The sequence below is a fragment of the Streptomyces sp. NPDC048275 genome (genome assembly GCF_040652275.1).
Classification (GTDB): domain Bacteria; phylum Actinomycetota; class Actinomycetes; order Streptomycetales; family Streptomycetaceae; genus Streptomyces.
Window position 1 is genome coordinate 1 of sequence record NZ_JBEZLR010000068.1, and the last position, 54726, is coordinate 54726.

At 68.6% G+C, this 54726-nt stretch carries 56 protein-coding genes and 7 pseudogenes; 25 read left to right on the forward strand and 38 right to left on the reverse strand.

Annotation, left to right across the window (positions count from 1 at the left end; genetic code table 11):
* Positions 1-632: pseudogene (locus AB0D57_RS31790) on the reverse strand (hypothetical protein); the annotation flags it as partial.
* On the opposite strand from AB0D57_RS31790, the gene AB0D57_RS31795 reads away from it, so the two are divergent.
* Entirely contained in the window at positions 573-1157 is a 585-nt protein-coding gene (locus AB0D57_RS31795; protein ID WP_362080798.1) for a GNAT family protein, read from the forward strand. The pseudogene AB0D57_RS31790 and the gene AB0D57_RS31795 overlap by 60 nt on opposite strands.
* A gap of 14 nt (positions 1158-1171) precedes the next feature.
* On the opposite strand, the gene AB0D57_RS31800 is transcribed toward AB0D57_RS31795, so the two are convergent.
* Both AB0D57_RS31800 and AB0D57_RS31805 read right to left on the reverse strand, forming a co-directional pair.
* Positions 1172-2788, reverse strand: a complete 1617-nt coding sequence (locus AB0D57_RS31800; RefSeq protein ID WP_362080940.1) for an ISL3 family transposase — start codon at positions 2786-2788, stop codon at positions 1172-1174.
* Positions 2789-2967: 179 nt separating this feature from the next.
* Positions 2968-4062, reverse strand: a complete 1095-nt coding sequence (locus AB0D57_RS31805; protein ID WP_362080801.1) for a Gfo/Idh/MocA family oxidoreductase — start codon at positions 4060-4062, stop codon at positions 2968-2970.
* Between the two features lie 377 nt (positions 4063-4439).
* Between AB0D57_RS31805 and AB0D57_RS31810 the strand changes: the two genes are divergently transcribed.
* On the forward strand, positions 4440-4832 hold the full coding sequence (locus AB0D57_RS31810) for a MerR family transcriptional regulator (protein ID WP_362080804.1): 393 nt from the start codon (positions 4440-4442) through the stop codon (positions 4830-4832).
* 57 nt (positions 4833-4889) lie between these two features.
* Here AB0D57_RS31810 and AB0D57_RS31815 read toward each other — a convergent pair whose 3' ends face one another.
* The 5 genes from AB0D57_RS31815 to AB0D57_RS31835 form a co-directional block, all read right to left on the reverse strand.
* The gene (locus tag AB0D57_RS31815) at positions 4890-5717 is read right to left on the reverse strand and encodes an enoyl-CoA hydratase/isomerase family protein (protein WP_362080807.1); all 828 of its coding nucleotides are present in this window, start codon (positions 5715-5717) and stop codon (positions 4890-4892) included.
* A 469-nt stretch (positions 5718-6186) separates the two neighbouring features.
* Complete coding sequence (locus tag AB0D57_RS31820) at positions 6187-6669, reverse strand: RidA family protein (protein ID WP_362080810.1); 483 nt, start codon at positions 6667-6669, stop codon at positions 6187-6189.
* Positions 6670-6753: 84 nt separating this feature from the next.
* Positions 6754-7734 (reverse strand): NADPH:quinone reductase, encoded by a 981-nt coding sequence (locus AB0D57_RS31825; protein WP_362080813.1) that lies wholly within the window; start codon positions 7732-7734, stop codon positions 6754-6756.
* A 162-nt stretch (positions 7735-7896) separates the two neighbouring features.
* Positions 7897-8226: an AzlD domain-containing protein gene (locus AB0D57_RS31830; RefSeq protein WP_362080816.1), complete on the reverse strand. Its 330-nt coding sequence runs from the start codon at positions 8224-8226 to the stop codon at positions 7897-7899.
* Positions 8219-8968 (reverse strand): AzlC family ABC transporter permease, encoded by a 750-nt coding sequence (locus AB0D57_RS31835; protein WP_362080820.1) that lies wholly within the window; start codon positions 8966-8968, stop codon positions 8219-8221. Before AB0D57_RS31835 ends, AB0D57_RS31830 begins: the two co-directional genes overlap by 8 nt.
* A 62-nt stretch (positions 8969-9030) precedes the next feature.
* On the opposite strand from AB0D57_RS31835, the gene AB0D57_RS31840 reads away from it, so the two are divergent.
* From AB0D57_RS31840 to AB0D57_RS31850, 3 genes are all read left to right on the forward strand, one after another.
* Positions 9031-9489, forward strand: a complete 459-nt coding sequence (locus AB0D57_RS31840) for an Lrp/AsnC family transcriptional regulator (protein WP_362080823.1) — start codon at positions 9031-9033, stop codon at positions 9487-9489.
* A gap of 123 nt (positions 9490-9612) precedes the next feature.
* Positions 9613-9756 carry an ATP-dependent DNA ligase gene (locus tag AB0D57_RS31845; RefSeq protein ID WP_362080826.1) on the forward strand — a complete coding sequence of 48 codons (144 nt, stop codon included), beginning with the start codon at positions 9613-9615 and terminating at the stop codon, positions 9754-9756.
* Positions 9757-10084: 328 nt separating this feature from the next.
* Complete coding sequence (locus AB0D57_RS31850; RefSeq protein ID WP_362080829.1) at positions 10085-10384, forward strand: DUF6207 family protein; 300 nt, start codon at positions 10085-10087, stop codon at positions 10382-10384.
* A gap of 192 nt (positions 10385-10576) precedes the next feature.
* Here the strand turns inward: AB0D57_RS31850 and AB0D57_RS31855 are convergent, their stop codons facing one another.
* From AB0D57_RS31855 to AB0D57_RS31880, 6 genes are all read right to left on the reverse strand, one after another.
* Entirely contained in the window at positions 10577-11311 is a 735-nt protein-coding gene (locus AB0D57_RS31855; RefSeq protein WP_362080832.1) for a dienelactone hydrolase family protein, read from the reverse strand.
* Between the two features lie 448 nt (positions 11312-11759).
* Positions 11760-12101, reverse strand: coding sequence for an STAS domain-containing protein (locus AB0D57_RS31860; protein WP_362080835.1), 342 nt, complete (start codon positions 12099-12101; stop codon positions 11760-11762).
* A gap of 348 nt (positions 12102-12449) precedes the next feature.
* Positions 12450-13283, reverse strand: coding sequence for a hypothetical protein (locus AB0D57_RS31865; protein WP_362080838.1), 834 nt, complete (start codon positions 13281-13283; stop codon positions 12450-12452).
* A complete protein-coding gene (locus tag AB0D57_RS31870; RefSeq protein ID WP_362080841.1) occupies positions 13264-14172 on the reverse strand; it encodes an aldo/keto reductase in 909 nt (302 codons plus the stop codon). Before AB0D57_RS31870 ends, AB0D57_RS31865 begins: the two co-directional genes overlap by 20 nt.
* Positions 14169-15341: a cupin domain-containing protein gene (locus AB0D57_RS31875; RefSeq protein WP_362080844.1), complete on the reverse strand. Its 1173-nt coding sequence runs from the start codon at positions 15339-15341 to the stop codon at positions 14169-14171. Before AB0D57_RS31875 ends, AB0D57_RS31870 begins: the two co-directional genes overlap by 4 nt.
* Positions 15342-15362: 21 nt before the next feature.
* Positions 15363-15512 (reverse strand): hypothetical protein, encoded by a 150-nt coding sequence (locus AB0D57_RS31880; protein WP_167459357.1) that lies wholly within the window; start codon positions 15510-15512, stop codon positions 15363-15365.
* A gap of 194 nt (positions 15513-15706) precedes the next feature.
* Here AB0D57_RS31880 and AB0D57_RS31885 point away from each other — a divergent pair, with 194 nt between their 5' ends.
* Positions 15707-17008 carry a hypothetical protein gene (locus AB0D57_RS31885; RefSeq protein ID WP_362080848.1) on the forward strand — a complete coding sequence of 434 codons (1302 nt, stop codon included), beginning with the start codon at positions 15707-15709 and terminating at the stop codon, positions 17006-17008.
* Positions 17009-17627: 619 nt separating this feature from the next.
* Here AB0D57_RS31885 and AB0D57_RS31890 read toward each other — a convergent pair.
* The 8 genes and pseudogenes from AB0D57_RS31890 to AB0D57_RS31925 form a co-directional block, all read right to left on the reverse strand.
* Entirely contained in the window at positions 17628-18701 is a 1074-nt protein-coding gene (locus AB0D57_RS31890; protein WP_362080851.1) for a replication-relaxation family protein, read from the reverse strand.
* A 361-nt stretch (positions 18702-19062) separates the two neighbouring features.
* A complete protein-coding gene (locus tag AB0D57_RS31895; protein ID WP_362080854.1) occupies positions 19063-19437 on the reverse strand; it encodes an STAS domain-containing protein in 375 nt (124 codons plus the stop codon).
* 201 nt (positions 19438-19638) lie between these two features.
* Complete coding sequence (locus tag AB0D57_RS31900; RefSeq protein ID WP_362080857.1) at positions 19639-19956, reverse strand: hypothetical protein; 318 nt, start codon at positions 19954-19956, stop codon at positions 19639-19641.
* 79 nt (positions 19957-20035) lie between these two features.
* Positions 20036-20302: a DUF4235 domain-containing protein gene (locus tag AB0D57_RS31905; RefSeq protein WP_362080860.1), complete on the reverse strand. Its 267-nt coding sequence runs from the start codon at positions 20300-20302 to the stop codon at positions 20036-20038.
* The gene (locus AB0D57_RS31910; protein WP_362080863.1) at positions 20299-20769 is read right to left on the reverse strand and encodes a DUF3618 domain-containing protein; all 471 of its coding nucleotides are present in this window, start codon (positions 20767-20769) and stop codon (positions 20299-20301) included. Before AB0D57_RS31910 ends, AB0D57_RS31905 begins: the two co-directional genes overlap by 4 nt.
* Entirely contained in the window at positions 20766-21185 is a 420-nt protein-coding gene (locus AB0D57_RS31915; RefSeq protein WP_362080866.1) for a phage holin family protein, read from the reverse strand. The genes AB0D57_RS31910 and AB0D57_RS31915 overlap by 4 nt, the downstream gene beginning before the upstream one ends.
* Before the next feature lie 320 nt (positions 21186-21505).
* A pseudogene (locus AB0D57_RS31920) lies at positions 21506-21904 on the reverse strand (phosphatase PAP2 family protein); the annotation flags it as partial.
* Between the two features lie 107 nt (positions 21905-22011).
* Positions 22012-23073, reverse strand: a complete 1062-nt coding sequence (locus tag AB0D57_RS31925; protein WP_362080869.1) for a YihY/virulence factor BrkB family protein — start codon at positions 23071-23073, stop codon at positions 22012-22014.
* 123 nt (positions 23074-23196) lie between these two features.
* Between AB0D57_RS31925 and AB0D57_RS31930 the strand changes: the two are divergent.
* From AB0D57_RS31930 to AB0D57_RS31940, 3 pseudogenes are all read left to right on the forward strand, one after another.
* Positions 23197-23846, forward strand: a pseudogene (locus AB0D57_RS31930) (PRC and DUF2382 domain-containing protein); the annotation flags it as partial.
* Between the two features lies 1 nt (position 23847).
* Positions 23848-24081: pseudogene (locus AB0D57_RS31935) on the forward strand (integrase core domain-containing protein); the annotation flags it as partial.
* Between the two features lie 23 nt (positions 24082-24104).
* A pseudogene (locus AB0D57_RS31940) lies at positions 24105-24221 on the forward strand (transposase); the annotation flags it as partial.
* A gap of 325 nt (positions 24222-24546) precedes the next feature.
* Here AB0D57_RS31940 and AB0D57_RS31945 read toward each other — a convergent pair.
* Positions 24547-25023: a hypothetical protein gene (locus AB0D57_RS31945; protein ID WP_362080872.1), complete on the reverse strand. Its 477-nt coding sequence runs from the start codon at positions 25021-25023 to the stop codon at positions 24547-24549.
* A gap of 356 nt (positions 25024-25379) precedes the next feature.
* On the opposite strand from AB0D57_RS31945, the gene AB0D57_RS31950 reads away from it, so the two are divergent.
* The gene (locus AB0D57_RS31950) at positions 25380-26183 is read left to right on the forward strand and encodes a winged helix-turn-helix domain-containing protein (protein WP_362080875.1); all 804 of its coding nucleotides are present in this window, start codon (positions 25380-25382) and stop codon (positions 26181-26183) included.
* Positions 26184-26258: 75 nt separating this feature from the next.
* On the opposite strand, the gene AB0D57_RS31955 is transcribed toward AB0D57_RS31950, so the two are convergent.
* Both AB0D57_RS31955 and AB0D57_RS31960 read right to left on the reverse strand, forming a co-directional pair.
* On the reverse strand, positions 26259-26507 hold the full coding sequence (locus AB0D57_RS31955) for an integrase core domain-containing protein (protein WP_362080878.1): 249 nt from the start codon (positions 26505-26507) through the stop codon (positions 26259-26261).
* Between the two features lie 76 nt (positions 26508-26583).
* The gene (locus AB0D57_RS31960) at positions 26584-26832 is read right to left on the reverse strand and encodes a hypothetical protein (protein ID WP_362080958.1); all 249 of its coding nucleotides are present in this window, start codon (positions 26830-26832) and stop codon (positions 26584-26586) included.
* Between the two features lie 42 nt (positions 26833-26874).
* Here AB0D57_RS31960 and AB0D57_RS31965 point away from each other — a divergent pair, with 42 nt between their 5' ends.
* The 3 genes from AB0D57_RS31965 to AB0D57_RS31975 are packed head-to-tail and all read left to right on the forward strand — an operon-like array spanning position 26875 to position 29008.
* Complete coding sequence (locus AB0D57_RS31965) at positions 26875-27042, forward strand: hypothetical protein (RefSeq protein ID WP_362080880.1); 168 nt, start codon at positions 26875-26877, stop codon at positions 27040-27042.
* 50 nt (positions 27043-27092) lie between these two features.
* Positions 27093-28079, forward strand: coding sequence for a TniB family NTP-binding protein (locus AB0D57_RS31970; protein WP_362080943.1), 987 nt, complete (start codon positions 27093-27095; stop codon positions 28077-28079).
* A gap of 59 nt (positions 28080-28138) precedes the next feature.
* A complete protein-coding gene (locus AB0D57_RS31975; RefSeq protein WP_362080883.1) occupies positions 28139-29008 on the forward strand; it encodes a TniQ family protein in 870 nt (289 codons plus the stop codon).
* A 285-nt stretch (positions 29009-29293) separates the two neighbouring features.
* On the opposite strand, the gene AB0D57_RS31980 is transcribed toward AB0D57_RS31975, so the two are convergent.
* A complete protein-coding gene (locus tag AB0D57_RS31980) occupies positions 29294-30190 on the reverse strand; it encodes an RNA polymerase sigma-70 factor (protein ID WP_362080886.1) in 897 nt (298 codons plus the stop codon).
* 293 nt (positions 30191-30483) lie between these two features.
* Here AB0D57_RS31980 and AB0D57_RS31985 point away from each other — a divergent pair, with 293 nt between their 5' ends.
* Positions 30484-32970, forward strand: coding sequence for a SpoIIE family protein phosphatase (locus AB0D57_RS31985; protein ID WP_362080889.1), 2487 nt, complete (start codon positions 30484-30486; stop codon positions 32968-32970).
* 252 nt (positions 32971-33222) lie between these two features.
* Here AB0D57_RS31985 and AB0D57_RS31990 read toward each other — a convergent pair.
* Together AB0D57_RS31990 and AB0D57_RS31995 are read right to left on the reverse strand one after the other, a co-directional pair.
* Positions 33223-33390: pseudogene (locus AB0D57_RS31990) on the reverse strand (lamin tail domain-containing protein); the annotation flags it as partial.
* Between the two features lie 452 nt (positions 33391-33842).
* Positions 33843-34844, reverse strand: a complete 1002-nt coding sequence (locus AB0D57_RS31995; RefSeq protein WP_362080892.1) for a hypothetical protein — start codon at positions 34842-34844, stop codon at positions 33843-33845.
* Positions 34845-34934: 90 nt separating this feature from the next.
* Here AB0D57_RS31995 and AB0D57_RS32000 point away from each other — a divergent pair, with 90 nt between their 5' ends.
* Complete coding sequence (locus AB0D57_RS32000) at positions 34935-35273, forward strand: DUF6233 domain-containing protein (RefSeq protein WP_362080895.1); 339 nt, start codon at positions 34935-34937, stop codon at positions 35271-35273.
* Positions 35274-35449: 176 nt separating this feature from the next.
* On the forward strand, positions 35450-37087 hold the full coding sequence (locus tag AB0D57_RS32005) for an ISAzo13 family transposase (RefSeq protein WP_362080946.1): 1638 nt from the start codon (positions 35450-35452) through the stop codon (positions 37085-37087).
* 7 nt (positions 37088-37094) lie between these two features.
* Here AB0D57_RS32005 and AB0D57_RS32010 read toward each other — a convergent pair whose 3' ends face one another.
* Entirely contained in the window at positions 37095-37295 is a 201-nt protein-coding gene (locus AB0D57_RS32010; protein WP_362080898.1) for a cold-shock protein, read from the reverse strand.
* Between the two features lie 80 nt (positions 37296-37375).
* Complete coding sequence (locus AB0D57_RS32015; protein WP_362080901.1) at positions 37376-38317, reverse strand: Ku protein; 942 nt, start codon at positions 38315-38317, stop codon at positions 37376-37378.
* A 111-nt stretch (positions 38318-38428) separates the two neighbouring features.
* On the opposite strand from AB0D57_RS32015, the gene AB0D57_RS32020 reads away from it, so the two are divergent.
* A complete protein-coding gene (locus AB0D57_RS32020) occupies positions 38429-39301 on the forward strand; it encodes an ATP-dependent DNA ligase (protein ID WP_362080904.1) in 873 nt (290 codons plus the stop codon).
* Positions 39302-39557: 256 nt separating this feature from the next.
* On the opposite strand, the gene AB0D57_RS32025 is transcribed toward AB0D57_RS32020, so the two are convergent.
* Together AB0D57_RS32025 and AB0D57_RS32030 are read right to left on the reverse strand one after the other, a co-directional pair.
* Positions 39558-40532 (reverse strand): DMT family transporter, encoded by a 975-nt coding sequence (locus AB0D57_RS32025; RefSeq protein ID WP_362080907.1) that lies wholly within the window; start codon positions 40530-40532, stop codon positions 39558-39560.
* Positions 40533-40750: 218 nt separating this feature from the next.
* A complete protein-coding gene (locus tag AB0D57_RS32030) occupies positions 40751-41485 on the reverse strand; it encodes a class I SAM-dependent methyltransferase (protein ID WP_362080910.1) in 735 nt (244 codons plus the stop codon).
* Positions 41486-41644: 159 nt separating this feature from the next.
* Here AB0D57_RS32030 and AB0D57_RS32035 point away from each other — a divergent pair, with 159 nt between their 5' ends.
* Together AB0D57_RS32035 and AB0D57_RS32040 are read left to right on the forward strand one after the other, a co-directional pair.
* The gene (locus AB0D57_RS32035; protein WP_362080913.1) at positions 41645-42325 is read left to right on the forward strand and encodes a hypothetical protein; all 681 of its coding nucleotides are present in this window, start codon (positions 41645-41647) and stop codon (positions 42323-42325) included.
* A 407-nt stretch (positions 42326-42732) separates the two neighbouring features.
* On the forward strand, positions 42733-43650 hold the full coding sequence (locus AB0D57_RS32040; RefSeq protein WP_362080949.1) for an endo-beta-N-acetylglucosaminidase H: 918 nt from the start codon (positions 42733-42735) through the stop codon (positions 43648-43650).
* Positions 43651-44121: 471 nt separating this feature from the next.
* Here the strand turns inward: AB0D57_RS32040 and AB0D57_RS32045 are convergent, their stop codons facing one another.
* Together AB0D57_RS32045 and AB0D57_RS32050 are read right to left on the reverse strand one after the other, a co-directional pair.
* Positions 44122-44418 (reverse strand): hypothetical protein, encoded by a 297-nt coding sequence (locus tag AB0D57_RS32045; protein ID WP_362080916.1) that lies wholly within the window; start codon positions 44416-44418, stop codon positions 44122-44124.
* 77 nt (positions 44419-44495) lie between these two features.
* Complete coding sequence (locus AB0D57_RS32050) at positions 44496-45386, reverse strand: replication-relaxation family protein (protein ID WP_362080919.1); 891 nt, start codon at positions 45384-45386, stop codon at positions 44496-44498.
* Positions 45387-46131: 745 nt separating this feature from the next.
* Between AB0D57_RS32050 and AB0D57_RS32055 the strand changes: the two are divergent.
* A pseudogene (locus tag AB0D57_RS32055) lies at positions 46132-47363 on the forward strand (IS110 family transposase).
* A gap of 43 nt (positions 47364-47406) precedes the next feature.
* On the opposite strand, the gene AB0D57_RS32060 reads toward AB0D57_RS32055, so the two are convergent.
* A complete protein-coding gene (locus tag AB0D57_RS32060) occupies positions 47407-47997 on the reverse strand; it encodes a DUF6461 domain-containing protein (RefSeq protein ID WP_362080922.1) in 591 nt (196 codons plus the stop codon).
* Between the two features lie 204 nt (positions 47998-48201).
* The gene (locus AB0D57_RS32065; RefSeq protein ID WP_069757814.1) at positions 48202-48417 is read right to left on the reverse strand and encodes a hypothetical protein; all 216 of its coding nucleotides are present in this window, start codon (positions 48415-48417) and stop codon (positions 48202-48204) included.
* 470 nt (positions 48418-48887) lie between these two features.
* On the opposite strand from AB0D57_RS32065, the gene AB0D57_RS32070 reads away from it, so the two are divergent.
* The 3 genes from AB0D57_RS32070 (at position 48888) to AB0D57_RS32080 (ending at position 51117) form a co-directional block, all read left to right on the forward strand.
* The gene (locus AB0D57_RS32070; RefSeq protein WP_362080925.1) at positions 48888-49667 is read left to right on the forward strand and encodes a hypothetical protein; all 780 of its coding nucleotides are present in this window, start codon (positions 48888-48890) and stop codon (positions 49665-49667) included.
* 89 nt (positions 49668-49756) lie between these two features.
* Positions 49757-50212: a hypothetical protein gene (locus tag AB0D57_RS32075; protein ID WP_362080928.1), complete on the forward strand. Its 456-nt coding sequence runs from the start codon at positions 49757-49759 to the stop codon at positions 50210-50212.
* Between the two features lie 203 nt (positions 50213-50415).
* Positions 50416-51117: a transposase family protein gene (locus tag AB0D57_RS32080; RefSeq protein ID WP_362080931.1), complete on the forward strand. Its 702-nt coding sequence runs from the start codon at positions 50416-50418 to the stop codon at positions 51115-51117.
* 661 nt (positions 51118-51778) lie between these two features.
* On the opposite strand, the gene AB0D57_RS32085 is transcribed toward AB0D57_RS32080, so the two are convergent.
* The gene (locus tag AB0D57_RS32085) at positions 51779-51988 is read right to left on the reverse strand and encodes a hypothetical protein (RefSeq protein WP_362080952.1); all 210 of its coding nucleotides are present in this window, start codon (positions 51986-51988) and stop codon (positions 51779-51781) included.
* A 459-nt stretch (positions 51989-52447) separates the two neighbouring features.
* Between AB0D57_RS32085 and AB0D57_RS32090 the strand changes: the two genes are divergently transcribed.
* Complete coding sequence (locus tag AB0D57_RS32090; RefSeq protein ID WP_362080934.1) at positions 52448-52774, forward strand: hypothetical protein; 327 nt, start codon at positions 52448-52450, stop codon at positions 52772-52774.
* Positions 52775-52869: 95 nt separating this feature from the next.
* Here the strand turns inward: AB0D57_RS32090 and AB0D57_RS32095 are convergent, their stop codons facing one another.
* Complete coding sequence (locus tag AB0D57_RS32095) at positions 52870-53850, reverse strand: helix-turn-helix transcriptional regulator (RefSeq protein WP_362080955.1); 981 nt, start codon at positions 53848-53850, stop codon at positions 52870-52872.
* Between the two features lie 601 nt (positions 53851-54451).
* Between AB0D57_RS32095 and AB0D57_RS32100 the strand changes: the two genes are divergently transcribed.
* Positions 54452-54631, forward strand: coding sequence for a hypothetical protein (locus tag AB0D57_RS32100; RefSeq protein WP_362080937.1), 180 nt, complete (start codon positions 54452-54454; stop codon positions 54629-54631).
* Positions 54632-54726: the final 95 nt, after the last annotated feature.

Genomic DNA, 54726 nt, shown 5'->3' on the forward strand with positions numbered 1-54726 from the left:
AGCAGGACGCGCGGCTCATGCCGCCCAACACTGTCCTCGGTCGTGAGGCCCACGCTACGCAGGGGCGCGGGCATGGCCACAGTGGCGTCCGCCGGGGCGGTGGTGCCTACCGGGGCCAGGTAGATACGGGTGATCGACGGAATGACGATCTCGTTGTTGTTGGCGCTGCCTGCGATGACGGGGTTCTCCAAGGTGTCCGGTGCTAGGGCGCGGACACCTTGCGGATGCAGGGTCACTGAGAGGTTCATCAGCCATCGGGGTTGGCCGTCGACGAGCGGCGACCAGACCAGGAGACCGGACGGCTTCACGCCGTTGATGACGGGTCGGCCGGGCGTGTGCGGCGCCTCGACGATGCCCTGGGCGATCTGGGCGCAGCGCACGAGGATGCGCCGCAGTTCGGCCTTGCCGGGCCAGCCGCCCGGGTCCCATGCACCTGGAGCGTCATCTCCGGTGGCTAGGGCGTCTTCTTTTGGGGTCTGGCACAAGTTCCGTGACGCGGTTGCTGTGCGTGACGGAGGCAACGTGATCTCCATGTCGCTGTGGCGCAGTGATTCCGAAGCTACGGTGCAGTGATGAGCAACGACTCTCTCCTCGGCCGCGCTGTCCGTCTCATCCCGCTGTCTGTCGATCATGCAGAAGCATTGTTCCCCTCCGCGTCGGATCCCGAGGTCTGGCGGTGGATGCCTCGGCCTTGCCCCGACTCCCCGTTAGAGATGCGGGCGATGATCGGTCAGATGCTGGCGGATCGAGCCCGGCGGTGCTTCGCGGTCCAGCGCCTGACGGACGACGCCGTGATCGGTTCGACCAGTCTGTATGAGCTTGATCTCGCTGAGAGTCGGGCTGAGGTCGGTGCGACCTGGTTCGATCGTTCTTGTTGGGGTGGTCCCTACAATGCCGAGTCCAAGCTTCTGCTGTTCGGACGCGCCTTCGACGGTCTGGGCCTTGCCCGGATCGCCTTGCGGACCGACAACCTCAACGTGCGGTCCCAGCAAGCCCTGACACGGCTGGGACTGGTCTACGAGGGGACGCTGCGCAGTCACATGGTGCGTCAGGACGGCACGCGCCGTGATTCGCTGTATTACAGCGTGCTCGCGGACGAGTGGCCGTCCGTGCGCGACGAGCTGCTCGCCCGCGTCGCGGCCAAAGCTGCTGCCTGATCTGCAGTTTCCCGTCACGGGGCGAGGAGGACTCGCTTCCGCAGGAGAGCGAAGTCGGCGCGGCCAAACATCTGCCGTTTGAGCATCTTGATCCGGTTGACTGCACCTTCGACCGGCCCAGAGTTCCAGTCGGTGGTCAGTCCGGCGGTCACCGCGTCGAAATCGCTGTTCAGGCCGGTGGCAAAGCTGCTGATGCCTGGCAGGTTGGCGTCGGTGGCCTGGGTGATCCACTCGGGCAGGCGGTCGCCACCGAGGGTGGTGAGCATCTCCGCGAACGAGTTGGTCAGCTCTGCGGTGGAGGCCAGTTCCGGGCAGCGGTCGAGCACGGCCTTACGGCGCACCTTCTCTTCCTCGGTCAGGGTGGCGGGGTGCCGGGTGAGCCAGCCGGTCGCCTGCCGTATCGATGGCGGTGGTGGAGCGGGTGTGCAGCCTTCTCGCCGGGGCAGCTCGCGCCGGATCCAGTCGCGGACGAGGGAGTAGTGGCCGCGGAAACCGCGGGCGGTGATCTCCCGGTGGAGAGCGAGGATGCTCACGTTCCCGTCGGTCGCGGCCCAGCGGCCGGCCAGATAGGGCTTGAACGGGTCGAGTTTGCTGGGGAGTTGGCGTTTGCGGCCCTTCACCATGTCCTGCCAGCGGGCGGCGCGGGCGTACCGCTGGACGGTGTGCCGGCCCCAGCCCAGGTGGCGGGCGATGTGGCGCAGGCCCATGCCCTGGGCGAGGAGGTCGTGGACGAGGGCGTGGTGGGCGCGAGCTCGTTCGGCGAACCTGCCGGTCGGATCGTCCGGTTCGGTGTCTTCGCCGGATGCCGCCGCTATGGGCGTCTCCCACGCGGGCTCGAGTTCCGGGGCGGGCGGCGGCAGGTCGCGCAGGCACGAGCGGTGGGCGGCGACGGTCTTCTCGACCGCAGAGGCAAGGTTCTGCCAGAGGTGAAACCGGTCGGCGACCTGGAGGGCCTGGGGCGCGGCGGTGTCGGCCGCCTCGGCGTAGGCGCCGGCGCGGTCGCGGCAGACGACCTCGATTCCCGGGTGGGCCGCGAGCCACGGGGCGAGGGTGGCGGCATCGCGTTCGGGCAGCAGGTCGAGAACCTGGTGGGTCTCGGCGTCGATCACGACCGTTCCGTAGACATGTCCGCGCCGCAGCGCGAAGTCGTCCACGCCGACGGCCCGGGGCTGCGTCGCGGCCGGGTCGGGCAGGTCCATCACCCGGCGGAGCAGCGTTGTGCGGCTGGTAGTGATACCCATGACCTGGGCGAGGCGTGCACCGGCCCGGCCCGCCAGGGCCAGCCCGATCGCGCTCATCGCCTGCCGCAGCCGCTCGGTGACCCGGCCGTGGCGGCGGGTCAGCCCCGGCACCTGCTCCACGAACGTCCGCCGACCGCATGCGGTGGCTGAGCAGAAGAACCGCCGGACCCGCAAGGCGAGTTGCGCTTTCCGACCGGCTGCGGGCAGATCAGCCGGAAACCGCAGGTAAGAGCTGTGGACCCGTACTGTCCACTGGGCGCAGTCAGGGCAGGCGGCTCCAACCTGCGTGCATCGAGCTTCGACCCGTAGCACCTCGCCGTCTGTGCCCACGGCCACGACCGCGATGCCGGGGACCGACGGGAACAGCAGCTCGCACAGTTTGGACAACATCTCGTTCACGGCTACCGAATGTCAGCCGCTCCACCCGCACGAGGAGCGATTTCGAGGCGAGTTCCGAACCCTCCGCAGGGAGATCAACAACTACATGGAGTGACCGGCTCACGGAACTTGTGCCAGACCCCATGCCTGAGCGACAGCGGTCGGATTCTGCGGAGAGTCGCAGGGTCCGGTTACGCAGAACGCCTCTCGGATGACTCCTGGATGCGGTCGATCAGGTGGTGCTGGTTGACGGCGTCGGCGAAGGTGGTCGCCTCAGTGGTGCCGTTGGCCTTGTCCCTGGCGAACGCGGCGTACAGGTGGGCCAGGTCCTGCACGCTCTCGTCGAGGGAGGCGTCCGGGAGGGACCGGTACTCCTCGGGGACGGGCAGTACCGCGAGGGCGGAGCCGGGGCTGCTGTCTCCGTTGACGCCGTGGAGGGTGTTGTCCTCGGTGTTCTCGAACGCGCGGTCGTTGGTGAGGCGTAGAACGCCCTCGGTGCCGGTGATGTCGATCTGCAGTCCCGTCGGGAACTTCTGGCCGCCCTCCAGCTGGACGGAGAACAGGCCGCCGTTCTCCAGGGTGCCGATGGCCATGACCGCGTCGGGCTTGGCTGAGGTGACGGTCTTGCCGGTCTCCTCGACGGTGAGCTCGGAGAACTGGGTCTCGATGACCGAGGTGAGGTCCTTGGGGGGCCCGACGATCTGGAACAGCACGTCGAGGAAGTGACCGCCGTAGATGGAGAGGACGTGGGTGAAGGCGTCCACGTCGAAGGTCCAGGCGACCTTCTCCGGCATGACGGGCCCGAACGCGTCCACGCCGACCGAGATGCGGGCGGCCCGTACGTCCCCCACGTAGCCGCGGGCCACCAGGTCCCGTGCGTAGCGGGCGGCGGGCCCCTGGCGGCGCTGGAGGCCGACGGCGTGACGTACGCCCTTCGCTTCGGCCAGCGCCAACAGCTCCTCCGAGTCCGCGGTGCGGGTGGTGAGCGGCCACTCGCTGTAGACGTCCTTGCCGGCCTCGATGGCAGCCTTCACCAGTGGCACGCGCTGCGAGGTAGGTGTCAGCACCGCCACGAGGTCGACGTCCGGGTCCTTGATCAGCTCATGAGTGTCAGCGTAGACACGCGGAATGCCGAACTTCTCGGCCGCCTTCTCCGCCGACTCCTTGCGGCGCGCGGAGACGGCGACCACGTCGAACTCCGGGAGCGTCCGCAACGCCGGGAGGTGCCCGTAGGTGGCCCATCCACCGGCCCCGATAACCCCGACCCGGATGGTCTGCTCACTCATGTACTGCTCCTTCAGGTGTGGGTGGATGCCGAAGCCGATCGTGCCGGGCTCCTGGAGCTCGGCGACGAGCCGGCGGCGGAAGTCGGCGGACTGCGCGGAGTCGTGGTCGGGGGCGGCGGACCACTCGGGGTAGCACCTGGTGGGCGGGGAAGGCGTGGCGCCGCCCGGAGAGGATCACGAGGAGGGGGCGGAATTTCCAGGTCAGGCGGCTCTCCAGGTCGCCGGGGAGTAGCCAGCCGGAAGGAGAACGATCCCGGCCGTATCGCGCAGCCGGCCCGGTCCCCTGTAGTGCGCGGTCCACTCCCCCAGGGTCTATGGTTGACATTGGTGTCAAGGTTAAACGGGTGAGTGTCCCGCTGGGAGAAGAAGGGGTTCGCATGCGCATCGGCGAGCTGGAGAAGCTCACGAACACCCCGGCGCGGTCGCTGCGCTACTACGAGCAGCAGGGACTGATCACTCCCCAGCGCCTGGACAACGGCTACCGGGAGTACGACGACTACCTGGTGGACCGCGTGCTTCAGATCCGGGGCCTGATCGACAGCGGCATCCCTACGCGGATCATCAAGCAGATGCTGCCGTGTCTCGGCAAGCCCCGCGCCATCGTCGTCGAGGACGCCGACCCTGAACTGCTGGCCGTCCTCGCGCGCGAGCGCGACCAGATGAACCGGCGTATCGACTGTCTCATCCGCAACCGGGACGCCATCGACGGCTACATGCAGGCCGTCGCCCAGGCATCTCCGGCCGAGGCCGGGGCCCCCGCCCGGCATTGACGTCAACATCGGCGCTTCAGGGCTGCCGCACACTCCGCCCGGTCGTCCAGGTACCGGTCATTCGGGGGGATTGCCGAGACGCTCGGCCATGTTCAGCTCGAAGTCCTTGTCCTTGCCGAAGCCGGCGGCGTTCAGTTTCGGCATCATCGCTTGCGCTTCGGGCCAGGTGTCCACCCCGGCGAGCACATGGTTGGAGACCCAGAGATCTCCTTCGGAGGGGACGCCTGCGCGTGCGTTGACCAGCTTCTTGCCGACCTCCAGCGCGCGCTTCTCGAAACGGCTCACGCGCTGGGCGAAGGCGTCGACGAACGCGTCGAGTTCACTGTCGGGAACGGCTCGGTTGACCCAGCCGTAGCGTTCGCCGGTGTCCGCGTCGAAGTCGTCCGCGCTGAGGACGACCTCGAGGGTTCGCGAGCGCCCGATCAGGGCGGCGAGCCATTCGACGCCGCCGCCGCCCGGAATGGAGGAGCCGGCGACCTCTATCAACGAGAACACCGCGCGCTCCTTCGACGCGAAGATGATGTCGCAGGCAAGGGCGAATTCGAACCCTTGCGCCCGGGCGCGGCCGCGCACCTTTGCCACGCTGAGCACTGACGACTGTGCGAGCCGGGTCACGAAGCTCGGCCAGTGGTCGAACGATGCGCCACCCGGCTGGTCCGCCGCCCCGTGGCCGCGCGCGAGATCGTGGTGGTTGACGAAGAAGTCCTCGTCCCCGCTCTCGAAAACGACGATCTTGAGATCGGTGTCGTTCTCGATCTCGTCCATCAGGACGTTCAGTTCCGCGAACGTCTCCGGGTCGAAGAGGTTGAACGGCGGATTGTTGAAGACGACCCGCCAGTAGGAAGGCGATTGGCGGATGACACTGAGGCGATTGGCAGCGGTCATGGTGTGTGCTCCGTTCAGAGAGCCATTGCGGGCGGACGCCCAATACAGTCACTGACTGTCACGCTCAAAGGTGTCACCAGGAATAGCGACCAGCGACGCGACGCGGACTGGTTCGCGCGTCATGACCCCCATGGTTGAACATTGACACTGATGTCAATGTCAAATGGGTGGTCGTGCAGCACCGTGGCCCACCGTCCCGGCCTCCTTGCCGACCAGGCCCCTGGCCGCCAAGAGAATGGTCGTCGATGTGCGCGATGCCCGGCTGACGGCGATTCACCCCGGGGCCGCTGCCCCCGCCTGACAGTTCACCCGGCTCTCCAAATCTCGGCACCTGCATCGGATTCATATCAGCCCGAATCCGCAGGACCCGTACAGGATGCCGGTATCGGCCCTGGTCCACGGCCGTGTCGGCCCGGAACTCGGCGACGATGTCGGGCCGCACCGATCGAGCAGGATGGATAGGTGCCGGCTAAGCGGCCGCGATGGTGAGCAGGAGCTGAATCTCGACCGGGGCGTTGAGGGGAAGGCTGGGGACGCCGACCGCAGTCCGGGGAATCGCCTCGTCGGGTCCGAACGCGGCCGTCAGGACGTCGCTGGCCCCGTTCGCGACGATGTGGTGCTCCGCGAAGGAGGGGGCGCATGCGACGAAGACGTTGAGGTTCGCGACGGACGCGCCTTCCAGTGTTCCCAGTACCTGCCGTGCGGCGCCGAGGGCGTTGAGCGCGGCGAGAGCGGCCAGTTTCTGGCCCTCCTGCACCGTCACGTCTTCACCGAGCTTGCCGGTCGCCGCCAGGACCTCGTCGACGAAGGGGATCTGGCCGGAGAGGTACAGCGTGTCGCCGATCGCTTTGCCGGGCGTGTAGTTGGCTCGGGGCGCCGGCGGGACCGGGATGGTGTGACCCAGGGCGTTGAGTCGCGACTCGACGGTGGCGGCGTTGAAGGGGTCCTTCATGGGACTCACCTTTCGGTAGATGCATGAGCTGACCTGTGCTGGTTGGTCAGCTGGACGTGCGGCGCGGGCCGGGCGAGGCCGGCGTCATTCGGGGATCAGTACGAGCTTTCCTCGGGCCCCCTGCTCCAGGACGCGGCGGTGCGCGGCGGCGGCCTCGCACAGCGCCAGCGTGTCGCCGACGACCGGGACCAGGGCGCCTTCGCGCAGGCGTGCCGCCACCCCGGTGAGGGCGTCGGTCGTTTCCGACGGGGTGGCGTTCCACAGCGCGAGGCCGAGGATCGTGGCCTCCTTCACCATGGCGAGTCTGGGAGTGAAAGCCAGGCTGCCGCGGCTGCCGACGATCACCACGCGGCCTGCGGTGGCCAGGACGGTCAGGTCCTTTTCCAGGTTCAGGTGCGCTGCCATTTCAATGATCACCGAGGGGCCCCGGCCGTCGGTGATCCGCGTGAGCTCATCCAGGTATCCGGCCGATCCGTGGTCGAGGACGTGCGCGGCCCCCGCGGCGCGGACCAGGTCGGCTCCTGCCGGGGTGCTCGCGCTGCCGATGACGACGGCTCCGGCGGCGTGGGCGAGCTGGGTGGCGTGAAGGCCGACGCCGCCGCTCGCGCCGTGGATGAAGACGGTTTCGCCCGGCTGCAGCCGGGCTCGCTGGAACAGTGCACGCCAGGCCGTCACGCAAGGGACGCCGACCGCCGCTCCTTGGGCGAAGGACAGGCTGGACGGCAGGGGGTGCACCGCGGTGGCGTCGGCGACGGCCAGTTCGGCATAGGTGCCGGTGCACCCGGGCGTGCCCAGAGCTGCCACGAACACCCGGTCGCCGGGCTTGACCGTGTCCACACCGGCGCCGACCTGGTCAACGACGCCCGCACCGTCGAATCCCGGCGTGTAGGGCAGATCCGGCCTGAAGAACTCGTACGTCCCGGACCGGATGTAGGTGTCGGCAGGGTTGACGCCGGCGGCGTGCATCCGCACCCGGACCTGGCCCGCCTGCGGCTGTGGTGCAGCCAGTTCCGTGTAGGCGAGGACGTCCTCCGAGCCGAACTCGGACGCTTGGATTCCGTACATGAACAAGCTCTTCCTGTAGTCATGGACGCAGTAGGGGGCACCAGCCGTGCTGGATCGCCAGGAGGCGTCCCGCAGGTGCATGGTCACCTTCAGGGGCCGGACCCGTTGTCCGCGACACGGAAGGCGGCGTCCCCAGGGCTTGGCCTCCGCGTCGGGCGGGCCTCAGTGGGCGAAGACGGTGCTGGTCAGGATCACGTGGACGGCTGTGCCGCCGAGGATGCTCAGCAGGGCGTTGCGGCGCCACAGGTGCAGGCCGACGGTGGCGGTCAGGGCGGTCAGGGGAGCGAGGGCGCTGGCGTGGGTGAGGGGGAGGTCGCGGAGGCAGTAGGCCAGGAGGATCAGCATGACGCCGGCGGGCATGCGGGTGCTGAGGTATTGGACGATCGCGCTGTTGCGCAGCGGGGTGAGCGCGGCGAAGGGGAGGGCACGCAGGGCCCAGGTGACGGCGGCGGAGACGAGGACGGCGGCGACGGCGTAGGGAGCGTCAGGCATGGCTCGGCTTCCTGCTGGTCATGCGATGGCGGGCCAGAAGGGCGGCGGTGAACAGGGCGAAAGCGGCCAGGAGCATCTCGCCCGGGAAAAGGAGTCTCGCGGCCAGGGCGCTGAGCACTGCCAGCACCGGAGCGGGCAGGTCGCGGCGCAGGTCCCGGACGGCGTCCAGAGCGAGGACGGCGAACAGGGCAGTGAGGGCGAAGTCCAAGCCGGTGACATTCTCAGGGATGAGGGAGCCGAGCAGGGCCCCGATGGTCGCGTTTCCCGCCCAGTACAGGTGCAGGAAGAGCTGCAGCCACAGGATGCGCCGACCGGGCCAGGAGCTGGCCTGCTCGGTGGTGCTCAGCGCGTACGCCTCGTCGGTCATGGCGAAGGTGCCGTACGTCTTGCCCAGACGGCCGTTCACTCGGTCCAGGGGGAAGGACAGCGCGTAGAAGACATGCCGGACGTTGACCATGAACGCGGACAGGGCGACGGACGCCAGTGGAGTGGCGGCGGTGACCAGGCCGATGAGCACGAACTCAAAAGATCCGCCGTAGATGAGCGCCGCCGACAGACCCGCCCACCACCAGTCCAGGCCCGCCTGTGACGCGAGCGCCCCCAGGGCGAGTCCGAGCGGGACGAAGGCCAGGCCCACACCGAGGGAGTCCTTGAACGCCGCCCGTGCCTCACAGGCCGGCCCGGGGGGCGATTCGGGCGCGGGCTGAGGTCCGCCAGCGACAACGGCAGGGCTTATGTGCATGGGGCAATGATATTTGGAATCACGCCTCACATGGTTACCGATTCACGCTCTATGATCACTGTGTGAGCACTGAAGTACGCCTCGATGGGCTTGATCGAGAAATTTTGTTTCACTTGAGTCGGGACGGGCGGCTGACCAACGTCGAGCTGGCCAAGCGGGTCGGCCTGACCCCACCGCCGTGCCTGCGCCGGGTCAAGCGACTGGAAGAGGCGGGCGTGATCACCGGGTACCGGGCCGTCGTCGATCCCCAGGCGCTGGGCCGAGGGCTGGAAGTCCTCATCGACGTGGAGCTCAACGCCCAGGACCGCCAGACCGTCGAGCAGTTCGAAGACACGGTGGCCTCCTATGAGGAGGTTGTCGAGTTCCGCCGCATGTACGGCCGCCCCGACTACTTCATCCGCGTCGCCGTCGCCGACCATGCCGCCTACGAAGCCTTCCTCATGGACAAACTCAAGGGCCTGCCCGTCGGGCTCCGCCTCGAATCCCGCCTGACCATGAAGGAGATCAAGCCCCGCCCGTGAGCGCACCCCCGACAGCTGTCACCCAGTCGCTCACCCGGATGCTCAGCCTTGTCAGTTCAACACGCTGAACTTGACAGAGAATCCGCCGGGTGGGGCAGCCAGGAAAAGCTGAACGTCACGCTGGTGGAACCCGAGCTGGTGGTGGAAGTCGGCGTCGACGTCGCCCGCGACGCCTCCGGCCGGTGGCGGCATCCCGCACGCTGGCACCGTGCCCGCCCCGACCTCTCCCCCGCCGACGTCCCTCGCCTGACGTCACCGCCGCACTGACGGCGACCGGGCGCGGAGGCCCCGCCGACGCGCAACACGAAGAGCGCGCCCCGATCCCCGGCTGCGTCCGCGCCGCCCATCCCGCCCTCCCTCATCCTCAACTCTAGCCAGGGCATGATCGAAGGGGGTCGCAACGGGGATGTCAGCGGCCCGACCACGCCGTACGCCTGTGGTGACCTGGGCGGACTTCGGGGCGCTGCGGAGGCCGGCGCAACACCTTGGCGCAACCTTTAGCGCAACAGATGCCGCAACCCCTGGGGCCCTCCTCGGTCGGGTGAAGCCTGCCGCATCGCAGAACTTTCGGGCTTGTTGACGCGTAGTGCCAGACATGAGGCAGATCAATGACGCGCATGTGGCACGGCCGGGTCTGGCCGTGGTGGAGGTCGCGGCCGCCGATGACGAGACCGCGTTCGCGGTCCAGGAGTTGCTCGCCGCCCGCTGGGGAATCGCGCCGGCGGACCGTACAACCCGCGAGCCCGGTGAACCAGGCGTACGGCTGCGCTGCTTCCTGGACCTGCGCCAGGAACCCGACACAGAGCACCAGGCGGAGGACGAGCCCGACCCTGTGACCAGCGTTCGAACGCCGGTCCACCCCGGCCACCCAAGTGGCCCCGCGCAACGGGACTGATCGCCTTGGCGTTGGCGGTCACCACCGTCACTGGGAGACCCCGAATGCGCGGAGCGGTACCGACCCTCCCACTGCCGTCAAGCAATGGCTCCCCAATTGGTGGAGGCGGGCTGCGCCCGCCCCCACCCGTCTTTGAAACATCGCTAGGACTGGGGAGCCACGTGCTTCAGGTTAGTTTTCCGGGCCGGAACCTCAGAAGTTGGCCAGGGTGCGGTCGAGGAGGGGCAGCAGGCGGTCCCAATGGCGCTGCAGCGCGGCGGCGTTGAAAGCGTCGGTGTCGGACATGGTGAAGCCATGGATGGTGCCGGGGTAGATCTCGGAGGTGTAGCCGACCCCCGCGGCGTCCAGGGCCTGGTTGAGCTCGCCCAGGGCCTCGGGCGTCAGGTCGCCTTCGGCGTGGCCGAGGTGGACCTGGGCGGTGAGCTTGGCGAGGCTGTCGGGCCCGTCCGCGCCCACGGGGCCGTGGAATGCGGCGACGGCGGCCACCTGGTCGGGATGGGCCACGGCGGTGCGCACCGCCGAAAGGCCGCCTATGCAGTAGCCGGTCACCGCGACCGGTCCGGCGCCGACCTCGGGCTGGGTGGTGAGGAACCTGAGGTAGGCGTCGGCGTCGCGCAGGACACGTTCGGCGGTGTGCGCCTCGATCAAGGGCATCAACTGGGCGAAGACCGCAGGCCGGACCTCTTCTCCGATGTGCTCGGGAAGTTCGATCACCGGTGCCGGGCCGTGCCGGTAGAAGAGGTTGGGGACGAGGACGTAGTACCCGTGCGCGGCCAGTTCGCGGGCCATCTCCCGCAGCACGGGCCGGATGCCGAAGCCGTCCGGGTACATCAGGACGCCTGGGTGCCGCTCGCCGTTGTCGGGGAAGGCGGCGAAAGCGTCGGCCTGGCCGTCCGCGGTGGGGATGTGCAGCATCTTGGTGGGCATGAGATCTCCTGTCGGGGTTGACGTGTCGAGCTGTGATCAACACGACAGGAGGCGGAGCCCGCGCAGCAGCGCCGGATCCTCGATCCAACAGCGGGCCGGCTCCGGCCCGTACGGCGCTCAGAGGAGCGCCGGGTCACCAATCCGTGTGTGGCGCAATGCCGTCCCGGTAGTCATCGCCCACAACGTAGCCCACCGGACAGGATCGATGCCAGCCCTCCCCAGCCACAGCACTGTTCATGAAAATGATCTTGGTTAGCATCTCTGATCCTGAACCCGGTCGACGCGCTGCCCATGACAGCCACACCGATCTTGTGTCTGCTCGGCCCTCACCACACATCGAAGGCCCTGTTCGAATTCCGAGCTGGGCAAACGGGATCGAAAACAGCTACTGAACGCGAAGGCATCGTGCGTGACAGGCTGCCGAAGCCGATGCTGACCGTTGCCCCTCTCAGTCATCGAGCAGGGTGCCCGGGAGTGTGTCGGGGAGCAGGTGGGCGAGTTCGAGGGCGGGGATCGTTTCGGTGGCGAGAACCAGCAGCCGCAGTGGCTGGGGCGCGAGGTTGGTCACTGTCGTTTTGCGGGGCGGGCCCTCTGGTGATGGCTGTTCGAAGAGCAGGTGGAGGCCGGCGATGTCTATGAAGCGGGCGTCATGCAGGTCCCAGACCAGCTCGGTCACATTCGGTGGCAGCCCGGCAGCGGCAGCGCGGAGCGTGGGCAGGGTGGTGTAGTCGATCTCTCCGTGCACGGTGATGTGAGCGGCGGTGCCGTCGATCCGCAGGGTGAAGTGCATGGTGGGCGAGCCCCCTTCTAGGGGGTGAGGAGCCCATAGGCGAAGCGCCCCTTGAGAGGGGCGGGCCGACGATGGCAGGAGCTGGATGCCCTGGAAGGGGGCGATGCCCAGAACCCAAAGAGCGGCACCCGCGGTGCCGGTCGGTCTCGTGTCCGAACATCGTCGCATAGCTGGACCCGTGTGGCCCCGCCCGTGATCGGCAGGTAAGCCGACCTGAAGGCGCTGTTCGAGGCTGTTCAGGCCGCAGCCCTGGCCGCCGTGCGGGCGGTCCGCCATCGGTCGGGGTCCGTGGTCGCCCCGACCATGACGGCCCAGCCGGTGTTCCTCAGCGGCAACCGGGCGGCTCTTTCAGCGGCGGCGCAGTTCCTCTGCCCAGGTACGGAGCTGGTCTTCGAGGGTGAGGTTGTCGCCGCGGGCCACTGTCTGGAGCAGCTGGGCGCACACGGTCGCTTCGGCGGCGAGGCCGGCCGGGCTGCCCAGGACGGGGAAAGCATCGCGGACGCGGGCGGCGACGTTCTCCTGGAGCAGCGAGTAGGCGTAGAGCGTGGCGGCGTCGAACCCCTGCGGAGCTCGCCCCCACCCCTCCCAGTCGAGAAGCCTCAGCGGCGTGGTGACGTTAGCCCAGTGCAGATCGGAGTGGGCGGCGCTCCAGCAGGTCACGGCCGGGGACGGGATGCCCACGAATTCGGGGATCGCCCGGTCCATGTACTGCTGACGTACGGCGACGCGGTCGGTGTCGACGGCCGCCACCTTCGCCAGCGTCCCGGCGAGGTCCTCCCACCAGGAGTCCGAAAGCTGGAGGTCGCGCTGGAGGACCGGGTCGTCGGACAGGACAGGCTGGTCCACGCGGGCCGACAGCTCCGCCCGGTAGGCGGTGCCGTCGTCGACGGCGTCGTGGACAGCCAGGAGGGCGGGCCGGCGCCCGTCAAGGTCCCCGAAGACGTGCTGGGCATCGAGGGCGCCTTCCCACAGCTTCCCCGACGCCTTGTCCTGCGGACAGGACACCAGCCGCAGCCACACTCGTTGCCCGGTGGCGGTGCGGGCCGGGACACCCAGGGTGCGCCCGGCCCACCCCCAGAACTCCCCGCCCGACTCGACTCGTACGTCCAAGGCCTTCGCGGCGCGGACGTGATGGGCGCGCATGCGCTGTTCGGTGTCCGGGTCAAGGGGAGGCGAGTACACCAGTGATCTCCCGCAACTTGGCGGCGGTCAGCAAGGGTTGGGCGACGGCGTCGGCCGCCTGACTCCAGTGTGGCGCACTGGAAGCGGCGATGAGGACGTCCGTCACTCCTGGGCATGACGCGACCGCCAGGACGCACGCCTGTGCGGGGGTCAGGGCCGGCCGGATGAGGTCGGCGAGCTCCTGGTCGACGATGCCGGGGAGCTCACCGCCGTGGAGCGGAGCAGAGGCCATCACCCGCAGCCCCGCCCCGGCTGCGGCCGGGAGCGGCCCCCGGCCGTCCAGGGCCTGCGCGATCGGCGTCATCATCACCAGACTGACCGGCATCTGGACCGCGACCAGGTGGTGACGGCCGCCCGCGGCTTCGGCGGCCAGGGCGAGCAGCTCCCCCACCGTGAACGCCTCCTCTTCCAGACCCGCCCACGTGGCGATGCCGTACCCGGCCACGTGCCCGGCTGCCACGGCTTCCTCGAGGACGACGAACGCCTCCCGCATCGCGCGGTGCAGGGCCAGGCGGTCGCCGGGGTGGGCGCGCTCCGGGTTGTGCAGCAGGACCAGGTCCAGCCGCTCGCGCCCGAGCTGCTCGCGGTTGCGGCCGGTCTGCCAGCGCACATATGGCGGGGCGAGGCTGTGCCCGACCACGGCCTGGTCCTCGGTGAGGACACCAGCGCTCACGGCATCGGCACCGGTGGCCGCGGTGAAGTAGCCGGCCTTCGTCGCGATCCGCAGGGACGGGTGGGCGGCCAGGGCAGGGGCCAGCAGGCTCTGTGCCTGGCCGGTGGCGTAGTTGGGGGCGGTGTCGATCCACTGCGCGCCGGAGGCGGCCGCACGGGCAGCCGCCTCCGGGATCGCCTGGCACCGGTAGGTGCCCAGAGCGAGCTCCGCTGTCACAGCAGGCTCCCCACCGTCGCGGCCTGCCCGGCTACGAGCTCTTGGACCAGCCCGGCGATGTCCTCCAGGGCGAGGCCGGCCGTGTCGGCGAGCGTGGCCAGGTCCACGGTGCGTCCGTCGACCAGCGGGCGCAGCACCGCCTCCGCTGCCGGGGCGAACTCGAACGTGCTCCCGGCGGCGGACAGCGTCACCACGTCCTCGCCGACCTCCAGCACGGCGCGGGCGGTCGTCAGCCGCACCCGCAGGCCGGGGTCGGCCGGGGTGCCGTCGATGTACGGCAGGCTCGGCACCATCCGGCCGACGGCCTGCCCGTCCATCGCGGCCCGGTAGCGGGCGAGCAGCGTCGGGTCGTCCAGCAGTTCGGCGAGCCGCTTGCGCATCTGGTCCACGGCGTAGGCCTGGACGTCCGGCGCGGCGAGCAGCGGCAGGTCGCGCCGCCAGTCCTCGTGCGTGAGCAGCTGCTCGGACACCCACGCCATCAGGTCCGTCGCGGTATAGGTCTGCAGGCCGCAGGTGACGTGCAGGGAGCGCACGCCCTGGTCGGCGGAGACCGCGTGCCACACGCCGCGCGGCACGTACAGAACATCGCCGGGGTGCAGGACCAGGTCGGCGATCGGCTCGGTGGGTGCCTCGCCGGGGTCCTCGATGTCGCGGTACAGCGGGTAGGCCCGCGTCGTGCCGTAGATCCGCCAGCGTTTCGCGCCGTCCAACTGGACGATGACGGTGTCATGGTCGTCCCAATGAACGCCGAAGCCCTCGGTGCTGGTCCACGACGCGTAGAGGTTCGCCTGGACGCGGGTGCGCAAGTCGCGCTCGATCGCTTCGCAGAGGCGGGCGAGGGGCGGGTGGAGTTCGTCGACGCTGTCCAGGGCGAGCGAGGCGCCCTCCTGGAGGCGGGCGTGCAGTTCGGCGGGGTGGAGGCGGTGCCACACCGTGTGACGGCGCGTGGCCACCGGAGTGGTGTACCCGCCGACCAGCAGCGTCTCGCCATCGCGGGAGAGCCGCATACGCGGCGACTCCAGCCGGTGCGCGGCCAGGATGGTGTTGAGGTCGTCGAAGGTCATCAGTCCGGCGACATCGAGCGCGCCGGGTACGTGGCGGTATTCGCGGTGCAGTGCCTGGGCGAGGAAGTCCTCGCCCAGGCACGCCGCGATGGACGTGTGCGTCATCGCGTCAGGGCTCCCGATCCGTCAGTCGTTGCCGTCGCTCTTGCCGGTGCCGCCACCGTCCGAGGGGATGGCGTTGCGGCCCCGGGCGGCGACGATCGCCCGGCGGGAGCGGACCAGACCGCCGGTCGACGGACCGGACGTGGCGGGCGGGGGCTGGACGGGACTCTGCATGGGTCCTCCTCCTGATCGGTCGGCCGGGCCCTGGACGGCACGGCCGCGAACACCAGCCAGTACAGCCACGGAAAGCACTGGCGATAACCCCGTCATGGGGCCCCCACGGTGGGTATGGTCGTTGGGCTGACGCTTCGTCATTCCACGAGAGTTCTGGGGGACTTGTGGACGACTTACCGCCGTCACCCGCCCAAGTGCCGCATCATCTGCTGGCCGACCCCGTGTTCGTCCGGGCCCTGCGCGAGCGGGACTTCACCGTGGTGTTCGCGATGACCCACGAGGCGGGAATCTCCTTCAACCGGATCGCCGAAGCGTGCGTGCTCAAGTCCGAGCGTGTCAGCCAGATCGCCCGGGGCACCGCGGCTGTCACCGCGCTGGCAACTGTCGAGCGAATCTCCGGCGGTCTGCGCATTCCCGGTGCCTTCCTGGGACTGGCTGCGCAACCCTGGGAGGACACCGCCGCTCTCAGCTCGGAGTCCCACCATGGAGAAGATGATCCGATGAAGCGCCGCCAGTTGCTTCGTGGCGCGCTCGCCGCCGGCCTCACCGCTCCGGCGCTCGCCGCCCTCACCGCCGCCCGGACCGACGTCGACCAGACCCTCTCCCCCGGCGCCCTGGAGGACCTCGCCGACCTGGAGGCCGCAGCCGAGAGCTACGGGTACGGCTACCACGGCCAGCAACCCACCCGTGTGCTCGCCGACCTGGTCTCCGACTTCACGACCCTGCGCCCGCTGCTCACCGTCCCGCAGCCCGCCCCGGTCAGGGCGCGGCTGTGCCGTACGGCCGGGCAGATGGCCGGGATGACCGCGATCGTCTTACACGACCTGGGCAGCCGCCAGCAGTCCCGTGCCTGGTTCGCCACCGCCGCCCGGGCCGCCGCCGAATCCGGCGACGACCAGCTGCACGCCTGGGTCCTCGCCCGCGAGGCGATGGTCCCGCTCAACTACGGAGCCCCGAAGGCAGCGGCCGGCCTCGCCGAACGGGCCCGCCACGTCGCCGGGCACCGGCCGACCGCCGCGGCAACGTTGGCGGCCGCGGTCGCCGCCCGCGCCTATGCCCTCAACCACCAGAGCGAGCAGGCCCGCGCCGCGCTCGAGGCCGCTGACGCCCTCATGGACCGGCTCCCCGAGGGCGAGCGGTCGGACACGTGGCTGACGTACGGCGAGCAGAAGCACCACGTCCACCTCAGCCACGCGTTCACCACGCTCGGGGACACCCGCCTCGCCCACGTCAGCCAGGAGCGCGCCCTGGAGCTGTCCGCGCCGACCAGCACCATGACGCGCACCCTGCTGAACATCGACGCGGCGGCGTGTTCCCATCACGACGGCGACACCGAGCAAGCGTGCCGTCGTACGGTCAACGCCCTGACGGCACTGCCCGCGGACTACCGCACCGGCCTGGTCCGCCGCCGCGCCCTGGACCTGTATGAGGCGATCCCCGCCCAGCACCACCGCGAGCGCGCTGTACGGGAACTACGCGACGTCGTGGCCGGCTGAGAACGACGGCTCCCACAGCGGGCGGGCAAGCCCGGTGCCGTTCACAGTGAACGCAGCGCCCTCCCCCTGGTGTGCTGCGGGCGCCGATGGTGCCGGCGGCGTTATGGAAGAGCCGAGTGAGGCCGACGGTATGTGCCGCGTGCAGCGGGAGCTCCTGCCGTTTGCCGAGCGTGACCTCCAGCGCGACGTCAGGACCGGTGTAACGCGTGTCCCAGGACAGGCCGCGGGTCAGCGTGCGGAGCGTCTCGTGCACATCGTCCATGGTCTCCGCGCCGGACAGCTGGACGCGGGCCGAGAGCACGATGTCGGTGGCCGCGGCGAAGGACACCAGCGCGACCGGTCGGGCGAGCGGCCCGATCCGGCCCACGGGCTCGGGGTGCGTGCGCTGGAGCCGGGACAGGGCGTGCCACAGGCTGCCCGGCAGGTCCGGCTCGGTCTCTTCTCGGCTGCGTCTCATGTGTCCTGTGTACGGCCCGCCTTGTGGCGCGGTCGGCCTGTGGGCCGATCCGTCCCACGCGGTGGCGCGAGAACTTCGGATTCCGTTCCGCCCCCCGGGCCACAAGGCAGGCCGCGCCGGGCAAGCCCTTCGCTCAGAAGGGCTTGCCCGGCATCGCGGCGGTCAGCGGCTGGCAGGCTCGGGATATCGGGCGCGGCGCCGGTCCGGGTCATCGACGCCGATCTCGTACCAGGGCTCGCCGCGCTTCAGCCGGGGCAGGGTGTTCACCCACACCGCGACGGCAATGCCCCGGACGTCGGCAGTGAGCGCCTGACGGCGGTTGTCGAGCAGGTGCTCCTCCATGCCCGCCAGGACGACATGCAGCCGCGGGAAGCGCTCGGAGCGGGTGTAACGGTGGCGCTGCCAGAACGGGAACATGCTGCCGATGGTGCCGCGCGCTCCCTCCCAGACGCGATGCCCGGCGTAGCGTTCGTAGTCCCAGACCTCACGCGCGAGGCGGGCCCGGGTCATGGTGCCGTTGTCGAGCTCGAAGAGGCGCACCTCGCTGGTCGCCGTGGGCTGGGCGAGGACGGCGTCGGTGTTGAAGCTCAGGCCGGTCTCTTTGATGGCGTGGTTCACCTCCACCTGCCAGTCGGTCAGAGAGCGCCTGCTGCCGTAGGCGAGGATCGTGTCGGTCACCGCGATGCCGTGCGGGCCGAACCCGGCGCGAACGGCCTTCGCTCCGGTGCCGGCCTTCGGTCGGGGCGGCAGCTCGTTGCCGTCGGCCAGAGCCTTCTGCCCCGCCGGGGTCAGGTTCCAGATCGGGTGCTTGCCCACCTTGCCGTTCGTCTCCGCCAGTCCGAGCTCCGCCAGTTTCGACATCGCCCTGCGCACGTACGACCGGCCGTCCTTGTCCTCTGCCGTGTTCACCTGAGCCATCTGCCGAACCGTGGCTATCCGCACGCACCCCAGCATCCGCAGCGCGTCAGCCCGCACCTTCGCGGCCGTGGGAGTGGACTTCTTCCCCTTCGCTGACTCTTCAGGGGAAGGGAGAGAGGTGTCGGCGTGCCGGTGGGCCCCCTGGCGGGCAGTGTGAGCTGCAGTGATGGGCACGACGTTGGAATCGTTCGCGGCACTGGACGCGGCACTGCTCTCCGGGCCACCTGGAGGGCGCTCGGCACCCCTTGTCCACGTTGAGTGCGGGTCCTGTCCGGGCTGCCGGGCGCTGCTGGTGTACGTCACGGTAGAGCTCCTCATCAGGTGCGCGGCTCTCCCGACAGAGATCCGCTGTCACCTAATACAGGTCCGGATGATCATGCTCGTGTGACATTAAAGAGGCGAAATTTCAGCTGATGCATCATTCGCCGCGACCAACGGATGGCCTCAGACCTGCTCACGAGCTATGTCGATGCCGCTCGTTTCGGTGACAGAACGCCTTCTGGCCTGGGGCGTTGATCTCCCGGCGCCACGATGTTGCATGTAACGCAACCGTGGGAAACGGCGAAGCACTGATCAAGGGCAGGCCCCCCACCGCCTCGCCCGCAAGACCACACGGCAGATGCATACCGCCCCGCCCACGGCGGCGGGCCGCCTGATGACCAGCAGCGCATACCTACTCTCACGCCCGGCCTCCAGCCGGGCCTCTCAGGGCAAGTTCCGCCTCGGCCTCGGCGACGGTTTCAGAGGACCGCAGCACCTGATCGGCACCCGTCATCTGCAGGATCCGCCGCAGATGCTGCGGCACACAGGCCACCACAAACTCCACCTCGCGCTTGTCCGCCTGCAGCCGGCCTACCAGCAGCGCGTTCAGCCCGGCGGAGTCGCAAAACGTCACCCCCGACAGATCCAGCACGATGAACCGCTCCCCACGAGCGACCAACTCGTCGAAGCGCTCCTGGAAGTCCGGGCGGGTGGTGAAATCCATCTCGCCGCTGACCCGGGCGATCACACACGTGCCCGAGACCGTCACATCCACCACGGAAACACCAGCCACCACGTCTCCCAACCGCCTTGCCGGGAACCACCCGGACAGCCCTGCCGAGCCTAGCGACCAGCACCGGCATCACGCTGTTGCGGCCGTAATCGGGGTATCGACGAGGTAAGCCCAAAAGGTGACGCAGACTGCGCCTATTCCCGGTGAGGGCCGGTTTCTGAACCGACGAGCCAGTACATCCCCGCAGCTACCGCTGATGGTCTAGCGACTGTGAGATCGGGGGTCGTCGGGGTGGTGGGGGTAGAGGGGCTGGAGCCGGTCCCATTGCCGGCTCACGAGCTGCTCGGCTTCCCGCAGCACCTCGGCCCCGGCATCCAGCGTCTGGGGATGCCGCTCGGTTGCGCCGTTGAACCGGTCGACGGGCTGAGACGGGTCGGGGTCGGGCCGATGCGAGGGCAGGACCAGCGAGCGGATGCGATGGCTGAACCGCTCGTGCGGAGTTGCCCACCAGCGCGTCGCCAGAACGACGACTGTGACGACTGCCGCGGTCATGGCAAGCGGGGGATGCGCGGTCACCATGTGTCCTTCCTTTAAGGACGGCTCAACCGGCCCTCGACGTCCGCCCAGGTCGGGGTGCGGCGCACGTCGACGGGTCAGGTCAGCCGGGCCAGGTGCCGGTCAGCTGGCGGGTGGCGGTGGCGCCGCCGCGGTCGACGGCGGCTTTGACACCGGCGAAGATCGCTCCCTGCAGGACGGCCGCCGACAGGACCTCGCGCCAGGTGCGCTGCTCGTCGGTGGCGTCGGGGGCGTCCTCGTCGTGCCCGAGCTTCTTCCAGACCTGCTTGAACACCGCACCGGCCAGCACGCCGCTGATGGCGCCCATGGCCATGCCGACCGGCTTGTAGGCGATCTTCGCGGCTTTCATCGGTGCCTCCTGGAGCGGCGGATGAGCAGCAGCGCGATCAGTGCACCGGCCGCGGCGAGCAGCGGGGTGCGGTTGGCGCGTGCCGCCTGTATGCCCTGGCTGGCCTTCTCGCGCACCGGCTCGGGAGCCTTCTCCCGGGCGAGCTGCCCGGCATGAGCTGCCTTGTCGCGGACCTGGCCGGTGGCCGCGGCGGCCTTGGCGCGCACCGGCTCCGGGGTCCGCTCCTGCACCACGTGGGCGGCGTGCGTCGCCTTGTCCCGCAGCTGGGCCTGGACGTGGGTGGTCTTCTCGGCGACCTGCTGCTTGGCGGCCGTCGTCTTCTCGCGGGCGCGGGTCTTGACGTCGGTCTTGGCCGCGAGCGCCTCGACGGTCTCGCCGAGCTCCTCGCGATCCGCCTCGACCTGCTCACGCAGTTCCTCCGGGGTGGGTGTGGCCTCATCGCCGGTGTTCGGCTTGTCCTGGGTCATCGCTGCGCCTTCTCCTTGATCTCGGCTACATCGGCCTTGACGCTGTCCACGGTCTGCTCCGGCGTCGGCGGGGACGCCTTGCTGGTCTGCTGCTTGCCCAGAGCCGCCATCAGCGCGGTGACGGCGGCCAGCACGGCGGTGACGATCAGCGCCGCCACCCACACATCCATAACGAGCGAGAGCGCGGCGATCACGGTGACCACCAGTGCCTGCAGAGTGAGCACACCCACCAGCCCGGCGCCGCCGAACAGGCCGCCGCCCTTGCCGAACCGCTTGCCCTTCTGGGTCATCTCCGCCTGCGCCAGGCGCATCTCGTCGCGGACCAGCTGCGACAGCTGCTGCGAGGCACGCTGAACCAGGTCGCCGACCGGTTCCTGCGCTCCGCCGCTCGGGCGGGGGGAGCCTTCTGCTGTCATGGGTGCTCACCTGTCCTTCGTCGGCGTTTTGCGGCAGGCCCTGCGAGGTGCGGTGTCCGTTCGTGCTCGCCAGGGGTCTGGGCTGCCCGTGGGTGGCGACCAATCGGCGATCTCCTTCCACCGTCTGATCGCGGGTCCGAGTACCCCGGCAGCGACACATCACCGCTCGTCAGAGCACACGTCGCCACAGCAGCCGCGGTGCGGCCCGTACCAGGGCGGCCGCAGCCAGCCCGAGGGCGCCGCCAGCGGCCACGTCCAAGGGGGTAGTGCGCACCGCTGTGCACCCGTTCCGCGGCCACGGTCACCGCCGACAACCCGCAAGCGGCACCGGCGGCCGGCCACACCGGCGCCACGGCACCGGCGAAAGCAAAGGCGGCAGCCGTGTGCCCGGAGGGAAAGGAGGAGCTGTCCGGGCGATCCTGAAGTTCTTCTGCAGGCACCCACTCCTGTGGCGGGCGGCGGCGCCGGTACAGCTTCTTGGCGACCGCGTTGGACAGCACCTGCGCCGTTGCCATGGACGTCACCCCGGCTGCGGCCGCCGTGCGGCCGCGCCACCCGCCGGCGGCGGCCATCACCCCGGCTGCCGCCCACCACAGCTTGGTGTGCTCGGCCGCCTCCTGAACCGCGGGCGCGACCCGCCGCACCCAGGGCGGCCCCGACGCGATCGACCGCCGGGCCAGCCGGCGGTCCCCGGCGCGCAGATCTGCCATCACTCTCATGACCAGCGACTTCCCGTCCCGGGCTGCCCCACACCGGTCCCGTGATCGAGTCGACGTCGCCAACGCGCAAGGCCCGAGAATGGGCCCTGTGACGGTGATCTCGCCGCTCAGGACTCAAGGCGGCGGCGGTCCTCCTCGAACCACTTGCGGGTGTCGCGCGGCTGGACGTACGGCTCCTCGCCGGCCGGATGGCCGCCCGCGACGGCGCGCTGCCGGTGCATCTCGGCGTCGAACTCCAGGCCGAGCAGGATCGCCAGGTTCGTGATCCACAGCCACACCAGGAAGACGATCACGCCGGCGAGCGCTCCGTAGGTCTTGTTGTAGGAGGCGAAGTTCGCCACGTACAACGCGAAGGCGGCGGAGGCGATCATCCAGATCACCAGGGCCAGGAAACTGCCCGGTGTGATCCAGCGGAAGCCGCGGACCTTCGCGTTCGGCGTCGCCCAGTACAGAATCGCGATCATGATCGTGACCAGGAGGACCAGCACCGGCCACTTCGCGATCGACCACACCGTCAAGAACGTGTCCCCGATGCCCAGCGCGGTGCCGACCTGACGGGCCAGGCCGCCGGTGAAGACGACGATCAGCGCACTGATCACCGCCATGATCATCAGCACCACCGTCACACCGAGGCGGACCGGTAGCACCTTCCACACCGGTCGGCCCTCGGGAACGTCGTAGACCGCGTTCGCGCTGCGGATGAACGCGGCGACGTAGCCGGAGGCCGACCAGATGGCGAGGGCCAGACCGACGATCGCCATGATCGAGCCGATTCCGGCGTTGCCCTGCATCTGCTTGACCGCGTTGCTGAGGACATCGCGCGCCGCACCCGGGGCGAGTTTTTGGATGTTGTCCAGCACCTGCTGCGTCGCCGACTGGCCGACGATACCGAGCAGGGAGATCAGCGCCAGCAGGGCCGGGAACAGCGCCAGGATCCCGTAGTAGGTGAGCGCCGCGGCCCGGTCGGTCAGCTCATCCTTCTTGAACTCCTTCAGGGTGCCTTTCAGCACCCTCCCCCACGAGCCCTTGGGCAAGTCCGTCGGAGTGTCCGGCGCCTGCTCCTCCACCTGCTCATCCGGTCCGGCACCCGTCCCCCGCCCGGCCCCGACCTCCTGGTCGGCCGCGGTATGCCCGCCGTGCCTTCCATGCCGTTTCAGTGTCCGTACCATCCCATGCGGGTATCCAAGCGAGCGCATCCCATACCAGCATCCACGAATGAAATGCTGGCATTTATGTGTTTTGCGGATCTTTATGGCTAATCGGACAGGGAGGCCAGTGGAGAGGGGATGACGATGATCATCCGAGAGCAGATCCCGACCGTACTGGACCATCCCGTCTACGACACCGACGGCAACAAGATCGGCGACGCCAAGCACGTGTCCTCGACGACGTCACCAGGCGGCCGGAATGGGTCAGCGTCAAGACCGGCCTGTTCGGCACCAGCGAGTCGTTCGTACCGATCTCCGACGCCAGCCTGGTCGAAGACCACCTGGAAGTCCCGTTCCCCAAGGAGAAGGTCAAGGACGCCCCCAACGTGGACGTCGACGCCGGCGGACACCTGTCCGAGGATGAGGAACACCGCCTGTACGAGTACTACGGCATCGACTGGGACGCCGCCTGGCAACAGGCCACCCAGCTTGGCACCGGCGGCGAGACCGGCACCACGGATGATGCGATGACCCGCTCCGAGGAGCAGCTGCATGTCGGCACCGAGCGCCAGGAGGTCGGCCGGGCCCGCCTGCGTAAGTACGTCGTCGCCGAAGAGGTCCAAAAGACCGTCCCGGTACGCCATGAAGAAGTCCGCGTCGAACGCGAACCGGTCGCCGACGCCAACCGCGACGACGCCACCGCCGGCCCGGACATCAGCGAAGCCGAGCACGAAGTGACCCTGCACGCCGAACGCCCCGTCGTGGAGACCACGGCCGAGCCGGTCGAGCGGGTGATCCTCCGGCCGCACCGGGATCTGTTTCGACAACGCCATGGCCGAATCATTCTTCGGCGCCCTGAAGAACGAGCGTGTATCAAGGGCGACTTACCTGACCCGCGAGGCTGCCCGGCAGGACATCACTCGCTACATCGAATTCTGGTACAATCGCAAACGCCTCCACTCGGCGGTGGGTTACCGCCCTCCACGCGAAGTCCACGCCGAGTACGAGAAGTTGCGAATCGTCGCGTGAATAGACGGTCAGATGCCTGTCCGGAAAACGCGAGGCCCCTCAGCCGCCACCGTTGGACCGTGGAGCGGACGGTGGCGTGGCTGGCCGGGTGCCGTCGCCTGCACCGTCGCTACGAACGCAAGGCCGACCACTTCCTGGCCTTCGCCGGGATCGCGGGCCCTTCCGGCAGCTCCCATCGACACACTGCTCGGTGGGAGCCGACCGGCTCTGACCGCGTCCGGGTTTCCGGACCCCGGTCGGTCGGGCCAAGGATCTACGGGAGCGCATCGTGCGCCACGAGCACAGCGTGAGCCGCAATGTCGGCTGATCAGCTGCGGGGCGCTGCGCGGGCGGATCTCCCGCCCGCGCAGTCCGCAGACCTGGCCCATGACCGGGCGGCTTCCCCAGGCCCCGAGCGCCGGGCGGAGCAGAAGCAGCCGAAAGGAGTCGGCGGCGGAGGTGTGCCACGTCCTGTGCCGCGAGGGGTCAGGCTATCGAGCTCACCCGAGCGCTGCACGTGTCCTCGACGATGGTCTGGCTGGGCACATCAACCTCACACACCCTGAAGCTTACGATGTTTGGGGTTCCGTCATCCGTGTCAGGGAAGCTCTTGTTGAGGTTGGTCCATCCGGCGGCGGAGCCACCGGCCCAGTAGGCCACGCCTTCGCGGTCTTGGCCGGCGAACAGTTTCCACTCCATCGCCACCGGCTCACCGTTCGTCTTCGAGTCCTTCAGCCAGAGCCACTCGCCGTAGGGCTGGAAGCACGCCCTCCCGATCCGCATGTCGGACGTGCAGACCACTTCAGAAGGCGGATCCCCCGCCACGTCGTTGGTGCTCTGCCAGCCGTCGGCCGCAGAGGCGGGCCCTGCCGTAAGGGCCAGCCCGGCCATCACCGCAGCTCCGGCGACGAGCGGGCGTAATACGCGCTTCCTCATCCGTGACTGTCCGCTCAAGGTGTTCATACTCTCTCCCTCTTCGTTCGCCTGGATGGTGTGTACTCACCCCGTTGGGGGCGGTGTTCAGCACTTCGGATACTGTTTGGGTGCCCCTAGCGAGCTGGTGAGAAAGAGCCTGCCGCCAGTTCATTCCGGTCGCCATGCCATTCATCTGTAGCCAAAAGGGTCAGGCGCACGAAAAAATCGGGCTCATGTTGCGCATACATTTCACCGAGGCTGACCTACGTCAGATCACCGTCGCGCCTGTGCCCAACGCACTGTTGGAAACGGCGCTCAGCGTGCGCTACTTACGCACCCAACCGACTGGCTTAGTCCGGTCGCGCCCCGGCCTGAGACAGTGGCAGCAGGCGATCGCGCACAGCGTGGCCCCACGGGCAGGGATCCTCCGGGGCCTGGACCCCCCAGAGGGCGGCATCTTCGACTTCTTTGTTCAGCCCACCACCCCCGACCTGCACGGCGGTGTCGACCGGGCGGTGCGGACGCCGGATCAGGAACTGGCGGACGAAATCGCCGTCCTGCCCCATCACGTCCGCGACCGCCCCCAACTGCGGGAGCTCGCCGACGGCACCACCAAGGGCCGGCAGATCCTCGCGCATGACACCCTGCGCTACTTCGGCTCCACCCTCGCGCCCCTGTGGCCGCAGATGCAGGCCACCGCTGTCGCCGACCGGGCGTTGCGGGCCGAGACACTGCTGCGCGGCGGCATCGATGCCATGCTGGCCACCCTCGTTCCCGGCTGGCGCTGGGAGTCGCCGACGTGGCACATCCCCTCACCGTGCGCCCTGACCGAGATCCATCTAAACGGCCGGGGCCTGATGCTCATACCGTCGTACTTCGTCCAAGGCCCGATGTACGGGTCTCGCTCCGGCGAGCCCTTGACACTGATGCATCCGCTGCACGCCGGCGAACAGCCCACCACTGCCACCGACACCCTGGGACCGCTGCTGGGACGGACCCGCGCCGCCGTCCTCGCCGCCCTCCGAAACCCGGCCACAACCACCGAGACAGCCGACCGCATCGGCATCTCACTACCCTCAGCCAGCCAGCACACCACCGTCCTGCGCAACGCCGGCCTCATCACCACCACTCGCACCGGCATCGCAGTCCAGCACACCCTCACCCCTCTGGGAGCAGCCCTCCTCCAAAACGACACCACCGCCAGATGAGGTTCGCGAACGACCTTCCAAGGGACGGGCCGGAGGTAGGGCTGAAGTTCCCCCCGGGGCCTGGACAGCGGGTGTTTACGCTGCGGGGGTGAGGTCCTGCCTGAGCAAGGTTCTCGTTTCGAGCGGGGTGACGTACCCGTACTCGGGATGCCTGCGGAGTCGGCTGCGGTTGTACTCGATCTCGATGTAGCGGAGGACGTCGGCCCGGGCAGCCTGGCGGGTCTCCCAGACGGTGGTACCGATCTCCGCTTTGAGGACGGCGAACCAGCTTTCCGCAGCAGCGTTATCGTAACAAGAGCCGACACGTCCCATCGACTGCCTCATGCGCAACTGACGTATCTCGGCTCGGAATTCGTCACTTGTGTATTCACCAGGTTCAACCAGTGGATGCAACACCGGCTCATGTGATCGATAGTAGATGGTCGTTGAGGGCTTCGGCGGGTGTCTTCCAGCCGAGGCTCTTGCGAGGGCGACTGTTGAGGGTGGCAGCGACCGCCTGGATATCCTCCGCCGCCCACCGGGTGGCCAGCGCGGCGACCGCGAGGCACACGAGGCCGCCCTCGCCGACGCCGCCGACCATGTCCTGCGCCGCGCCCGGCCCACCACTGCGGCACAGCCAGCACCGCCCAGGACGACGCCGGGCACGCACACCGCAAAGGCAGCCCCCCAGGCGGCAGGCGGCCAACCAGCGGTGAGCCGCTACGAGGCCGAGCCTGAGGACAGCCTCGACGCACTGGAAGCCCGAGCCCAGGCTGAGGCCCGTGACGACGCCGGCGCCGACGAGCCCGGCGCGCACCCGCTGCCGGTGACCGGCGCACTCACGCTGTACGACGCCGACCAGGAGGCCGAACTGTGGTGACCCGTACCGATCCCCCCGCCCCCGGTGACGGGGAGGCAGCCGCGGGGACGGTGACGACGTTCGACGCCTTCGCCCGCTTCGCCCACGCCACGCCCCCGACGCCACCAAAGCCGGGCCAGGCACCACGGCCGTTGGAAGAACGCCTCGCCTACCACTCGCAGTTCGTCACCGTGCGCACCCCGGCCATCGAGACCCTGGCACGCCAGGTCCGCACGCTGATGATCCTCGGCCGGCATCAGCGCGTCACCGCACGTCCGTCCCTGATCGTCACCGGGCCGGCCACCACCGGCAAGACCACCGCGCTGCTGCAGGTCGGCCGGACCTGCCACCTCGCCCACACCCGCCGCGCCGCCCCAGGCGACGACAGTGTGCCCGTCGCGTATGTGCTGGTGCCGCCCGGCGCCACCGCCAAGACCCTGGCCGGGGAGTTCGCCCGCTACCTCGGCATCCCCACAACCGCCCGCATGACCACCGCGCAGATCACCACGGCTGTCTGCCACACCTACACCGCGGCCGGGGTCAAGCTCGTGCTGATCGACGAGATCCACCGCCTCAACCCCCGCACATCCACCGGCGCGGAAGCCGCCGACTGGCTCAAAGACCTCACCGAACGCGTACCCGCGACGTTCGTCTACGCCGGCATCGACGTCACCGCCAGCGCCGTATTCACCGGAGTACGCGGAGCGCAACTCGCCGGACGAGCATCCCTGATCGACTGCGGGGCGCTGCCCGCCCGAGCCGGATCGCGCGAACCGTTCCGGGAACTGATCGCCGCCCTCGAGCAGGCCCTCGACCTGCATGCCCACCGGGCAGGCAGCCTGCCGAAGCTGGCCCCCTACCTGCACGAGCGGACCGCCGGACGGATCGGCAGCCTCTCCCGTCTGATCCGCCAAGCCGCCATCGAAGCCATCCTCGACAGCAGCGAACGCATCACCAAGACACTTTTGGACGGCATCGCGCTCGACCACCTCGCCGAAGAGCACTACTACCGGCCCCGCAACCCCGCCCGCCGCCGCACCCGCCCCAGCGGCCGGTGACCTCCCCGGCCGCAACCAGGCCATCGCCCCCGGTGCGGGCCGCCATCATGTGGCCATCCGTGCCCGGCCCGCTGTGCGTACGGCCGCTGCCCGGCGAGGCCACCGCCTCCTACCTCACCCGCCTCGCCGCCGCCTACCGCCTCACCCCCGCCCATCTCCTCGACGGTCTCTGCATCACCGTCACCGGCACCGAGAACGCCCCGCCCGCCGCCGAGATCCGCCTCAGCGCCGAAGCCGCCCGCCGCCTGTCCGGCTTCACACGCATCCCCATCACGCACCTCGCCCGTGCCCTGCCCCACCTGCGCCCGCCCGCGCCCTCGTCGGCCAACACCGGTGCGCACGGCACGGCCACCGCCAGCTGGCACGCCCTCGAGACCGCCCTGCAACCACTGCCGGCGTGTACCGCCTGCACCATCCGCCGCAGCCCGCACGCGGCAGCCTCCGCGTGGATCCACCCGTCGCCGGGCCTGCCCCGGATCATGATCTGCACACGCCACCAGCAGGCCTCCAGCGACCCCCGGCATCCCGCGCCCCTCGGCATCCGAGCTGTCCCCGAACTCACCCAAGCCCACCTGAGCGCGCGCCGCCCAGCGACACCGACCTCCATGAGCTGGGCATCGACGATCACGACACGCTGGTACGACCACCAACAGCACGTACACGAACGCTGGCACACACGCCTGCACCGGCTCACCACCGCCAACCCCCGCATGCCGTCAGGACCGGCCTCTCCCGCCCTGACCTGCCGCGAGCTGATCACCTATCCCGAGACCCTCACCCTCGCCGCGGCCCTCGACCGTCTGCCCGCGCACCCCCTGACCCGCACACAGCAGACCGCCTTCCTCCACCAACTCGCCGGCCGCCTCCAACTGCCCCGCCTCGCACCCGCCGACCACGACCTGCTCTGGCAACGCCTGCACACCCGCTGAACCACCCACATGCCCCTGCTGCCCCGACCTCAGCGCATCGGCCGACAAGTCCCCGTACCTATAGACGCGCCAGCCACTCTGCGCAAAAACCGCTGCCCCACCCAGCACACTGCGCAACACCAAACACCCAGCTCAGCCCACGTATCGTCCAGCGCCGGACACTTGGCTTCGCGTAGACCTCCCCCACGAAACGAACACACCGCTCAATACACCTGAGCAACACCAGGCCAAAACCAAGATCAATAAGCAGACGCGTCAGCTACGCCACAAGTGCGCCCGGCTGCCTCAATTGTTCAGTGATGCTACATAGGGAGTCAGTTTGGCTGGGTTTACTACCCACATGATGCGTTCGATGCCTCGCTCCGACACATCGGCGGTCACAAGAGCCACTGGGTTGCCATGGGTTGTGACCAGAGCGGCCGGCCTGCCGTTGGCCTCGACCCAGCGGATGTCTGTCTCGGGCCAGAAACGCGGGGAGTATGCAACAAGGGTCTTGGAGACGTGCGTTCGGCCGACGATCGGGATCTTGGAGGCTCCGCGTATGCCCGCACCGTCGGCGTAGCTGACCACGTCGGTCGCGAGAAGCTCCTCGAGCGCCGCCAGATTGCCGCTATGCGCCGCCGTGACGAACGCCTTCAGCAGACGCCGGTGAGCGGTGGAGCTGACCGGCTCCCTGCGTTCCGCCGACAGATACTTCCGGGCGCGGCTGACCAACTGGCGCGTATTGACTTCGCTCGTCTCCAGGATCTCTGCGATCTGTTTGTACGGATAGCCAAAGGCTTCTCTCAGCACGTAAGCGGCCCGTTCCACTGGGTTCAGCTTCTCCAGAAGGAAGAGAACTGCCATGTCGAGCGCCTCTGCTCGTTCCGCCCCCAACTGCGGATCTGCGCTGGTGTCGATCGGCTCCGGAAGCCAGGGCCCGATGTACGACTCGCGCCGCATCCTGGCGGACTTGGCGCAGTTGATCGCCAGGCGGGTGGTGATCGTAGCCAGGAACGCCACCGGTTCCTGGACGTCGGTATGGTCGATGGTCTGCCACCGCAGCCACACGTCCTGGACGATGTCCTCGGCCTCCACGGCACTGCCGAGCACGCGGTAGGCGATGCCGAAGAGCCGGGGACGCGCTGCCACGAAATCCCTCGTTGCCTGCTCAAGGGAGTCTGCGTCTTCACCGGCGCGCATGAGGGGCCTCCAGCTCTTGATCACCATGCTATTGGCCGTCACAGTGGGGCGCGCGCCGAGACGGGCGGGTGTCCCGCTCCCCACAAGCGGTTTCCCCCGTAGACGGCGGGGACGCCCTCGCCTACCGGGAACGTACGAGCACCGTGCCCACAGCCCGACGCTGAGCGCAACGAAGCAGTTGCTGTCAGTTAAGTTCGCGGAGTTGTCACAAAACGGAGATCTAGTTTGCCTTTCAATCGAACAGGGCGAAAACGGACCTCTCGCTCCCCCGGCCACACAAGGACAGCATCCCGATGACGATAGACAGTATCCAGAACGTAACAGCCGGTAACGAATTCGACGGGCTCGACATATCTGATACGGCAGTCGCGCTGTTCGACGAACTGGGGACGGTCGTCGGATGGACGCAGGCCGCCGAGCGGCTCGTCGGTTACGGTGCCGGAGACGTCGTGGGCCGGTCCGCCGCCCTGGTGGTGCCGTCCTTCGGGACAGCAGTGACGACCACCGCCTTCGTCGAGCGCTGCATCGCCGAGAACGGCTGGCCGGGCGCGACGGCGGTGCGCCACCGCGACGGTCACATGGTCGACGTCAGCATGCGGATCACGGTGCTGCGAGGCCAGGACGGGACAAGGCGCTGGCTCGCCTCGCTGACCGATGGCGGCGCACTGTCCGGGGACGTGCTGAGCGGATTGGCGCGGGGCCCGCTCCTCGCCCGGACGCCCATCGGAGTCGTCATCCGGGACCCGCAGCTGCGGTGCACTTTCGCGAACGACGTCATGGTGCAGCACGACGGCATCCCCGCCGACCGACGGCTCGGACGGCGACTCACCGAAGCGGCGCGCGACGCCAAGACCGAAGCCATCGAGGCGTTGATGCGGCAGGTCCTCCAGGGCGGCGCCACCAAGGTGCACGAGTACCGGGCGTGGCTGCCCACCGCCCAGGGCCGGCACCCGTTCGCGGCCGCCTATCACTGCCTGCAGGGCGCCGACGGCGAAACGATGGGGGTATGCGTGATCAGCGCTGACGTCACCGAGAACCGGCGGATGCGCGAGCGCCTCGCCACCATCTCCGAAGGCAGTGCACGACTGGGCAAGACCCTGGATGTGATGCAGGCCAGCCAGGGCCTGGCCGACCTCGCCGTGCCCCTGCTGGCCGACTACGCGGCCGTCGACCTGGAGCAGTCCGTTCAGTTCGGCGAGGGGCCGGCCGTCCACGTCGGCACCACAGCCGAGCGTGCGCCTGTCCTGCGACGAGCGGGTCAAGCCTCGATCCACCCGGGGATCCCGGAATCCCCGTGGATGCGCGGCGAGTCGGTCCCCATGTCGTCCACCTCACCGTTCGCCACCGTCCTGCGCACCGGCAGGCCCTACCTGGAGCAGCACCTCGACCGCCCATGGGTCGAAGCGCGGCCGGCACTGGCCCGGCGGTTCCACGAGAACGGCATGCACTCGCTGATGGTCGTGCCCGTCCGCGTACGGCGCGCTCTGCTGGGCGTGGTGATGTTCGTCCGTACCGAGAATCCGGAACCGTTCCAGGAGACCGACCTGCTCCTCGCCGAAGCACTCGTCAATCGCGCCGCGCAGTCGCTGGACAACGCGCGCCAGTACGCCCGCGAGCACGCCGCCGCCCTCGTGCTCCAACGCAGCCTGCTCCCTCGCCGGCTGAAGGGCGGTACAGCGGTCGAGACGGCGTCGCGCTACCTGCCGGCCGACATGGACCACGGTGTAGGGGGCGACTGGTTCGACGTGATCCCGCTGTCCGGCGCCCGGGTGGCCTTCGTCGTCGGCGACGTGGTCGGACACGGCCTGCACGCCGCCGCCACCATGGGAACGCTACGCACCGCCGTACACACGCTCGCCGACATGGACCTGCCCCCCGACGAACTGCTGACCCAGCTCGACAACACGGTCCAACGACTGGCCGAGGAGGACTGCGACGCCTCGGACCAGGCCCCCGGGGCCGTGGGCGCCACCTGCCTGTACGCCGTCTACGACCCGGCCACCCGCGTGTGCACCATGGCCCGGGCCGGACACCTCCCGCCCGCGATCGTCGACCCCCAGGGCCGGGTCACCTTCCCCGACCTTCCCGGCGGATCCCCCTTGGGCATCGGGCTGGGAGACCCCTTCGAGGCCGTGGAACTGGAACTGCCTGAAGGCAGCCTCCTCGCCCTGTACACCGACGGCCTGATCGAGACCCGCGGCGGTGACATCGAGGACGGAATGCACCGGCTGGGCACCGCCCTCGCGCAACCGGGCCGGTCCCTGGAAGAACTCTGCACCCGCGCGACGGCAACCATCTCCGGGCAGGCGTCGTACGACGACGTCACCCTGCTCCTCGTCAGGACCCGAGCCCTGAGCCCGGCCCAGGTCGCCGCCTGGACACTTCCCGGCGACCAGACCGCCGTCCGCGACGCCCGCGACCTGGCGGCCCGTCAGCTGACCGCCTGGGGCCTGAATGCTCTCGAAGACTCCATGAAGCTGATCGTCAGCGAACTGGTCACCAACGCCGTCCGCCACAGCACCGGCCCGATCCGCCTGTGCCTGAAGCAGCACGGGGTCCTGACGTGCGAAGTGTCCGACGCCGACACCTGCGCCCCGCGCCCGCGCCGCGCACGCACCACGGACGAGAACGGCCGTGGCCTCTTCCTCGTCGCCCAGATGTCACGCCGATGGGGGTCCCGATCGGTCTCCGGCGGCAAAGTCGTCTGGGCCGAACAAGACATACCCGCTGCATCCGGCCCCCGGTCATCGTCACGTTCGCCGCAGCCCAGTGGCGCATAGGGAAACGATGATGAACAGCCATACCGCGCCTCATGAACCCGCCCACCGGCGGCAGAGCGATAACTCAAGCCGGCGGAGGGCAACGAGGCGGGCAAACCCCCGAGCGCGCGCCACAACCGTGCCACATCAGCAGACGGACTCGGTTACGGGGCGGCCGAGGAGCAGCGCGGCCGGGGGTACTCCGCGGAAGCGGCGGGGGTGTCTATCGTTGTCCGTCTGCTCGCTCGCGCACCGGAGCCGATGACTCGCACCGCGGTCCTCGCGTCCCGGGGCGTCGTACTGGACGGCCGAGATCTCCACCTTCGGGTGGTGCGGGCGGGCGTGGCCGGCAGCGGCCGCAGGCAGCGCCGCCACCGAGACCGAGCGGCCGGCCGCGAGCGCGGCAGCGGCGAGACGACGGGCGGTGGCAGAAGCGGACACGCAGGATGAGTGCGTTACCGACGCGAACGGCCACTGCACCCTCGGGTTCACCTCGTTCACCTGGGAAAACGGGGTATGGGCCCGGGGATGTGGGGGCGTCGGTCATGTGATCGAGAGTAGTCCGCGCCCCTGACAATCCCCGATCTCAGCCGGGGCGTACAGCTCACGTAGGGCCGGGCTTCAGAGACCTTCTGTGCGGGCTGGCGACGTGAGCACAACTGCTCTGCTGGTGACGGTCTGGAGTGTCTGGCCCCGGATCAGCCCGCGTAAGCAAGGACGTGCGCTTGCCCGGGAGTCGGTCGGCGCGGACGCTGCCCGGGAGACGCCGCGGTCGACGAGCGCCTGTTCGACCGTGGTGGCGTAAGGCCAGTGCGGCGTGGTGTGGGCCGGGCCCGGCAGTCCGGGCGGCTGGAGCAGCATGGGCCTGGCGTCCACGGCGGGATCGAGTGGGGTCAGGAGACGCGCAGGAGTGTGGTGGCGGGGCGGATGGCGCCGGGCCCGAATTTGGCGCGGATGCGGTCGCTGACCTCTTCGGCTACCAGGCGGGCTTCGCGGGCCTGGTCGAGGCTGATCTGCTCGGCGACACGGTCGGCGGCGACCAGGTCCTCGCCCCTGAGGATGAGTCCGGTGAGGCGGCCGCGCTGCAGTCCTGCCGCGTCGATGAGCCGGTACGCCAGGGTGCGCAGGTCGTCGTCGTGCGCGGAGGCCTCCGGCAGGCGACGGGTCTTCTCCCAGGACGTGCCTCCGGCGAACCGCAGGGTCAGGCCACGGGCCGCCTGGCCCCGGCGGCGCAGCTGGAGGGCGAGGGTGACGACCATGTCGAGCAGCGTCGCGCGGACTTCGGCGCCGTCCAGGGTGTGCCGGGTGAAGGTGCGGCTCACGCTCGCGGAGGTGGGCAGGGTGCGTGGGGTGACGGGGCGGGGGTCGATGCCGCGGGCGCGGTCGGCGGCCAGGCGTCCGGCCCGGCCGCCCAGGAGACGCTGCACGGTGGCCGGCGGGATCGCGGCGAGCAGGCCGACGCAGTGCACGCCGAAGTTCCGCAGCTCCTGGGCCTGGCGGGGGCCGATGCCATGGAGGGCTTCGACGGGCAGCGGCCCGAGCCAGTCGGCCACCTGGTCGGGGTCGACGGCGAGGACACCGCCCGGCTCGGTGATCTGGCCGGAGGCGGTGGCCGCGACCGTGATGGACGGGCCGATCCCGACCCGCACGTCGACACCCAGCCGGGAGATGGTCCGCACCCGCAGCACCTCCCCCAACCGGCGGGCACTCGCGCCGTGGTAACGCAGCGCGCCCTTCAGCTCCACCAGGGCCGCGGTCGGGGGCAGGGCCTGGACGACCGGGGACAGCGCGGCGAGCTGCTCGAGGACCTGCCGGTAGACGTCCTCCGGCAGCCGGTCGGGGCAGCGCACATGCACCACACACGACACCTTCCGTGTCTGAGCTCCCGCCGTCATGACATCCACCTCCTCCACCCCACATTATCGAACTGGGATTCGAACACGCGAGACGGCGAACCCGGCGCCGATGGATCTAGAATCGGAAGTATGTTCGATGACCTGCCGCCTGACCTGGCGCGTTTGCACACTCTGCGCGTGTGGCACGCCATGTGGCTGCAGCGCATCGACACCAAGATCGCCGCCCTCCGGGAGCGGGAAGCCGAGCAGGAACAAGGCCGCAGCAACCGGCCGCAGCAACCTGACTGGATTGTCGAACTCGGCATCGGCAACGGACGGCCGCCCAGCGAGGTGCACGTCGGCGGCTGCTACGCCGCGGGCAAACGACGCCGCCCCGTCAGCCGCGACGAAGCACGCCACCTTCTTGCTGCAGGCGTGCGCGCCTGCACGCACTGCAAGCCCAACACCCAGCTCTGCATCCTCGACTGACCGTCCGGTGGCAGCGAAGCAAGGCGCCAGCGCAGTGAGCTAGCCCCGGCTAGGACTCCAGCTTGACGACGTTCTCTGCCTGGGGACCCTTAGGGCGTGCAGATCTTTAACCCGTGGCTTCCCGCTCGGTGGGTCGTTGCTCTGGTATGGGTGGGCGGGAAGTACAACGGGCCGTGCTGGCGGCGAAGTTCGGGGCGGTTCTGCCGCACCTCGACGAGCGGCAGCGTCGTCTGTTGATAGGAGCGGAGGCCCGGTCACTCGGCCACGGAGGAATCAGGGCGGTCGCCCGGGCCGCCGGTGTCCGTGAGGCCACTGTGTCGCTCGGGGCGCGGGAACTCGATTCCGGCGAGGCTCCGTTGGGACGGGTCCGCAGGGCCGGCGGTGGCCGCAAACGCGTCGTCGACCTGAACCCGGCCCTTCGGGCCGCGCTCCTCGCTCTGGTCGAACCCGACGTCCGCGGGGACCCTATGTCGCCGCTGCGCTGGACCACCAAATCCACCCGCAGGCTCGCCGAGGAACTGACCCGCCAGGGCCACCGGATCTCCGCAGACACGGTGGGCGACCTCCTGCGCGAGGAGGGCTTCAGCCTGCAGAGCAACGCCAAGACCCTGGAAGGCAAGCAACACCCCGACCGGGACGCACAGTTCCACTACCTCAACGAACAGGCCCGCAACCACCAGGACGGCGGCGCTCCGGTGATCAGTGTGGACACGAAGAAGAAGGAGCTGGTCGGCCCCTTCAAGAACAACGGCCGTGAATGGGCGCCGAGAGGCGAGCCGGTGCGGGTCGACACCCACGACTTCCCCGACCGCGAGCTGGGCAGAGCGGTGCCCTACGGCATCTACGACATCGCCGCGAACATCGGCTGGGTCAACGTGGGCACCGACCACGACACCGCCGCGTTCGCCGTCGAATCCATCCGCCGCTGGTGGAACGGCGCCGGGCGGGCCGCCTATCCGACGGCCGGCCGGCTACTGATCACCGCCGACGCTGGCGGCTCCAACGGCTACCGCACCCGCACCTGGAAGACCGAACTCGCCCAGTTCGCAGCCGAGTCCGGCCTGACGATCACCGTCTGCCACCTGCCTCCCGGAACGTCGAAGTGGAACCGGATCGAGCACCGGCTGTTCTCCCACATCACCATGAACTGGCGCGGCAGGCCCCTGACCAGCCACGAAGTCATCGTCGAGAGCATTGCCGCGATCACCACCAAGACCGGCCTGACGGTGCATGCCGCACTCGACACCGACCAGTACCCCACCGGCATTCAGGTCAGCGACGACGAGATCGCCGCCCTGCCGATCACACGGCACCGCTTCCACGGCGACTGGAACTACACCCTCCACCCCCAGCAGCCCACAGCGGCGACGCCGATCTACAGCACGCCGGACCAGGCGCCGGCGAACACATCACATCGGCTCGCGCCACCTTCGCTGCAGGACCCGGAACTGACCGGTATGACCCGCCAACAGCTCAGCGCACTCATCGACACGCTGACTCCCGCGCTGGAGGTTCAACGCGAGCACGTGCTCCGCACGCGTCGCGGTCACGAGCGCCTGGTGGCCCCCGGCACGGGCGCCAAGGCCAAACTCGCCCCAGCCGACCGGATCCTGGTCACCGTGCTCCACCTGCGCAAGCTCGCCACCATGGACCTCCTCGGCCAACTCTTCGGCGTCACCGCCATGACCATCAGCCGCGCGCGCCAGGAAGTCAGCCCGCTCCTGGAAGCGCACGGCCACCACATCAACACCTCCACCGCTCGCTTCCGCACGCCATCCGATGTCGCGAGGTTCCTCGCTTCCAAGCCCACCTAAAGCAAGATCAAGAAAGCATGTTGATGATCTGCACGCCCTTAGGACCCTGGGTGACGTCGTATTCGACCAGGTCCTCCTCGTACAGCTCCTTGAAGCCGGTGGTCTGGATGGCGGAGAAATGGACGAACACGTCCGGTCCCCCATCGTCCTGCGCAATGAAGCCGAAGCCCTTGTCCGCGTTGAACCACTTGACTTTGCCTGTCGCCATGCCGCTCTCCTTCAAAGGTGCCGGACGCCGTCGACACGGCCCCGACTCGGCCCGGAGCACCGTACGTCCGGGGGCCATCACTACGCGCCCCGTCTCCCAGCCCCCTTCGCCGGAGACTTCTTCGTCGTCTTCTTCACGGTCTTCCCCGCCGCCGTTTTCCCGGCAGCCGTCTTCTTCGCGGCCGCCCTCGTCTTCGCCTTCGCCATCTCGTGGACCTCGGCATCGCCGCCGTCCTCGCCCCGCGCGGCCTGCGCCTTGCGGACGCTCTCCTGCAGCGCGGCCATCAGGTCGACCACCTGCCCGCCCTGCTCCTCCCCCTCGGTGCTCGGCTTCGGCGGCGTCTTGCCTTCGGCCTTCGCCTCGATCACCGCTTCCAAAGCCTGGCGGTACTCATCCCGGTAGCCGGAGATGTCGTCCGTCGTCATCGAGTCGACCAGCTGCAGGGCCTCGTCGATCTCCAAGTCCGTGACCGTGACGTCCTTCGGCGCGAGCTCGGACGGGTCGCGCACCTCGTCGTCCCACTTGAGCACGTGCGCCACCAGCGCCCCCTCCCGCACCCGCAGCAGCACCAGACGCTCACGCCCATGCCACGCCAGCTTCGCGACGGCCACCTTCGTGTTGCGGGCCAGCGCCCGCGCGATCAGCACGTACGGCTTCGCCGCGGCCGGACCGTCGTACTGCATGAGGTAGCTGTCGCCACTCAGCCGCACCGGGTCGATCGACTCCGCCGGGACGAACGCCACGATCTCGATCGCCTTCGCGGTCGGCAACGGCATCTGCTCCAGCTCCGCGTCCGTGACCGCCACCAGCGTGTCCTGGGAGACCTCGAACCCCTTGCCGATCTCTCCCGCGGACACCTCGCGGTCCTCCGCCTCGCAGAATTTGCGCACCCGCACCCGGCCCAGATCTTCCGTATGCACCTGATGGAACCGGACCGAGCGGTCCTCGGTAGCGCTCATCAGCTTCACCGGAATGGTCACCAGACCAAAAGAAATGGCGCCGCTCCACAGCGGTCGGGGCATCACAGACCTCCACGACAACCCCGAGCCCCACCAGCCTATGAGCCCCCAGGGCGACCCGCTCCCCGACGACGCCGACGCGCACCACCGGCGCCACCGCCGCAGGCTGGACGGGTGGACTGGCCCGTCTCCGTCGCCCTCGCCCAGTCCGTACCGGCACTCCCCACCGGCACGGAATGGAGCTACGAGGTGAAACTGGACGGCCACAGAATGATCATGTGGCGGACCGGCGACGGGGTCCGGCTGCAGGCCCGCTCCGGACGCGACGTCACCGCCGCATGGGCAGACCTCGCCCTCGCCGGCCTCCACCTGCCAGCCGGGGCCGTACTGGACGGCGAGGCCGTCATCACCACCGAGGACGGCCGGATCAGCTTCGAGGCCGCACAGGCCCGAGCCGCCTCCTCCCCCGCCCGCGCCCGCCGACTGGCCGCCCAGCGACCCGCGCACTACATCGCCTTCGACGCCCTGCAACTGCCACCGCCGAACGGGGACATACGAGCGCACCCGTACACCGAACGCCGCGCGAACCTCCTCAACCTCCTGCACGACCTGCCCGCTGACACCCCCATCCAGGCCGTCTCCGCCACCACCGACCGCGACACCGCACTCACCTGGTACAACACCCTCCACAACCGGGGCGTCGAAGGGCTGGTCGCCAAACGCGCCACCTCCCCGCCCCGGCGGCGGCCGGGAGCGGGCCACGGCCTGCTGGAGGTCGGCGAGGACGCGGTGACGCTGTCCGCTGCCGGGAGCACGTTCGAGTTCGCCCCGGCAGCATCGCCCGGCTACGGGCGCGAGAGCTCGAACTCGCCGATCGTTGATCGGCCCCATGCACGGCACTACGCCCCCGCGCCCGCAAAGGTTCTGCGATCCCGCCGTCTTCACCCGACCGAGTGGCAGCCCGGTGTCCGGCTGCGCTGCTACCTGGACGTGCGCCAGGAGCTCAGCTCACAGCGCCGGACAAGCGCGCCCGGCGAGGTGTCGTAGTGCGCTGATCTGCCGTGGTCGGGGTGATGGTCGGCGGTGCCCAGTCCGTGGTTGGGCTCATGGTCGGGCCGGTGGTCGGGTGCGCACGCGCCACTCGGTTTGCGGACGGACGGGCCGGGTGGAAGGCATGGGGCTGTGACGTGGACGCTGCCGGAACCGATTACGGAGCGACACGCCGGAGGCGTTGCGCATCGCCATCGGACACCCCTCTCGGTGCTCGGAGGCGACCATCAGGGACTGAACGGCAAAGCGCCGGTCACCGGATGCGCCGTGCGGGCAGCCCTTCCTCGTCGCTCTCCTCCAGCGGAGGCCGGCGGTGGCTCGGGCGTTGCTTGGCTGCGGCGATCGTGAGGCCGGCGCCAATGAGAGCCGCGCCCACGAGGTGGAAACCGTGGATGTGCTCGCCGAGGAAGAAGAAGGCAAGGACAGCGCCGAAGACCGGCATCAGATGCAGGAACTGCCCGGCTCGGGCTGCGCCGAGCAACTCGGCGCCCCGGTTGTAGCAGAAGTAGCACAGCAGGGAGGGGATCAGGGCGACGTACACCACTGCGGCGAGGGAGCCGCCTGTCAGCGGCAGGGAACTCCCGGAGGCTGCTTCGGCGGCGGCCAAGGGCGCCAGCATGAGGGTACCCAGGCCGAACGTGGCGGTCAGCAGGCTCAGCGGGTGCACCGGCGGACGCCGGCGTAGCAGTGTGGTGTACAGGGCGTAACTGATCACGGCCAGGAGGATCCATCCGTGGCCTCCGCCCAACGCGAGCGCGCCGGTGTCGAAGGGGCTGCCTTCGGTGACTACCACCCACACACCGGCCAGGGACAGCGTGAGTCCGAGCAGCTGGAAAATCTGGGGACGCTCGCGGAAGAGGGCGAAGACGAACGCCAGGATGAGCACAGGCATGATCGACTGCATGAGCAGTGCGCTGATCGCCGTGGTGGTTTGGAGCCCCTCGTAGATCAGCGTGTTGTAGGCGGCCACACCGGTGGCCGCCAGCAGCAGCACCGTTCCCTTGTGGTGTACCAGCACCGGCAGGTCGCGGCGGAGCCGGGGTATCGCGAAGGGGAGCAGTACGACGGTGGCGGTGAGCCAGCGGAAGAGCGCCAGACCCACTGGTGGGACGGTGTTGTGGATCAGCCGTCCGACCACGAAGTTGCCCGACCAACCTGCCGCGGCTAAGCACAGCAGCAGAACCGGAGACCGGTAGATCGAGGAGAACGCCGAACGGACTCTCCGCATTGCCGCCCCTTTCTCGCAAGTGCGTTACTGCTGATCCCCTGCGGTGTCTTCCGGGCGCCGACGAGGATCCGTTGCGAGCGCTGCCACGCTGTCCCAGACGCCAATGTTGCGAACGACGGCGACAGCCCGATCCGAAGGAGGATGCGGGAAGCGGCGCTCGGCCATGAAGCCCTTTTGCCTGATGCGGCACTAGCGAAGGCTCATCGTCAGGACCACGCTCAGCCTGCTTCCGGACGCTGCGCGAGAAAAACGAACTCCCGGCCCGGCCGGTCAGGAGCTTCACGCACATCGTCGACCACATACCCCTGCGCGAACAGGTCCGACTCGACCTCGTTGCGCTCACGGAAACGCAACGTCGAATCCGACGTCAGCACTTGCCCGTCCGCAGCGAAGACGTAGGTCCACCGGAACGTCACCAGCGGCCAACTTACGTCGGTCACCTCGACCCAGCTCTCGACCGCGCCAACACCCGGAATCTCCGTCACGCGGTACGAATCCTCCCGGTTCCACTCATGCCAGGCACGCCTGGCCGGATCCCGAGTCTCGAACACAAGGCGCCCGTCTGGCCGCAGTGATTCGTATGCCCTCCGCAGAGTCTCCTGCCAGATCTTCGGGTCCACGATGGCCTGAGCGACGTTCGCAGTCATGGTCGCCAGATCGACCTGCAGCAGTGGGAGTGCCGACGCGTCACCGCAGATCCACCGCACCCGTTCACTGCCCGGCTTGCCCTCGGCTACTTCAATCGACGCCTCGGCGGGGTCGACCCCGACAACCTCGATCCCGCGATCAGCCAAGAGAAGGGCGAACATTCCTGTCCCGCAGCCGATGTCCAGCACTCGGCGTGCCCCGAACTCTTCCGCCATGCGGACGTACGCGTTGAGATCGCTGCGATCAGGGTCGAGCGGGTCATAGATCGCGGCGAGCCGTGGATGCCCGAAGCACTCGTCAGCCATGGAGTTGAAGGTATGCGGCACCAGCTTCGCTCCTCCACTCGTTTCGCTGCCGCCCAGCGGTATCAAGCCGATTTGCGTTGAAGGCTGCGCCCCCTCGATGCTTCCGCATCTCCAGCTGGGGAATACCGCATCCTTTCAATACCGCCACTTCACCAGTGGGTGCGCGAGACGCAGGAGGCGATCGTCGGCGCGGTCACCGGCCCTTTGACGGCACCTCGGAACCTGCTGCTCGGGCGCTACGACACGGCCTGGCGACTGCGGTACACCAGCCGCACCACCACGCTGCCGCACGCGGCCGGCCGCGCTCTCGCCGGGCTGCTGACCCCGGCCGCAAGCGAGCACCCGTGGACGGGCTGGACGTTCTCCGCCGGGTGGGGCACGCGGGAGACCTTGACTGTCACCCTCGTGCGACCCGAGCTGGTGGCGGAAGTCGGCGCCGACGTCGCCCGGGACAGTGCCGGGCGCTGGCGGCACCCGGCCCGCTGGTACCGCGCCCGGCCCGACCTCTCCCCCCGCCGACGTCCCCCGTCTGACGTCGTCGCCCCGCTGACGGCAGCGCGGCGCGGAGGCCACGGCCGACGCGCAACCTTGGTGAGCGCGCCCCGATCCCTGGCTGCGTCCGCGCCGCCCATCCCGCCCTCCCACTCCTCAACTCCAGCCAGGGACATGGGCAAAAGCGGCCGCAACGGGGATGTCAGCACCCGACCACACCCGCACGCTGGTGCTGACCTCGGCAAACTCCAGGACGCCGTGAAGACTCGCGCAACATATACCGCAACACCCAGCGCAACATCCGCCGCAACGCCCTGGCGCAACGTCTGGCGCAACAGATGTGTGTGACGAGGATTCTTGGTTGGCACAAAAGAGGGATGGTTGACACCGGTCAGACGTTCGATCCGCGAGAGAGCGGAACCTGAGGTTTGCTGGAGAGGAGCGGCTGACCGATTGCTCCAGTGCTGCAGATCCGCGGCGTGCATGCCTGGTTCGTCCGCGCCGGCGGTGATCGCGTCGATGCCGATCTCCATGGGTTCTGTTGGTCGCCGGCCTGGGTCGGCGCGGCAGCGCAGCGTTCTAGTAACTCCCTTGCCGGGGCCCAGGGTTACGGCGCGACGTACGTGCGTGGGAGTCGTGAAGAGTTCCCGCATGGTTCTGGGGATTCGGTCACGGGAACGGAAAGATCCGGGGGGCTTTCTCGGCGCTCGCGAACAGGTCGGGCGCCGCTCCATGCGATGGGAGACCGATCAATGATGTTCACTCCGGTGCGGAGCAGAATACGGACGGCCGCGCTCGCGCTCTCGGCCATTACAGCCCTCGCCTTAGGCGCGACCGCCACGACCGGCGCGGCAGCGGCCCCCGCTCCCGCGAAACAGGGACCAACCTCGGTGGCGTACGTCGAGGTGAACAACAACAGCATGCTGAACGTCGGCAAGTACACCCTCGCCAACGGCGGCGGCAACGTCTTCGACGTCGCAGTGATCTTCGCGGCGAACATCAACTACGACACGGGCACGAAGGCGGCGACCCTGTACTTCAACGAGAACGTGCAACGCGTCCTCGACAACGCCGCCACGCAGATACGGCCGTTGCAGCAGAAGGGCATCAAGGTCGTCCTCTCGGTGCTCGGCAACCACCAGGGCGCGGGCTTCGCCAACTTCCCGTCCCGGCAGGCGGCTTCGACGTTCGCGAAACAACTGTCGGACACCGTGGCCAAGTACGGCCTCGACGGCATCGACTTCGACGACGAGTACGCCGAGTACGGCAACAACGGCACCGGCCAGCCCAACGCCAGCTCGTTCGTGTACCTGGTGTCGGCACTGCGTGCCAACATGCCGGACAAGATCATCAGCCTCTACAACATCGGTCCGGCCGCGTCGCGCCTGTCCTACGGCGGCGCCGACGTCTCGTCCAAGTTCGACTACGCCTGGAACCCGTACTACGGCACCTGGCAGGTCCCCGGCATCGCACTGCCCAAGTCGAAGTTGTCGCCGGCGGCCGTCGAGATCGGCGGGACCTCGCAAAGCACGGCCGCCGACCTCGCCCGCCGCACGGTCGATGGGGGGTACGGCGTCTATCTGACGTACAACCTCGACGGCGCCGATCGCAGCGCAGATGTCTCCGCGTTCACCAGGGAGCTGTACGGCAGTGACGCTCACTACACGCCGTAGGCCGACCACACTCCCCGGCGTCCGGTGTCCCCTCTGGGCGTGCTGCATCCCGTAGGGCCGCGCCTCGGGCAGGCCGCGCTTTCGACAACGATGTCGGAGCGCGGTCGCCACAGGTACTGTGACCTGCGCTGTACCAAAGTGCCAACTATCTCCCTGATTCTGTGCTTCCGGCCGCGGAAGCTGGTTGGCATCAGTGCAGGTCACGAACGTCGCCCGATGTCAACTAGCAATCTTCGTCATAATGTGCAGTGGACCGGCCAGTCCCCTTGGCGAAGGCACACATCGAGCAGCGCGGCGAGACCCAGCGGGCCGTCACTCGCGGCTGAAGTCGAGCGGGAGCGGATTCGCCGGCCCGAGCTTCCGCGCGAGGGCGGCGACGGCGCCTCAGTCGCCGCCGCCCGCTCAGGCAGCGTGGTCGGGGTCATGGTCGGGGCCGTGCAGCGACGTGGTCGGGGCTACTCGGTTGTGTGGTCAGCGTGTATCGCCGGAGTAGTAGAAGCGGCACATCACACCCGGGCCGGGCGTGCGGGGTTCGCCGGGGTGCGGGTCGTACAGGGCGCGGCCGCCGGGCCACCGCGACAGCTCGGTGGGCAGGGCGGCGCCGTCGTCGACTTCCTCCGGCCGCCAGCCCGTGATGTCCAGCAGCAGTCCGTCCAGCGGCCCGCCTATGAGCGCGGCGTACGTCTGGTGCGGCAGCGGGCCGGGGTTGGGGTCGTCGTGGTCGTGGCCGTAGACCCGGCCGCGCAGCAGCTGCTCGTCTGCGTTCATCCGACCAGCCTTCCAGCCGCCACCGACAACGGGGGTGCGGGCGGCGGGCCCGGCCTGAGTGGCCGGGCCCGCGGTGTTCACCGTGCCTTCGGCAGCGCGGCCAGGGCGAGGCGGTCCTCGCCGTGGCCGACGGCCCGCCACACCGCCTGGTCGGGCCCCTGCCTGGTCAGCTGCGCCAGGGTCGTGGTCGCCACGGTGAGTCGGTAGTTCACGCCCGAGACGCGGCGGGCGCGCTCGTGGAAGGCGGACTCCCTCGTTGCCGGTGCCGCGCGGCGCGGGGCCAGGGCGAAGACGAACAGCACCGGCGGGAACGGCCGGTTCATGGACGACCCGGCGTACGTCTCCTGCCAGTGGCTGCGCGGGGCCCGGGCGGCGTTGCCGCGCCCGCTCGCGGGTGCCTTGCGGTAGGCGTCGTAGCGCTCCAGCTTGGCGACCAGGCGGGCGTAGGACATCGTGCGGTCGACCTCCACGAACGCGCTGGAGCCGTCGGCCAGGAGCACCACGCCGTCGGGCACCAGGTTCCCGGCCGGAGTGGGGTGGGCGACTTCCACCTGCCAGTCGGCGTGGTCGGCCACCTCCGCCTCGTGGAAGGCGACGACGGTGTCGACCAGGGCGAGGCCGTGCCCGCGCAAGCCCGTCCTGCTGGCCGCGCGCTGACCGGTGGTCCGGCCGGCCCTCGGTGCGAGTTCGCCGGAAGCGGCGGCTTCGGCGAGACCGGCCGGGGTGCAGTACCAGTAGCTCTGCTGGGCGCGGTGGGTCCGGCCGACCAGGGCCGGGGATTCGTCGCCCAGGTTGCGCAGCGCGCGACGGACGTAGTCCGTGTCCTGATGGTGCGGCAGCAGCAGCGCCTTGAGCTGGCGGGGCGTGGCCAGACGCAGCTGGGCGAGCGTCAGGAGGACTTCGCCCCGGATCTCCGCGCCGGCCTTCGTCGCCGCGGCCTCTCGGGCCCGGGACGCTTCTCCAGGCACATCAGTGCTGGGAGAAGAGGAGTTGCAACCGGCCCAGGCGGGCGAAGAGGGGGCCTGATCAGCGACAACCGCCAGACGGCGGCTCGGAGCTGCGGGGCTGGGAGCGTGGCTCGCCACAGGGCTCGTTGCGGGGCTCGCTGTCGCAGCGCCGTCCGACCCGGTCGACGGCGTCGGCGGGGTCGGCGGGAGGGGTGCGGTGGCCATCGCGTCCTCGGGATTCTCCGGCCGTACGCGGCCGGATCGGTGACAGGTCCTGCCCGCACACGCGAGGCGTACGGGCCGGAGCCACCGTGAGAAAGCACCCCTAATGGGCGACGAAGCCGGCGGATCGCTACCCGTTACCCGGCCCCAGAGGTCTTGAAAAAGAGCGCGACCTCCGGCTTCACATCCCGTTCGTGGTGGTAGCGGTCGGTGCCGGGAAGTCGTCAGAACACCCCCGGGACCTGATCCCTTGGACAAGAGCCGACCCCCGGTCCCGTCCGCTGTCACCTCGGTGTCCGCGCCGCATCCAGTCCGATGATCGGATCGTTATAGGTCGTGGTCCAAGCCGTTCGCAGGGGTCACCTCTCAAAGAACCAGGAACCGTACGAGCTCCTTCACAGACCGAGGGCCCTGCGGATCGCTGGGGTCACGAACGGCTAATCGGATGCAGGGCCATCGAGCCCTTCCATTAGGGAGACGCGTGCCCCCGCACGGCTGCGACCAGCAGCAACACGCCCCCGACCGAGAGGACCTGAAGCACACGATGAAAGTGTTCTGCGGCATCGACTGGGCCAGTGACCACCACGACATCGCCCTGGTCGACCACGAAGGAACCCTGTTAGGCCGGGCCCGGATCGAGGACAACGCCACGGGCCTGCAACAGCTCCTCGACCTGCTCACCGCACACGGCGACACTGCGGACACGCCGATCCCGGTGGCCATCGAGACCTCCCGTGGCCTGCTGGTCGCCTGCCTGCGAGCAACCGGACGGCCCGTCTACGCGATCAACCCGATGGCCGCGGCCCGGTATCGAGAACGTCACGCGGTCGCCCGCAAGAAGTCCGACCACCTCGACGCCATGGTCCTGGCGAACATCCTCCGCACGGACATGGCCGTACACAGGCAGCTGCCCGCCGACAGCGAACTCGTCCAGGCCATCGCCGTTCTCGCCCGGGCCCAGCAGGACGCGGTCTGGGACCGCGTCCAGGCCGGCAACAAGCTCCGCTCACACCTGCGGGAGTACTTCCCGGCTTCATCGCCGCCTTCGCGCACACCCGCGAAGGACTGTGCTTACCACTCGCCCGGACCGTCCTGACCGCCGCCCCGACCCCAGCCCAGGCCGCCAGACTCACCCGCACCCAGCTGCGGTCCCTGGTGAAGAAAGCCGGCCGCAAACGCGGCATCGACGCGGAAGCCGAACGCCTCCGCGAAGCCTTCCGGCTCCCGCAGATGAGACACCTGCCCCAGGTCGAGCACGCCATGGGCCTGCAAACCCTCGCGCTGCTGCGGCAACTCGCCGCGACCTGCGAGAGCGTCGAGGAACTCACCACCGCGACGGTGGAGTCTTTCGATACGCACCCGGACGCCGAGATCATCACCAGCTTCCCAGGGCTCGGATCTCTCACCGGCGCCCGGGTACTCGCCGAGATCGGCGACGACCGTTCCCGCTTCACCGACGCCAAGGGCCTCAAGGCCTTCGCCGGGGCCGCACCGGTCACCCGGGCCTCCGGCAGAAGCCTCTCCGTCATGGCCCGCCGGGTCAAGAACCAGCGACTCGCCGCAGCCGGATACCTCTGGGCCTTCTCGGCCCTCTCCTCACCCGGCGCACGGGCCCACTACGACCGCCGACGCGAAGCCGGAGAACGGCACACCGCCGCCCAACGCAACCTCTTCAACCGCCTCCTCGGATGCCTCCACCACTGCCTCACCAACAATGTCCCCTACGACGAGACCTTCCCGGCCCCGCCGATCGTCACCCTTGCAGCGGCTGCTTGACAGTCCCCTCCACCGAACTGGGACGGTCCAGTCACATGAGGAGTCACTCCGGCAAAGGGCTCAACCGGCCGCTCATACGCGGATCGTCCACCTCCCCGGGGTGTGTCAGCCGGATACCGAAAGCGTTCTCGACAAGCGACAGGACGCCATAGAGAGGGGGACACTCGCCAGGGACGAGCCCCAACGGCCGCATGTGCTCATCGAGCCGTGTCGGGTCCTGCCCGGTCGGCTCAATCGCCTGGAGCGTGTGAAAGTCGACGATGACCTCGCCGTCGACCGCGTACTTGAACCAGTACATCGGCTTCTCGTTGTGGTGCAGGGCAACGGCCTCGGTGCCGACGGACACGGCGCTCAAGATCTGCTCCTCGAGCCCGTGCACACCACCCTGTTCCCACACCCAGGTCCATGCTCCATCGACGCCCGTGGTGACGACGGGTTCCTCATCGTCGAGAAGGTCGTCGCCGAAGTCGTCCGACAGATCCATCCCGTCGCGAAGTGCGAGGGTTTCCTGGTCAACTCTCATGCGGGTGAGCAACTCGACAGGGCTCAGCCCCCGTACGAAGGTCAACGTGTAGATGGGGAAGTCGCCTACCCGGAACATCTCCAAGCCGCGTCCTGCGTGTGCACTCGTCATTCGGCGGATGCTGTCACACCCCACTGACACCACAGCCAACCGCCGCCGCTTGACAGATCAACTGCATCGGATGTCTTGTCTGCAACCTGACGGCCACCGCTCCCAGGCGTCCGTTTTCACCTGGACCAGGTAGCGGATGAGTGTTTGTCTGTGACCGATGCCACAGCGCCGCAGCCTCAGGGCGGCTCGGGAAGGGCACAGAGCTCAGGGGCTGCCCGACTGGGTAACGCCCTGCGCGAGTTGGCCGACGACGTCGAAGACAGTCTGGCCGAACGCGGTAGGGGCGATCAGCACGCCGAAGACCAACACGATCACGACGGTCAGCTTCTCGTCGTTCCGGCTTCGGGCCTCTGTGCGCCGCCGCAACCGCACGACGATGATGACCGCCAGCAGAACCGCAACATTGATCGACAGAACCACCGACCAGCCCTCCCCGTCACAGAACGTCCCAGCACACCTGTAGCCGGAACCACTCCACGCGGTGGGTTGATTACTGATCGTTGGCGGCAAAACGCTTCTGCCCGGCTGGATTTCCGGCCTTGACCAGCCCGCACAGCCGCGCACCGCCCACACGCGGCGCGGTGCGCATGGGGCGCGCGGCGCGATGTGTCGTGCACGATGTAACGCACTGAGCCTTCGCCAACTTGAAGTCGCAGGTCAAAGGGCTGGCGTGACCGGCGCTCGGGGTACTCATGCTGGTCGCGGGCGGAAGTCTGAGGCGTAGATCGTTCGTCAGCGGTCGGCTTGCTGGTTCTTGAGGTACGCCTCGCTATCCCGGCCAGGTGTACGGAGGGTCGGGCAGCGAGGTTCGGGCGGCACGATGTCGGCCCATCGAGGGAGGGCGGGTTCGCACCTGGGACCATGAGCACGTGTCCGAGGAGTCGAACCTGATGTCAAGCCTGTGGCCGCTTGTGCCGTCCGGGGCCACCGACTGGCTGCTGGAGCTGTGCGGCGACGGCATCACAGGGTTCATGCCTCCGGCGATGCCCGACGCGGTGTGGGTGCTCAACGCCATGTACGAGCAAGAGCAGGGGCCGGAAGATGTGTCGTATCACGAGTACCACCAGGCACGTCTTACCGACGGAAGCGCCCTGCCCCACATCATCGCGGGCCTCGACCTCGACGCCGTGGGCGTCGCCACGGGAGGAGGGCTGGGCCGTGCCCAGCACCCGGGCCCCGGCTGGCGACGGCTGCGCTGGGCCGAGCTTGCCCGGCGGACCGGTGACCCGGTCGTGCCCGACGGGCTGATGCCCTCCTACCGTTGCTTTCCCTCGGCCAAGAAGGAGGGCAGCTGGCCGCTGGGCATGGTCCCGCCGACCGAGGGGAGCCTGGACCGTGAGACCTGGAACCGGCTGATCGCCATCCTCACCCAGTACAGCCCCACAGGCCCGGACACTCGCTGCCTGGCCTACTACAACCCGCTGATGCTCGGAGCCGTCGACTTCGACAACCTCCACGTGCGTGCGGGTCGGCTCGGCGACGCCGAGATCCTCTACGACCACTCCGAGGCAGATTTCAGCCCGGCCAACCTCTGGGCTGATGACCGCTCCTGGGTCCTGTGCACCGACTACGACCTGTGGGCCACCAAGGTCGCCGGGCCCCCAACCCTCATCAACGCGTTGCTGAACGACTCTGAAATCGAGGCGGTTCGTCTGCCTTGGGCGCACTGACGACGAGCCGGCCCCTTCCGCAGCTCCGAAGCGCGAGCGCATTCCGGTTCCTGCCCGCTGGGGCCGGACGGCCCTCTACGATCCTGGGCATGCTGGACCCTGAGCTGCTGGAACGGATCACCGCGCGGCGCGCGGAGCTGGACGAACTCGAAGAACTGCTGGCCAAGCAGCTTGCGGAGGTGCGGGCCGAGCGGGACGAACTCGCCGTCGCCGAGCGGGTCCTTGAACGGGTGAGCGAACAGCTCGCCGGTGAACGCGCCTCGGCCGCGCCGACGCCCGGGCAAGTGGGTGGGCAGGCGGTGATGCTGATCCCGCACCGCACGTCGGGTCTGGAGGAGGCCACGCTCCCGCCGGACTACCAGCGCATCCTCGCCGCCGTGCGACAGGCCGCCGGACCGGTCATGGCCCGCGAGGTCGGCGAAGCGGTGGGAGTGGACGTCAGCGTGCGGGCCAAACTCGAACCGTTGCGCGGAAAGCTGGTCAGACTCGTCGCTCGCGGCTGGCTCCGGAAACTGCCCGACGGCCGGTTCAGCACTCGCCTGTGACCGGGAACGCCGCCACTCGGAGCGGCTCTGCACAGGCGTAACCGGGGTGCCCCCGGTGGCCGTTGGAATTGTGTGACGAATACCAAAGAGCGCGCCAAGGACACCTGCTCGCTTGTCTACCAGTGCCGTCTGCCGCTGTCCACGCGCACCGTCAACCACCTCGCCGATCTACTGCGACGCCATCTGAAGGCGATTCGGTCCAGGTGGCGGATTCTGCCGCCGGGAAGATCGCGGTGATCGTCCTGGCCGTGCTGCGTCACGACCAGCGCCTGGCCGACATGGCCGGCGGCAACGACGTGTCCGAGTCCACGGTCCGTCGCTGGCGCGACGAGCTGATCGGACTGCTCGCCTCCCAGGCGCCGCGCCTGGACCGCGCCCTGATGAAGGTCGCCAAGCAGGGCGGGGAGGTGGTTCTGATCGACGGCACTCTCATCCGCACCCAGCGTCGCACCGGGAGGGCCGACCGGCGGAACTATTCCGGCAAGCACCGCAGCCATGGCCTGCATTTCCTCGCCCTGACCGACGAGAAGGGCCGCCTGATCTGGATATCCGCCGCCCGGCCCGGCCGCACCCACGACAACACCGCCGCCCGACACGACCACATCCTGGCCCACCTGCGCGCGGCCGGCCTCGGGGCGTTGGCCGATCTCGGCTTCCGCGGCCTGGACAACGACATCCGCGACCCCGTGATCGTCACCGGCTACACCGCCAGCCGCACCCACAAGCTCACCCCAGGCCAGAAGGATGCCAACCGCGTCCTCGCCGTCGGACGCGCACCGGTCGAGCACGGCTTCGCCCACCTCAAGAACTGGCGGATCCTCACCAAGCTCCGTAGCGACCCCGCCCGGGCCACCCAACTCCTGCGCGCTCTGTTCGTCCTGACGAACCTCGAAGTCAACCGCTGACGGATGATCTTCTCCGTGGACTCACGCCCGCGACCAGCACGAGTACCCCGAGGACCGATCACACCAGCCCTTTGACCTGGGACTTCAAGTTGGCGGCAACTCACTCACCCGCACTTCCCTCGGCCTCCCGGGACGACCGGCACGCCGCCCCAGCCGCGCGGCGCCGACACCGCATCCTGGCCCTGCTCCAGGAAGACCCCACGCGTCTCTGGCAGCCCCGTGAAATCGCCGCCCACTTCGGCGATGTCACTCTGGAGACCATGTACAGACAACTGAATCGGTGGGCCGCCAGCGGCCTCATCCACAAACTCGGCCCCGGCCTCTACGCCGCAACGCCATGGTCTCCAGCCCCACTTGCGTGACCTGCGAAAACGCTAACTACCCGGCCTTGGGGTAACGCCCGTTCACCTGTAGCCCCCCTCAGTAATCAACACCGATTGTGCGCCCCCTGGTGCTGGCGCCCTCAGTGGGGGTGGACACGGCACGGCGGGGTGCACCAAGATCCACGACAAGACCCGGGGCAAGAAGAAGCAACCCCTAACGATCAAGCCCCCTACCAGCGAAGAGCCGCTGGTAGGGGGCTTGTCGCCGTGGACGCCGATCAGCGGTCAGGCTGCCGATATCAGCGATCCCGCGACGAGGAAGTCCCGCGATCTGGCGATCAGAAGGAGGCAGTGACGCCGACCTGGTGGTACTGGCCGACGGTGTCCAGGACCTCATCCTTGACCGTGCCGAACTGACCCACGAGGTCCGAGCTGCTGATCGCCGTAGGGCCGGCGGCGATGCCGACCTGCGGGCTCAGGCCGCCGGAGACGGTGTCCAGCTCGGCGTCAGAGATTTCAAGGGACTGAACCTGGGGAGCGGAGTTCATGATGAAACTGCCCTTCGTATGGATGTTCCACAAGGGGGAGCGGCCAAGTTGGGGATAGACGGTCGGCCGCAACCACAGGCGCGCGCCATCCGTTTCCGGACACCTTGGCGCGATCCCGGCGGTGCGCAGGATCAAATCACGGAGCGTTCCCGGCATCCAGTCGGTCGCTCCTCTCAGCAGGGCAGTTGAAACAGTCGGCTACTCATCCATGCATGCATGCACACGACTTGAGGGCAGATTCTCTACATATAGCGCCGCACAGGAAATCGACAGCTATTGACACGGCAGCTCCAACCAGGACAACTCCACACCAACAGAGCCCACCTGTACCGCAGTTACGCATACGCTGTGCAGATTCAGTCACGTTTGCGTCCGCGCGCCCTTCAGTACCTTGCCCACCGCGTTCCGCTCATCCGCTGGATGGTGCGTTCATCCGGTGCCCGGCCTCTCTGAGCACCGATGATCCGGCGGGTCTGGGCCGCCGACCGCAACGGGTTCTCCTTCTTCAGCGACGCCGCCGGGTCCAAGTGCTCCCGCACTCTCCTGCCGCCGCCATCGCCGGAGCCCGCACTGCCCGCGACAACCGTCCCGGAGAACACCGGCAACGGCAAGACCGGCAGCCGCATGGCACGTGTCCTGGCCATCATGCAGGTAGAACCCGAACGGCTGCGGCGCTCGAGGGAGATCGCCGAGCTCCTCGGCGACGTCACCCTCGTCGCCACCTATCGACAACTCGCTCGCTGGACCGAGAGGGGAATGATCAAGAGAGCCCGCACGGGCCGCTAAACGGCAATCACACAGATGACGAACCCCTTGCATGACCTGTGGAAACGCTAACTACCCGGCCTTGGGTCAAGGCCCGTGATCTGCAACTGAGGGGTCTACAGCCAGCCGTGTTTAACTGCCTGTACTCCGGCTTCGAAGCGGCTGCGAGCACTGAGTCGCTCCATAAGGCTGGTGGCGATGCGACGTGCCGTGCGGTGCGAGACCCCGAGGCGCTTCGCAATGGTCTCGTCGGTATGGCCCACCGAGAGGAGTTTCAGAGTGGTGCGCTCACTGTCGGTAAGGTCATGTGCATCGAGACGTGGCTTGTCGGACAGCGGTTGGGCAGTATCCCAGACACTTTCGAAGTGGGCACAGAGCATGGCAAGGTTTCCTTCCCCGGTGAGGAGCACGGCACTGTCCGCCGTGTCCTCGCATTTGACGGGGATGACTGCCTGGGAGCGGTCGAATATCACCATGCGGGTGGGCAAAGTTGCCACAGTCCGCACGTGAGCCCCCTCGTTGACTAGCCATGCTAGATACTCGGCCATGCGCGGACTGTTGCGCGCACTAGCTAGATATACGGTGCGAGAAGTGACTCCACGATTGGATAGTTGTTCATCGAGCGGTTTCACCGCATCGATCGCTTCAAGCGACAGGTGACCGGGCGAGAATGTCATGACTTCATCACGGGTGTCGTGTGTCAGCTCGGCGAGCCGGTCCCGGATTGCGTCAATCCCGACCAGTTGCTCGACACCGGGTTGCGCAGCTGCGGGGCGCAACTGCGCGTAATCCGCAATGAGCTGTGCGGCAGCGGCACGGGAAGCTTCGATACGTTGCTGTTGTGCGGCCAGCTCGGCTTGCTGGCGTGCCAGCAACAAGTCCAGACCGAGTTCAGGGCTGACTGCCCGCAGCTGCCCCGGCTCCTCATATGAGTTTCGCACCAATCCCAGCTCACTTAGCCGGTCGAGGGCTTGACGCACAGCGCCTTCAGATCTGCCAAGTATCTCGCAGAATGCAGCTAAATCTGCAGTCGGATGTATCAGCATGGTCCGGTAAAGCACTTCAGTGTCTTGGTCCAGTCCGAGCGCCATCAGCATGAAGGCCACCACCCCTCCCCGGGTCATGACGATCTTCGCATGACGTCGGCTTCACCGTATCTGGCCTTTTTGGGCCATGGATCAAAAAGCACAAGCCACGTGTATGGCGCAGTTTCCACCAAGTCGCCACTCTCGACCCATGTATATCGTCCATGCGCACGTGACCAACCCCAATAGGGCGGACTTCCCGGGCCTGTCACAGGGAGACCTGATGGCGTTCGCCCGACCAGTTGATGGAGTGGAGCACGTAACACTGCACCCCTTCTCACAGCCCCACCCCACTCTTGGTATCTGGCTCCTGGCCCCCTCGTTGCGAGCTGCGGAAGTGCAAGCCTCCACCTTCACTCGTCGTCTCCTCAGCTGCCACGCGGCCCTGAAGAGCTGGACTCTGGTACGTGCCGAGGTCCCGTTGCTGGTCCCATTGGGTCTGGGCCAGTTGGGGCCACCCACGAACTCTTCCAGCGATGATCAACCTCGGCCAAAGTTATGAGTGTCGGCAGTCAGGGCCAAGCCCGAGTGCCAGAACGCAGTACCCCTTGACTCGATCAAGCCCGGGTCTGTGCCGATAAGTGTCCCGATACTCGCAAGAAGGTGTGCTTCCGTGATCTCTACCTTTGCCAAGACGATTGCCGGAATTCTTGTCTCCGTTGCTTGCCTGGGCGCAGCAGTCACGGTTCTTTCTGTCGCGCCTGCCCCATCGGACATCAAGGCTTCCGCCGACCAGTTCGGCAACCCGGTCTGGGACTCCGCCGACCAGTTCGGCAACCCGGTCTGGGACTAATAGGACTCCGTTAGGTCTTCCGGTCGGGCCTGTTCGGGAGCATGGTGAGTGTGTGGATGCACACCAAGTGAACCGTGTACGGGCGACGTTGGCGT

Excerpts from the sequence above, each read along its gene's own strand:
- AB0D57_RS31890 (WP_362080851.1), bottom strand. The coding sequence starts at position 18,701 with ATGAGGAGCTCTACCGTGACGTACACCAGCAGCGCCCGGCAGCCCGGA.
- AB0D57_RS31900 (WP_362080857.1), bottom strand. The coding sequence starts at position 19,956 with ATGGTGACCGCGCATCCCCCGCTTGCCATGACCGCGGCAGTCGTCACA.
- AB0D57_RS31835 (WP_362080820.1), bottom strand. The coding sequence starts at position 8,968 with ATGCACATAAGCCCTGCCGTTGTCGCTGGCGGACCTCAGCCCGCGCCC.
- AB0D57_RS31800 (WP_362080940.1), bottom strand. The coding sequence starts at position 2,788 with ATGTTGTCCAAACTGTGCGAGCTGCTGTTCCCGTCGGTCCCCGGCATC.
- AB0D57_RS31855 (WP_362080832.1), bottom strand. The coding sequence starts at position 11,311 with ATGCCCACCAAGATGCTGCACATCCCCACCGCGGACGGCCAGGCCGAC.
- AB0D57_RS32095 (WP_362080955.1), bottom strand. The coding sequence starts at position 53,850 with ATGCTGATGGCGCTCGGACTGGACCAAGACACTGAAGTGCTTTACCGG.
- AB0D57_RS31825 (WP_362080813.1), bottom strand. The coding sequence starts at position 7,734 with ATGTACGGAATCCAAGCGTCCGAGTTCGGCTCGGAGGACGTCCTCGCC.
- AB0D57_RS31955 (WP_362080878.1), bottom strand. The coding sequence starts at position 26,507 with ATGAGGCAGTCGATGGGACGTGTCGGCTCTTGTTACGATAACGCTGCT.
- AB0D57_RS31985 (WP_362080889.1), top strand. The coding sequence starts at position 30,484 with ATGACGATAGACAGTATCCAGAACGTAACAGCCGGTAACGAATTCGAC.
- AB0D57_RS31980 (WP_362080886.1), bottom strand. The coding sequence starts at position 30,190 with ATGCGCGCCGGTGAAGACGCAGACTCCCTTGAGCAGGCAACGAGGGAT.
- AB0D57_RS31945 (WP_362080872.1), bottom strand. The coding sequence starts at position 25,023 with ATGAACACCTTGAGCGGACAGTCACGGATGAGGAAGCGCGTATTACGC.
- AB0D57_RS32045 (WP_362080916.1), bottom strand. The coding sequence starts at position 44,418 with ATGAACGCAGACGAGCAGCTGCTGCGCGGCCGGGTCTACGGCCACGAC.
- AB0D57_RS31905 (WP_362080860.1), bottom strand. The coding sequence starts at position 20,302 with ATGAAAGCCGCGAAGATCGCCTACAAGCCGGTCGGCATGGCCATGGGC.
- AB0D57_RS31830 (WP_362080816.1), bottom strand. The coding sequence starts at position 8,226 with ATGCCTGACGCTCCCTACGCCGTCGCCGCCGTCCTCGTCTCCGCCGCC.
- AB0D57_RS32060 (WP_362080922.1), bottom strand. The coding sequence starts at position 47,997 with ATGACGAGTGCACACGCAGGACGCGGCTTGGAGATGTTCCGGGTAGGC.
- AB0D57_RS31810 (WP_362080804.1), top strand. The coding sequence starts at position 4,440 with ATGCGCATCGGCGAGCTGGAGAAGCTCACGAACACCCCGGCGCGGTCG.
- AB0D57_RS32010 (WP_362080898.1), bottom strand. The coding sequence starts at position 37,295 with ATGGCGACAGGCAAAGTCAAGTGGTTCAACGCGGACAAGGGCTTCGGC.
- AB0D57_RS31820 (WP_362080810.1), bottom strand. The coding sequence starts at position 6,669 with ATGAAGGACCCCTTCAACGCCGCCACCGTCGAGTCGCGACTCAACGCC.
- AB0D57_RS31880 (WP_167459357.1), bottom strand. The coding sequence starts at position 15,512 with ATGCAGAGTCCCGTCCAGCCCCCGCCCGCCACGTCCGGTCCGTCGACC.
- AB0D57_RS32090 (WP_362080934.1), top strand. The coding sequence starts at position 52,448 with ATGATCCGGCGGGTCTGGGCCGCCGACCGCAACGGGTTCTCCTTCTTC.
- AB0D57_RS32000 (WP_362080895.1), top strand. The coding sequence starts at position 34,935 with ATGTTCGATGACCTGCCGCCTGACCTGGCGCGTTTGCACACTCTGCGC.
- AB0D57_RS32085 (WP_362080952.1), bottom strand. The coding sequence starts at position 51,988 with ATGAACTCCGCTCCCCAGGTTCAGTCCCTTGAAATCTCTGACGCCGAG.
- AB0D57_RS31850 (WP_362080829.1), top strand. The coding sequence starts at position 10,085 with ATGAGGCAGATCAATGACGCGCATGTGGCACGGCCGGGTCTGGCCGTG.
- AB0D57_RS31875 (WP_362080844.1), bottom strand. The coding sequence starts at position 15,341 with ATGACGCACACGTCCATCGCGGCGTGCCTGGGCGAGGACTTCCTCGCC.
- AB0D57_RS31915 (WP_362080866.1), bottom strand. The coding sequence starts at position 21,185 with ATGACAGCAGAAGGCTCCCCCCGCCCGAGCGGCGGAGCGCAGGAACCG.
- AB0D57_RS31795 (WP_362080798.1), top strand. The coding sequence starts at position 573 with ATGAGCAACGACTCTCTCCTCGGCCGCGCTGTCCGTCTCATCCCGCTG.
- AB0D57_RS32025 (WP_362080907.1), bottom strand. The coding sequence starts at position 40,532 with ATGCGGAGAGTCCGTTCGGCGTTCTCCTCGATCTACCGGTCTCCGGTT.
- AB0D57_RS32015 (WP_362080901.1), bottom strand. The coding sequence starts at position 38,317 with ATGCCCCGACCGCTGTGGAGCGGCGCCATTTCTTTTGGTCTGGTGACC.
- AB0D57_RS31995 (WP_362080892.1), bottom strand. The coding sequence starts at position 34,844 with ATGACGGCGGGAGCTCAGACACGGAAGGTGTCGTGTGTGGTGCATGTG.
- AB0D57_RS32075 (WP_362080928.1), top strand. The coding sequence starts at position 49,757 with ATGCTGGACCCTGAGCTGCTGGAACGGATCACCGCGCGGCGCGCGGAG.
- AB0D57_RS31815 (WP_362080807.1), bottom strand. The coding sequence starts at position 5,717 with ATGACCGCTGCCAATCGCCTCAGTGTCATCCGCCAATCGCCTTCCTAC.
- AB0D57_RS32070 (WP_362080925.1), top strand. The coding sequence starts at position 48,888 with ATGTCAAGCCTGTGGCCGCTTGTGCCGTCCGGGGCCACCGACTGGCTG.
- AB0D57_RS31805 (WP_362080801.1), bottom strand. The coding sequence starts at position 4,062 with ATGAGTGAGCAGACCATCCGGGTCGGGGTTATCGGGGCCGGTGGATGG.
- AB0D57_RS31860 (WP_362080835.1), bottom strand. The coding sequence starts at position 12,101 with ATGCACTTCACCCTGCGGATCGACGGCACCGCCGCTCACATCACCGTG.
- AB0D57_RS32030 (WP_362080910.1), bottom strand. The coding sequence starts at position 41,485 with ATGGCTGACGAGTGCTTCGGGCATCCACGGCTCGCCGCGATCTATGAC.
- AB0D57_RS31910 (WP_362080863.1), bottom strand. The coding sequence starts at position 20,769 with ATGACCCAGGACAAGCCGAACACCGGCGATGAGGCCACACCCACCCCG.
- AB0D57_RS31925 (WP_362080869.1), bottom strand. The coding sequence starts at position 23,073 with ATGGTACGGACACTGAAACGGCATGGAAGGCACGGCGGGCATACCGCG.
- AB0D57_RS32040 (WP_362080949.1), top strand. The coding sequence starts at position 42,733 with ATGTTCACTCCGGTGCGGAGCAGAATACGGACGGCCGCGCTCGCGCTC.